Annotated in this window: 52 protein-coding genes and 1 other RNA gene (1 of these 53 running past the window's edge); 14 read left to right on the forward strand and 39 right to left on the reverse strand. The window is 48.8% G+C overall.

Features of this window, described 5'->3' with window-relative positions; genetic code table 11:
* Positions 1–40 precede the first annotated feature (40 nt).
* From ACK5NH_RS18435 to ACK5NH_RS18460, 6 genes are all read right to left on the reverse strand, one after another.
* Entirely contained in the window at positions 41–253 is a 213-nt protein-coding gene (locus tag ACK5NH_RS18435) for a hypothetical protein (protein ID WP_248968017.1), read from the reverse strand.
* Positions 254–349: 96 nt separating this feature from the next.
* Positions 350–919, reverse strand: a complete 570-nt coding sequence (locus ACK5NH_RS18440; protein ID WP_416922423.1) for a hypothetical protein — start codon at positions 917–919, stop codon at positions 350–352.
* On the reverse strand, positions 916–1,485 hold the full coding sequence (locus tag ACK5NH_RS18445) for a lysozyme (protein ID WP_416922425.1): 570 nt from the start codon (positions 1,483–1,485) through the stop codon (positions 916–918). The genes ACK5NH_RS18440 and ACK5NH_RS18445 overlap by 4 nt, the downstream gene beginning before the upstream one ends.
* Positions 1,475–1,783 carry a hypothetical protein gene (locus ACK5NH_RS18450; RefSeq protein WP_416922427.1) on the reverse strand — a complete coding sequence of 103 codons (309 nt, stop codon included), beginning with the start codon at positions 1,781–1,783 and terminating at the stop codon, positions 1,475–1,477. The genes ACK5NH_RS18445 and ACK5NH_RS18450 overlap by 11 nt, the downstream gene beginning before the upstream one ends.
* Before the next feature lie 75 nt (positions 1,784–1,858).
* Entirely contained in the window at positions 1,859–2,287 is a 429-nt protein-coding gene (locus ACK5NH_RS18455) for a hypothetical protein (RefSeq protein ID WP_416922429.1), read from the reverse strand.
* 38 nt (positions 2,288–2,325) lie between these two features.
* A complete protein-coding gene (locus ACK5NH_RS18460; RefSeq protein ID WP_416922431.1) occupies positions 2,326–2,883 on the reverse strand; it encodes a hypothetical protein in 558 nt (185 codons plus the stop codon).
* 326 nt (positions 2,884–3,209) lie between these two features.
* Here ACK5NH_RS18460 and ACK5NH_RS18465 point away from each other — a divergent pair, with 326 nt between their 5' ends.
* Positions 3,210–3,527 carry a hypothetical protein gene (locus tag ACK5NH_RS18465; protein WP_416922433.1) on the forward strand — a complete coding sequence of 106 codons (318 nt, stop codon included), beginning with the start codon at positions 3,210–3,212 and terminating at the stop codon, positions 3,525–3,527.
* A gap of 202 nt (positions 3,528–3,729) precedes the next feature.
* Here the strand turns inward: ACK5NH_RS18465 and ACK5NH_RS18470 are convergent, their stop codons facing one another.
* The 12 genes from ACK5NH_RS18470 to ACK5NH_RS18525 form a co-directional block, all read right to left on the reverse strand.
* Positions 3,730–4,185 (reverse strand): Mor transcription activator family protein, encoded by a 456-nt coding sequence (locus ACK5NH_RS18470; protein WP_416922435.1) that lies wholly within the window; start codon positions 4,183–4,185, stop codon positions 3,730–3,732.
* The gene (locus tag ACK5NH_RS18475) at positions 4,178–4,798 is read right to left on the reverse strand and encodes a gp16 family protein (protein ID WP_416922437.1); all 621 of its coding nucleotides are present in this window, start codon (positions 4,796–4,798) and stop codon (positions 4,178–4,180) included. Before ACK5NH_RS18475 ends, ACK5NH_RS18470 begins: the two co-directional genes overlap by 8 nt.
* Positions 4,798–5,016 (reverse strand): hypothetical protein, encoded by a 219-nt coding sequence (locus tag ACK5NH_RS18480; protein ID WP_416922439.1) that lies wholly within the window; start codon positions 5,014–5,016, stop codon positions 4,798–4,800. The genes ACK5NH_RS18475 and ACK5NH_RS18480 overlap by 1 nt, the downstream gene beginning before the upstream one ends.
* Positions 5,017–5,032: 16 nt before the next feature.
* Positions 5,033–5,104: hammerhead ribozyme type II (locus ACK5NH_RS18485), an RNA gene on the reverse strand.
* 2 nt (positions 5,105–5,106) lie between these two features.
* On the reverse strand, positions 5,107–5,379 hold the full coding sequence (locus tag ACK5NH_RS18490; RefSeq protein ID WP_416922441.1) for a hypothetical protein: 273 nt from the start codon (positions 5,377–5,379) through the stop codon (positions 5,107–5,109).
* Positions 5,380–5,397: 18 nt separating this feature from the next.
* Positions 5,398–6,024, reverse strand: a complete 627-nt coding sequence (locus ACK5NH_RS18495; RefSeq protein ID WP_416922443.1) for a DUF3164 family protein — start codon at positions 6,022–6,024, stop codon at positions 5,398–5,400.
* A 4-nt stretch (positions 6,025–6,028) separates the two neighbouring features.
* Positions 6,029–6,244, reverse strand: coding sequence for a hypothetical protein (locus ACK5NH_RS18500; protein ID WP_416922445.1), 216 nt, complete (start codon positions 6,242–6,244; stop codon positions 6,029–6,031).
* Positions 6,244–6,738: a helix-turn-helix domain-containing protein gene (locus tag ACK5NH_RS18505; RefSeq protein WP_416922447.1), complete on the reverse strand. Its 495-nt coding sequence runs from the start codon at positions 6,736–6,738 to the stop codon at positions 6,244–6,246. Before ACK5NH_RS18505 ends, ACK5NH_RS18500 begins: the two co-directional genes overlap by 1 nt.
* On the reverse strand, positions 6,725–7,276 hold the full coding sequence (locus ACK5NH_RS18510) for a hypothetical protein (protein WP_416922449.1): 552 nt from the start codon (positions 7,274–7,276) through the stop codon (positions 6,725–6,727). Before ACK5NH_RS18510 ends, ACK5NH_RS18505 begins: the two co-directional genes overlap by 14 nt.
* Before the next feature lie 57 nt (positions 7,277–7,333).
* Positions 7,334–8,053 (reverse strand): AAA family ATPase, encoded by a 720-nt coding sequence (locus tag ACK5NH_RS18515; protein ID WP_416922451.1) that lies wholly within the window; start codon positions 8,051–8,053, stop codon positions 7,334–7,336.
* A 70-nt stretch (positions 8,054–8,123) separates the two neighbouring features.
* The gene (locus tag ACK5NH_RS18520; RefSeq protein ID WP_416922453.1) at positions 8,124–10,274 is read right to left on the reverse strand and encodes a DNA-binding protein; all 2,151 of its coding nucleotides are present in this window, start codon (positions 10,272–10,274) and stop codon (positions 8,124–8,126) included.
* The gene (locus tag ACK5NH_RS18525; protein ID WP_011070967.1) at positions 10,267–10,494 is read right to left on the reverse strand and encodes a Mu phage regulator Ner; all 228 of its coding nucleotides are present in this window, start codon (positions 10,492–10,494) and stop codon (positions 10,267–10,269) included. Before ACK5NH_RS18525 ends, ACK5NH_RS18520 begins: the two co-directional genes overlap by 8 nt.
* Positions 10,495–10,680: 186 nt before the next feature.
* On the opposite strand from ACK5NH_RS18525, the gene ACK5NH_RS18530 reads away from it, so the two are divergent.
* Complete coding sequence (locus ACK5NH_RS18530; protein WP_416922455.1) at positions 10,681–11,403, forward strand: XRE family transcriptional regulator; 723 nt, start codon at positions 10,681–10,683, stop codon at positions 11,401–11,403.
* A 177-nt stretch (positions 11,404–11,580) separates the two neighbouring features.
* On the opposite strand, the gene ACK5NH_RS18535 is transcribed toward ACK5NH_RS18530, so the two are convergent.
* The 6 genes from ACK5NH_RS18535 to ACK5NH_RS18560 form a co-directional block, all read right to left on the reverse strand.
* On the reverse strand, positions 11,581–12,408 hold the full coding sequence (locus tag ACK5NH_RS18535) for a Wadjet anti-phage system protein JetD domain-containing protein (RefSeq protein ID WP_416922457.1): 828 nt from the start codon (positions 12,406–12,408) through the stop codon (positions 11,581–11,583).
* Positions 12,396–13,616 (reverse strand): phosphoenolpyruvate carboxylase, encoded by a 1,221-nt coding sequence (locus ACK5NH_RS18540; protein WP_416922459.1) that lies wholly within the window; start codon positions 13,614–13,616, stop codon positions 12,396–12,398. The genes ACK5NH_RS18535 and ACK5NH_RS18540 overlap by 13 nt, the downstream gene beginning before the upstream one ends.
* Before the next feature lie 42 nt (positions 13,617–13,658).
* Complete coding sequence (locus ACK5NH_RS18545) at positions 13,659–14,312, reverse strand: condensin complex protein MksE (RefSeq protein WP_037422308.1); 654 nt, start codon at positions 14,310–14,312, stop codon at positions 13,659–13,661.
* An 11-nt stretch (positions 14,313–14,323) separates the two neighbouring features.
* On the reverse strand, positions 14,324–17,995 hold the full coding sequence (locus ACK5NH_RS18550; protein WP_416922461.1) for an ATP-binding protein: 3,672 nt from the start codon (positions 17,993–17,995) through the stop codon (positions 14,324–14,326).
* Positions 17,996–18,222: 227 nt separating this feature from the next.
* Entirely contained in the window at positions 18,223–18,834 is a 612-nt protein-coding gene (locus ACK5NH_RS18555) for a response regulator transcription factor (RefSeq protein ID WP_416922463.1), read from the reverse strand.
* Positions 18,831–20,687, reverse strand: a complete 1,857-nt coding sequence (locus ACK5NH_RS18560) for a sensor histidine kinase (RefSeq protein WP_416922539.1) — start codon at positions 20,685–20,687, stop codon at positions 18,831–18,833. The genes ACK5NH_RS18555 and ACK5NH_RS18560 overlap by 4 nt, the downstream gene beginning before the upstream one ends.
* Positions 20,688–20,999: 312 nt before the next feature.
* On the opposite strand from ACK5NH_RS18560, the gene dsrO reads away from it, so the two are divergent.
* The 4 genes from dsrO (at position 21,000) to ACK5NH_RS18580 (ending at position 27,576) form a co-directional block, all read left to right on the forward strand.
* Positions 21,000–21,755 carry a sulfate reduction electron transfer complex DsrMKJOP subunit DsrO gene (gene dsrO / locus ACK5NH_RS18565; RefSeq protein WP_416922465.1) on the forward strand — a complete coding sequence of 252 codons (756 nt, stop codon included), beginning with the start codon at positions 21,000–21,002 and terminating at the stop codon, positions 21,753–21,755.
* Positions 21,745–22,839, forward strand: coding sequence for an NrfD/PsrC family molybdoenzyme membrane anchor subunit (nrfD, locus tag ACK5NH_RS18570; RefSeq protein WP_416922467.1), 1,095 nt, complete (start codon positions 21,745–21,747; stop codon positions 22,837–22,839). Before dsrO ends, nrfD begins: the two co-directional genes overlap by 11 nt.
* 77 nt (positions 22,840–22,916) lie before the next feature.
* Positions 22,917–26,024: a tetrathionate reductase subunit A gene (locus ACK5NH_RS18575; protein ID WP_416922469.1), complete on the forward strand. Its 3,108-nt coding sequence runs from the start codon at positions 22,917–22,919 to the stop codon at positions 26,022–26,024.
* 253 nt (positions 26,025–26,277) lie between these two features.
* Positions 26,278–27,576, forward strand: coding sequence for a methyl-accepting chemotaxis protein (locus ACK5NH_RS18580; RefSeq protein WP_416922471.1), 1,299 nt, complete (start codon positions 26,278–26,280; stop codon positions 27,574–27,576).
* A 125-nt stretch (positions 27,577–27,701) separates the two neighbouring features.
* On the opposite strand, the gene ACK5NH_RS18585 is transcribed toward ACK5NH_RS18580, so the two are convergent.
* The gene (locus ACK5NH_RS18585; protein ID WP_416922473.1) at positions 27,702–28,403 is read right to left on the reverse strand and encodes a DUF3581 domain-containing protein; all 702 of its coding nucleotides are present in this window, start codon (positions 28,401–28,403) and stop codon (positions 27,702–27,704) included.
* Positions 28,404–28,655: 252 nt separating this feature from the next.
* On the opposite strand from ACK5NH_RS18585, the gene ACK5NH_RS18590 reads away from it, so the two are divergent.
* Positions 28,656–30,839, forward strand: coding sequence for a TonB-dependent receptor family protein (locus ACK5NH_RS18590; RefSeq protein ID WP_416922475.1), 2,184 nt, complete (start codon positions 28,656–28,658; stop codon positions 30,837–30,839).
* A gap of 71 nt (positions 30,840–30,910) precedes the next feature.
* Here the strand turns inward: ACK5NH_RS18590 and ACK5NH_RS18595 are convergent, their stop codons facing one another.
* Both ACK5NH_RS18595 and ACK5NH_RS18600 read right to left on the reverse strand, forming a co-directional pair.
* A complete protein-coding gene (locus ACK5NH_RS18595) occupies positions 30,911–31,141 on the reverse strand; it encodes a hypothetical protein (protein ID WP_416922478.1) in 231 nt (76 codons plus the stop codon).
* A gap of 135 nt (positions 31,142–31,276) precedes the next feature.
* A complete protein-coding gene (locus ACK5NH_RS18600) occupies positions 31,277–31,687 on the reverse strand; it encodes a DUF2391 family protein (RefSeq protein WP_416922480.1) in 411 nt (136 codons plus the stop codon).
* 528 nt (positions 31,688–32,215) lie between these two features.
* Here ACK5NH_RS18600 and ACK5NH_RS18605 point away from each other — a divergent pair.
* On the forward strand, positions 32,216–33,250 hold the full coding sequence (locus ACK5NH_RS18605; protein ID WP_416922482.1) for a hypothetical protein: 1,035 nt from the start codon (positions 32,216–32,218) through the stop codon (positions 33,248–33,250).
* An 837-nt stretch (positions 33,251–34,087) separates the two neighbouring features.
* The gene (locus tag ACK5NH_RS18610; RefSeq protein ID WP_416922484.1) at positions 34,088–35,827 is read left to right on the forward strand and encodes a tannase/feruloyl esterase family alpha/beta hydrolase; all 1,740 of its coding nucleotides are present in this window, start codon (positions 34,088–34,090) and stop codon (positions 35,825–35,827) included.
* Between the two features lie 427 nt (positions 35,828–36,254).
* Here the strand turns inward: ACK5NH_RS18610 and ACK5NH_RS18615 are convergent, their stop codons facing one another.
* The 4 genes from ACK5NH_RS18615 to ACK5NH_RS18630 form a co-directional block, all read right to left on the reverse strand.
* Positions 36,255–36,533, reverse strand: coding sequence for a peptidylprolyl isomerase (locus ACK5NH_RS18615; RefSeq protein ID WP_011627235.1), 279 nt, complete (start codon positions 36,531–36,533; stop codon positions 36,255–36,257).
* Positions 36,534–36,610: 77 nt separating this feature from the next.
* Positions 36,611–38,905 (reverse strand): penicillin-binding protein 1B, encoded by a 2,295-nt coding sequence (gene mrcB, locus ACK5NH_RS18620; protein ID WP_416922487.1) that lies wholly within the window; start codon positions 38,903–38,905, stop codon positions 36,611–36,613.
* A gap of 78 nt (positions 38,906–38,983) precedes the next feature.
* Positions 38,984–41,491 carry an ATP-dependent helicase HrpB gene (gene hrpB, locus ACK5NH_RS18625; protein WP_416922489.1) on the reverse strand — a complete coding sequence of 836 codons (2,508 nt, stop codon included), beginning with the start codon at positions 41,489–41,491 and terminating at the stop codon, positions 38,984–38,986.
* 190 nt (positions 41,492–41,681) lie between these two features.
* Complete coding sequence (locus ACK5NH_RS18630; protein ID WP_416922491.1) at positions 41,682–43,868, reverse strand: putative bifunctional diguanylate cyclase/phosphodiesterase; 2,187 nt, start codon at positions 43,866–43,868, stop codon at positions 41,682–41,684.
* Positions 43,869–44,028: 160 nt separating this feature from the next.
* Here ACK5NH_RS18630 and thpR point away from each other — a divergent pair, with 160 nt between their 5' ends.
* Positions 44,029–44,601 carry an RNA 2',3'-cyclic phosphodiesterase gene (gene thpR, locus ACK5NH_RS18635; protein WP_416922493.1) on the forward strand — a complete coding sequence of 191 codons (573 nt, stop codon included), beginning with the start codon at positions 44,029–44,031 and terminating at the stop codon, positions 44,599–44,601.
* A gap of 92 nt (positions 44,602–44,693) precedes the next feature.
* Here thpR and ACK5NH_RS18640 read toward each other — a convergent pair whose 3' ends face one another.
* Entirely contained in the window at positions 44,694–45,473 is a 780-nt protein-coding gene (locus ACK5NH_RS18640; RefSeq protein WP_416922495.1) for a sel1 repeat family protein, read from the reverse strand.
* Positions 45,474–45,892: 419 nt separating this feature from the next.
* On the opposite strand from ACK5NH_RS18640, the gene crp reads away from it, so the two are divergent.
* From crp to ACK5NH_RS18660, 4 genes are all read left to right on the forward strand, one after another.
* On the forward strand, positions 45,893–46,528 hold the full coding sequence (gene crp, locus ACK5NH_RS18645) for a cAMP-activated global transcriptional regulator CRP (protein ID WP_011070954.1): 636 nt from the start codon (positions 45,893–45,895) through the stop codon (positions 46,526–46,528).
* A gap of 82 nt (positions 46,529–46,610) precedes the next feature.
* Entirely contained in the window at positions 46,611–46,958 is a 348-nt protein-coding gene (locus tag ACK5NH_RS18650; protein WP_011621417.1) for a PepSY domain-containing protein, read from the forward strand.
* The gene (locus ACK5NH_RS18655) at positions 46,939–47,613 is read left to right on the forward strand and encodes a response regulator transcription factor (RefSeq protein WP_011715803.1); all 675 of its coding nucleotides are present in this window, start codon (positions 46,939–46,941) and stop codon (positions 47,611–47,613) included. Before ACK5NH_RS18650 ends, ACK5NH_RS18655 begins: the two co-directional genes overlap by 20 nt.
* On the forward strand, positions 47,610–48,938 hold the full coding sequence (locus ACK5NH_RS18660; protein WP_416922499.1) for an ATP-binding protein: 1,329 nt from the start codon (positions 47,610–47,612) through the stop codon (positions 48,936–48,938). The genes ACK5NH_RS18655 and ACK5NH_RS18660 overlap by 4 nt, the downstream gene beginning before the upstream one ends.
* Positions 48,939–49,037: 99 nt before the next feature.
* On the opposite strand, the gene ACK5NH_RS18665 is transcribed toward ACK5NH_RS18660, so the two are convergent.
* The 7 genes from ACK5NH_RS18665 to ACK5NH_RS18695 form a co-directional block, all read right to left on the reverse strand.
* Entirely contained in the window at positions 49,038–49,841 is an 804-nt protein-coding gene (locus tag ACK5NH_RS18665; RefSeq protein ID WP_416922501.1) for a DUF1338 domain-containing protein, read from the reverse strand.
* A gap of 164 nt (positions 49,842–50,005) precedes the next feature.
* Positions 50,006–51,469 (reverse strand): succinylglutamate-semialdehyde dehydrogenase, encoded by a 1,464-nt coding sequence (gene astD / locus ACK5NH_RS18670; protein WP_416922503.1) that lies wholly within the window; start codon positions 51,467–51,469, stop codon positions 50,006–50,008.
* A 9-nt stretch (positions 51,470–51,478) separates the two neighbouring features.
* Positions 51,479–52,498: an arginine N-succinyltransferase gene (astA, locus tag ACK5NH_RS18675; RefSeq protein WP_416922505.1), complete on the reverse strand. Its 1,020-nt coding sequence runs from the start codon at positions 52,496–52,498 to the stop codon at positions 51,479–51,481.
* 127 nt (positions 52,499–52,625) lie between these two features.
* Positions 52,626–53,843 carry an aspartate aminotransferase family protein gene (locus tag ACK5NH_RS18680; protein WP_416922507.1) on the reverse strand — a complete coding sequence of 406 codons (1,218 nt, stop codon included), beginning with the start codon at positions 53,841–53,843 and terminating at the stop codon, positions 52,626–52,628.
* Between the two features lie 308 nt (positions 53,844–54,151).
* Positions 54,152–55,063 (reverse strand): alpha/beta hydrolase, encoded by a 912-nt coding sequence (locus tag ACK5NH_RS18685; RefSeq protein ID WP_416922509.1) that lies wholly within the window; start codon positions 55,061–55,063, stop codon positions 54,152–54,154.
* Positions 55,064–55,118: 55 nt separating this feature from the next.
* Complete coding sequence (locus ACK5NH_RS18690; RefSeq protein WP_416922511.1) at positions 55,119–56,264, reverse strand: HDOD domain-containing protein; 1,146 nt, start codon at positions 56,262–56,264, stop codon at positions 55,119–55,121.
* A 199-nt stretch (positions 56,265–56,463) separates the two neighbouring features.
* Positions 56,464–57,671: the 3' end of a S9 family peptidase gene (locus ACK5NH_RS18695; protein WP_416922513.1), read on the reverse strand. The gene runs 1,273 nt beyond the window's last position; only the last 1,208 of its 2,481 coding nucleotides appear in the window; its start codon lies off the right edge, out of view; it ends in the stop codon at positions 56,464–56,466.

The following is a 57,671-nucleotide window of genomic DNA, read 5'->3' on the forward strand; positions in this document are numbered from 1 at the left end:
AAGCCCCAGTACTTGCCGAAAAATTCAAATAACGATTCGATCATAAACGCGTCCCATAGCGCTGCTTTTGGCGCTTATCTTCATCCTGTTGGCAACTAATACAGCGCTGGGCTGTGCGTCGTTCTGGCTCCACCGCCTCATGGCAATCAATGCAAATACCATTGCCCTGAGGCTGTTGTTTGTGGCGGGCAGCATCAATGCAAGCATCACGCTCGCGGGTTTCCATCGTGCTCGCCCAATCGTTTTCGTCCATGCCTATTCCTAATATTTGGCTTATTTTGTTTGGTCTGTTTGGTGCCGTTGCCGCCAATCATGTAGGGCTTGCCAGTCGAGGTTGCATTGCCCTAAGTCAGTGAGTAACGAGATCATTAGCCTCACTGACTGCGGGTTGGATAGGCATTGTTCCTTCTGGGTTTGCAGGCACTGCAAGACCTGTGGCGGAACCTGAGTGACGTTGCACTCGCGCATCAGAGCCTTGGGCGGCAACACATACAGGGTCTTGTAAGTTGGCACGTAACGCACAGCGGGCGGCGCTGTCGTACACGCGCACAACATCGTTAGGCACAGCAGCAATAAGCCATGCTTGCGTTTGTTCATCCTGGGCGTCCTCAAGTAGCTGGGTCAGTTGGTGGTTAAGGTCTTGATTGCGGGTAGCTAACGCGGCCCTTTGTTGTTCGATGGTTTGCACCTGCAAGGCGAGGGTTTCGCCTTCGGCTTTGATCGCTGAGCGTTCGAGGTTGGCGTCTTGCAGCCATACCGCTAAGGTGTCGGCGCTTTGTTGCAGGGCGGCTTTGTCAGCTAACGCTTGAGTGAGCAGGCTTTTAGTGCTCTGTTGTTGCTGGTACATCAGCCCAATAGTGACAATGGCCAGCGACAGAAATAGCCACTGCACAGTGCTTATGATTTGTGATGGATTCATTGAACACTCCCTGTTGATTGCGCCAGGCCCAGCTCGCTTAAACAAATGGCTTGCTCTTCGGCTCGGCGCTTAATCAGTCCATTAAGGCGCACCTTGTTACCGAATACGTCGGTGCCATACGTCCAGCCATTGCAGATACGCTCACCCGTTTGCTTGTTGGTAGAGCAGGCTTGGGTTAGCTCCATGCAGGCACCCACACGATCCCCAGCTAACAGCTTTTTACGCAGGGTTGAGCTGGCAAAGTTGCCGTATCCCGCCCAGTGTAAAAACGATAAATAAGCGGCGTGCTCGCTGTGGGTGAGCTTGACTGGAGCGGTGAGGCTGAGCAGCAGCTTATCTTCCTTGGCGATATCCATGGCGAAAATCTCCATGCACTGCTGCTCGGTAAAGCGCTGGCCTAGTTTTAGGTCTTTGTTGGTGTGGCCACGGCAGGCGGTAAGTACGCCCACGGCATCGACATAGACGCTTAAGCTGTTGCCTTCCCACTTGTCGGTAAGCTGCGCGCCAGTAATCGCCGCAGAGCTTAAGCCTGCGGCCATTAAAAACGCCTTGAGTTTACTGTTCATTCGGCACCTCTATAGCTTGTGCCTTGCGTTGTTCGCGGGCTTTTTCCTTTGCTTTCAATACGTGCAGATAGGTAACGGCATACCAGCCCTGGGAGTAATAACTCTGGCGGGTGGCGCTGTGGCTATAAAGGGGAGGAACGGCAGGCACATTACCTGCTAGCTCGGCTTTGATGCGGGCATTAAACCCGTCTAAAGCGCACTGCCGATAGACTCGATTTGAGATGCGCTTAGGTCGCGCGTTCGCAATCGGCATGCTGTTAACGCCGCTGCGATAGTTGTTGTGGGTAACAAAGGCCATAAAAAAACCGAGACAGTGAACATAGGTTCATTGTCTCGGCTTAAGGGTTTGGAGCGGATTGGAAAGGTTTCGGGATTAGTTTTCTAAATGTTTAAGTAGCGCTGACACTATAGGGGATAACAGTTTATCTCTTACAGTCGAATCTGATAAAAGATCCATCTCTCTATCAGTTAACCAGGTTTCATATTCTTCAGCGCTTTTAATAAAAACAATGCCATATCGATGTACATAAAATGTGTTTATGGTGATGTCTACGTCATTTTTCTTTGTAAAAACCACATCCAATGCACAATAGCAATCATCGTTTTGGGGATTAAACACTGGCCGATGTAGGAATGTTAACTCACAATCCATTATTTTAATGGCCTCTCCTTTAACCCGTTCAATACCTAATTTACCCTTTGAGTTATCGATTAGCTTTAATAGGTAGTCGACCAATACTGATTTTTGTTCACAAGCTTGCTTATAATCCTGCGTTACTTTGGCGATTGCATGAAAATCCATTTAGGCTTCCCTCTTCGAGATTAATGTTAGACAAACAATTACAGCTGTATAGCTTGAATCTTGATATCGTTCACTAGATTGCCATTGTTGATCTCAAGTTTTTGCGACAACAGTCCCTCTTTTGGGATCACTAGCAACCAAAGGTATTGCTCTGTCTCAGCACCTACGCGACGCTTCCCCTCGGCTATCAACACCAGATCATCCAAGCGCGAACGGCTAAAGCTAAACTCACCGTCCTTATTGGTTTGAATGGTTTCAACCAGTGGCATATTGATTTCATTTATCAGAGTCGCGGTTTCGCAGGAAACTATAAGCTCGTAATTGGCTTTGGCATTGTGATGGTCAGGGCCATTCTTCAGATAATCTAACTCGGTTTCGGTTTTATCTGGCAGCCCCATGCACTCTTGATTGGCAAAGCTTTGCTTTTGATACAGGGATTGGCGGAAGTTTTTAAGGCTATAAACCTTAATGGGCGTGTTAGGCATGGGGATAACAGCGGCTCCCTGGGTAACAACATAGAGAGAGCCCTTAACGCTGACAGGGGTAAACAGGTAAGCTATCGCAATTGCTATGATAACTAAGATAATTTTTTCCATACCAAATCCTTTTTATTATTGATCTTTCCCCAAATAAGCCATCAACCACACTAAATGTTTCCATGTTCAAACAGAACGAGATAAATCCTTACATTTTTCTAGTAATGGTGTAGCTAAAACTGTATACTATATGACCTATTTTTATATAGGATTACAGTATAATTTTGTTATCTATATAGAAATTTAAAAATAATTTCTGTTTTATAATAAAGTCACATGCTATATGTTAACTTACTATCATTAGTATGATTTATGCTAAATACCTCTCTTGATGTTGTGTTGCAAGTGTGTAAAATGCTTGCCACAAAATTCAAGAGAAAACAAAAATGACCGATAAGATCGAACAGCTGTACCAGACTGTGTTCAAAGTGGCTAATCATTTTTTAACCCAAGCTTCAATGTTTACAATTGCAGAGCTTGATGAACACAATCCTAGCTATGAAGAGCTAGCAAAAATCGCAAGACTGTTAGCAGGGAACATCCAAAGTCTTGCACAAATGGGGCAATGGGAAGAAGAACGCATTGCACTAAACGCCTTGCAAGCAGCAAGGCTGATGGAACGAATTGCACAAGCAATAACTAAACGATCCGAAGAGGATCTGACAGTTGCTTTAGATGAACTTAATGCAATGCCGTTCATCTAATAAATTAGGTAATTATCTAAGGAGATTGTATGAAGAAATTTGAACAAGCTAAAAAACAACAGCTTATTAAACAATCTTTTGAATATCTCAAACAGATTGAAGCTATTTTGACTAGGATTGATAATTCTTTACTCAAAAGAGCAGCATAAAATTTTTTTATACTAACAAAAAAGCACCCTAGGGTGCTTTTTTGTTAGTGAAATCAAAACAACCTCCTCTGCTTCCTTGCCACAAATGCAGCCCTTTGCTCCGCCACAATCTGGCTGATCCGCCGCTCGGTTAGGCCATAGTCACGACTTAACTGCTCAAGGTTATTGCCCTTAAACTCACGCCAAATGCGGATATCCCTCAGTGCATCCTTTAGACGTTCGCCATTGGGGATATAAATATCACGCCCGCCTAGGTAGGCACTTAGGCTAGTGGCTAAGGCTTCACTCACATTATCGGCATTATCAATATGGTATTGCTTGAGGGTTTGGCGCATCACATCGCATAGGCTTTGGAGGGTTGAGGGCCAGCGACGAATAAAGTCCTCGCGCTCATCGGGTTTAAGCGTGGCTAAGGTTTCGAGGGCTTGTTCCAACTCGGCGGCACTGGTGGACAGTAAATCTAGTTGGTTATCAGGAACACTCACCGCATCTTGCCTAAGTTTACTCATAACCATGGCCCTCATACTGTGCGACGATGGACTCATAAGCCGCTGGTTGTGTGCCTGCGTCATTCATTTTCAAACGTTCACCACGGGCAATAATGCGCTCAATCAACACCCGCTTATGCCAGTTTTTAAGGCTTTCTAATACCTTGTAGGCTTGCTGCTCTGTCATCCAAGCGGTGGCGTCCACGCCCTGGGTTTGGTTATTAGTAATGCGGCTGCGTAACGTCATGCGGCGCACATAAGCATCGAGTGCCGACTCACTGTTATCCTGGACCACTAAGTGGTGGCCCATGGTGATCCAAATAGCGCGGATTTTATCGATAGAGGCTAATTTGCTGCTGCCAGCTGCTGGGCTTAAACGGCGCTTTTTATGGCTGTTTAACGTGGGTTTAAAGCCCTTTTGTTTAAACACTTCTAGCGCTTGCTCAAGCTCGGGTAAGTTCATAGCCCGTAAGGAATCCTTACCCGTAGCGTGTTTTAACATGGCACGGTAGATAGCCTCATCGAGCTGCAATGATCCCTTAGCCACATTGATTAAGGTAATTAGGCGCTTCTTTTGCAGAGTGCTAGGGTGCTGAGCGACTGGCGCAGGGGCTTGTTGATTAGTGTCGAGCATTATTCGTCATCCTCATCGGTTGTCGTTACGATTACGCGAACAGCTTTGGGCTGGCCTTTACGCTGCGGCCAACAAAGACCTAATGCCCCGTTAAGAAAATTGATCGCCCACAGTTCTCTTTCAGCCTTCAACTCTGCTTTGGTTTTACCTTTACGCACTGGCCGTAATGGGCAGTTTGCAATGGCATATTTGAGTAATCGCTTGGCGTAGGGGGTCATTTATCTTCGCTCTTTTTGTTAGCTGCTCATCAGTACCCAGCCACTACGCTGGATAGACCACGCCCCATCACTGGGGCGGGTTTCGCTTGGTTATGCTTGAGTGTTCTTAAGGGAACGCTTGATAAAGAAGCTAATCAACTGACGCTTTTGCCCTGCGAACTCTTGGCTAAAACCACGCAGTTCGTTAAGCAATGCAGCACCGACCAACAAACACTGGTGTGGCGTATCGGCAGCCATGGCGCTGAGTTCACTGCGTAGGGTTTCGTAATTGGCCTCTAACAGCGCAGCAATCCGCAGTTTAAAAGCCACGCGATCTAACGCCGCTTGATTCTCGTTAAGTAGGTATTGAATGCCTTGAGTCATGTTGTGCTCCTTGCGCCTCTAAAGAGTGCTGATATCCAGTGGAAGTTGGGTGTATTTGCCATTGGGCTGACGCTCATATAAGCGCAGATACTGGCTGGTTCCGGTGATTTGAATCGCGTCGGCAATGGCATCCATGGCCAGCTTCCAGTTGGGATCATCAATATCCAACTGGCGCAGACTGAGCACTTGATTAACATCGATGCGGCCTTGCTGGTTAACCCGAAAGGCATGCTCAACCATGGCCATCAGGCGGGTATCCGCGCCGCCGCTCCAGCTTTTAATGCACTCATCAATCAAGGTTTTCGCAGTTTGGATACGCTCATCAAATACGCGGTGCTCACCTACCTGACGGCGCACTTGGTACTTGCCATCGAAACTGGTCAGCAAAATATTGCCCTTACTGCCACCGACCTTAGCGCCGTATTCACTAGCGGAGAGTTCAGCAAAGTCATCGATTTGCGCCATGGTGGTTAACTTAAACAACATCATTTGCTCGCGTAGCTGCTGCGCGAGGCCAATAATGCAATGCACCACTTCATCACGCAGTTTATCTACGGGCTTAATGCGATCCTCATGCACCAGATCACCGATGGCGTTCATGCGGTAGCCTGCTGGGATCTGTTGGTTAGTTTGTTGACTGGTCATGTTATTACTCCTCACTCCAACGAACGGTTACACCATGAAATTGCACCGCTCGGCAGCGGCGACGAATGCCTTTTATGTTCTCGATAATGTCCACGGCCATGTGGCGAAAATCGGCACTTGGCTTGTCGATTTGCACGACTTTTACGCCACTGTGGATTACTTTCATGCCGCGCAGTCTTAGGGCACTAATCACATCGAATTTGGGGTTTGTATGTCTCATCAGTTTTGTTCCTTCATCACTCGATTAAACTTAGTTGCTAAGTGTTTCAGCTCATCTTTGAGCAAGTTAATAAGCACCGATTTATCCTCCCCTGCTTGTAGAGAAAGGCGGCGAATTGCCCCTTCCGCGTCATATTCATTACGACGACTCACTAGGCTGGTTTGGGCCGTAAATACTGTGGTGACCTCCAAGGTTGAATGCTCACAGCCACTACGGCAGGCTTTATACAACTTGATCCTGATTGGGCTTCCGGTAGTACGGGTGTTGCTTTGGTGAGCAAGACATTCATTGAGAGGAATATCCCCGAGCACAGGGCAATGCACTGTGCGGTTCATATAAGCCCCTTCGACCAGCTTTTGGATTCGATCCAAAGGGCTTGGATATTTACCGCTTAATACCTGGCTGACAGTGGTACGTGAGATATTGAGTTTTTCTGCTACCGCCTTTTGACCATGCAGTTCAACCTGCTCGGCCATTACCTTAAGCCACTGCATGTAGGTACTCCTTGAGATTGGCATCGAACAAGAAGATGTCCTGCTTCTTTGGTGCGATGGGGCCTGTATCCTTTACAAGACGGTAAACCGCGCACTGCCCGGCACGATCCTGTAGTGATAGGTTGGTTGGATTGGCGCGGATTTGGCGGACATAACCAAACTTAATCAGCAGATTACAAAATGCATGGGCACTTCCCAGGCTAACCTCTGCTGTTGCAACCAAATCTGGATAGGTGAAATTTCGTAAAATTCGCATCGATTGCCAAAGACGCTGCTTGCTCGCTCCATAGCGACGTTTAGTTTGTTCGCTTTGGCCTCTAAGCGTTTGGCTAACAGCCGCATAACGTTTTTGCTTTGGCCCACGTTTAGCGGCCACCTCAACGTGCGAAATGACTTTAATTTCATCGCGCTTTTTAAATGCGAATATGATGGTTGAGCACTGCTTTAGCGTTAACCCTAGGGCTTCCGCTAGCTCTTCCCTGGTAAAACTCGGCTGACGCTGAATCCAGTGCCAAGCCTGTTCTGTGTTGTTTGTCATGATCTATCCCTAAAAATGACCTAAACCCTTGTTTGCTCTAAGTGGCTATGGGTTTGGTTAGCGGCGAAATTCCAAGAACAATGGCTGATCGCCCCAATTATCAAGGGTGACAATATCCATATCGTTAGCGAGGGCGCTGCGTTCAATCTTTTCGAGTGCAGTAAGGATACGGCGCACCTCTCCACCACTGCGTTTACGGATATGTTCCAGAAGATCCTCGGCAACATGAATGCGGTCATCGAGCAGCTCTGTGGCAAAGCCGTAAACGTCGGATAAATCTGCTGGCTGAAACTCCACCCACTCGGACACGCGGTTAAAAAGCTGCTTACGGTGGCTAATACGGCGGGCGATTTCTTCCATGCCGACCAGCACCACAGGCTGCTCGGTGGCATCGTAGAGATCGCGGATGGTTTCCATGATTTTGCTTTGACCAACAATGTGGTCGGCTTCATCAATAAACAGTGGTAATTGGCGGTCATTCATGCGGTCAACGATAAAATCGACGCTTTTACGTAATGGATAAACCATGTCTGCACCCAACTCTGCCATCACACGAGCGATAAATGACGATGGGGTATCGGTGGCGTAACAACGCACATAAACCGCATTCATTGAACCCAACTGATTGATCAACCAGCAGGTAGTCGTGGTTTTACCAAAACCAGATGGCCCATGGATTAGGCCAATACCAGGTGTGATGGGCGAACGGCCTTTAAGGTTTTCCATCAGCTCTAAGCAGGCCAGTACGTTTTTAACTTCGACAACTTTATGTTTCATAATCTATACTCCGTGGTGGTAAACGTAGTGTTAAACAGGACTTCCTCGTCCTCTCCAAAAGCCGTCAATCCTACTTGGCGGCTTTTTTTACGGCCTCTAACTGCTTGTCGAGCCTTGCGGCAAACATGCGATATTTGAGGCGGTATTCTTTAAGCCATAGCTGTTCGCGCTCAGTCAGCTCGCGTTCGAGCGTGGCCAGCGTTAACTCTTCGGCTTTTTCGTGTTCGGTACGCATTACGGTGGCGTGATTTTGGTTAACTCGCTCAGCCGCTTCGCCAATGCTTTGGGACTGGCGACTAAGGCTGGCAAGTAGTCTGTCGCTATCGCTACTGACTTGCGAAAGTGCTGCTAATGCTGGGTTGTCTGTGGTAGTTGGTGTTGGAGTAAAGCTGGTTAAGCTGCCACGCTCGGCAGCAGCTTTAGCTAAGCCCTCAGCTGCCAACGTGTCGATACCAAACTTATCCTGCAACTCACGGGCGGCACGGCGGAAACTGGCCAGCACTTTCTTCTCTTCATTGCGGGCTTTACGGAACTCTGCAGGGTCGATATCACGGCCAATGAGATCGAGGTTCACGGCATCTACGCACTGAGTCCAATCATCCAGCGCATAAATCGTGGCACGACCAACGTCTGATGGGTCGAGGAATACGCGCACACGTTTGCGATCCCAGGCGGCTTCCTGCAGTTCTGGTGCGGTGTACTGCACACTGTTGCCAGGCTTGACACTGCCACGCACTACGGTGGCATCCCCAACATGGTTAAGTAGCAGATCGAGCGAGTGTGGGTTAGCCACACGGCTAGCGATATAACCGCTTTCGTTCATCACTTCAAACGGCGTTTTACCTGCTAGCTCGTCTTTAAAACCTTCATGCACTCTGTGCATATAGTCGTACTGAATCCAGTCATCGATAATCTTTTGCAATGCTTCTGGCGTCATTGCTAGCTCTAACGCTTCGGCGTTATTGGCGGCTTTATTTTTGCCACCGATGCGCTGCGCGAAGGCTTTGGCCGATTCTATTTTTTGGCGATCACTAACGCTGTGGCCTATATAGGCGGGAAGCAGCTCAAACAATGCGCGGGAAAGCGTACCGAAAAAGCGTTCGATATAGGGCTTTTCCCAACCACTGAATGGACGGGTACGGGATTGGTCAATGTCTAACATGTTAAAGATGCCTGCAACCCGTTGGCTGACATAGTCGGTACCGTTATCGGTACGAGCAATGCCGTCCTTTTCGAGCATCCCCCAGTTAAGCAGGCAGCGGCGCAGTAAAAGGCAGATCCCTTCGGCATTAGAGGTTGGTGTCACCAATACCATTGGGCGGCGGGTATACACATCAATAGCGGCCACCACTGCATAGCGACGCAGCTTGCCATGAGCGTTAAGCATTACGTCAGTTGGCGTACTGTCGAACTCCCATATTTGGTTGGGGCTGCTGATCCATGGGTACATAGTGCCGTACAGTGGGCGATGCGAATTGTTGTACGCATCAGGATTAGTTAGCGCGGTAAAGGCGGCTATGTTGTCACTGTGCCAACGCTGTACCCATCGGCGAATAGCGCCGATGGATGGCACAGTCCAGCCAAGATCATTAGCCTTCTTTTCAGCCTCTTGCTGCAGCGTTTTGTATTTAGTCAGCAGATGCGGCTTACCTGTAACAAGCGCAATTAAAAATTGCTGTAGCTCGGTTTGCTCGGCCATTACACTAACTTGTGCGCCGCCACGGGTATCCACTAACCCCATCATTCCCTTCTCTTCGAAGGCTTTTTGCCAGCGGTATAGCGTGGCCTTTGACTGGCCACACTGCTTGGCAAAGGCGACAACGCCATCGGTGCGACGACCTGCGGCTATGAATGGCTCAACAAAGTTCGCCATCTCAGTGAGTAGCTGATAACGCTCCATGGCGACTTGTTGCTTACTGGTTGGCAACACTAAAAATTGCTGCTGCAGTTCGGTCTTCTTCTCAACCAGACTTGCAGGTGTGGCTAACACTTGGCGTGCAGCTGCGACTTCTCGGCTTGTCGTATTTTTTACGGCTTGCTGACGAAGATGCGCCTGAGTGATAGGTGGAAGGCTACCAAGAAGGTATTCAAATCCTTTGCTACCCTCTTTTTTTCTGGACTCCCAGCTTTCTGTCTTTGCTTTAAACCTAATGCCCTGAACGGTTGTGGGCATGCCTGGTAATTGCAGAAGCTCTTGGGGGCTGAACCATGCTTTATTCATGTTCTTCCCTCAACAAGTCGCAGCCAATGGTTTTGCTGATTTCTTCAATTATCTTGCGAGATAAAGCGCGTTTTGGTTTACGCTGTTTACAGGGTGCAAACATCTTGATGCAGTCCTGAACGGTTCTCGGATTGAAGCCTTTAGAAACAGCCCATGCACGGCTTGTTAGCCCTTGCGCCCTTAGCGCTGCATGGATGTGATTGGCATTCTCTATTTTCATGATGTTTTTCCGTGTTAACATGATTACTCGCGCATTGCGCAACTTGCCAAGTGCGCGATATAAGAACGATACGATACTAAAAGACGCATTTCAACGTCTTTTAGTGACTTTCTTTTGAATTATTTAACGGCCCATTGGCCACAGAGGGTAAGGCGTTGATAAAAAAGCGCTTTATTTAAATTTAAAGTGAACACTAAAAAAGAAAGTGCACTTTCTTTTCCGTCTTCCGGAATAGAAAGCTTTGGAGAGCGTCTTAAAGAACTGATGGGAGACGAAAGCCTCAGAGCATTTGCGAATGCTATCGACACCTCAGAAGGCGGTGTTCGTAAGTGGTTTACTCAGTCGACTATGCCCTCGTTTGATAAAATGGTTCGTATTGCTCGCCGTTATAATGTCAATCTCGAATGGCTATGTACTGGTGAAGGCCCTAAACTCCCAGGCGAAACTGCGGCATTTGAAAGTGTGGTTTGTAAGACGGAAGAGTTCTCAGAAGAATATGCACTCATCGATGGCTACCATACTCAAGTCAGTACGGGCCATGGTGCTCAATGGGATAATGAACGGGTAAGGCGCAAGCTAGCCTTTAGATCGAAATGGTTGCGTTATCGAGGGTTACAGCCTGAAAACCTGCGGGTGGTTTTCGCGAAGGGTGACTCTATGGAACCAACGATCCATTCTGGCGATTCGATCCTGGTTGATATCACTGACGCCAATCTTTCTGACGGCAGTATTTTTGTCCTGCGCATTGGGGATGATTTGTTTGCTAAGCGTGTTCAAGTCCATATCGATGGCAGCATAACGATCATTAGCGACAATAAAGAGTACAGAGAGCAGCGAGTGCCTGTTGCAGAACTTGGCCTACTGAGTGTGGTTGGCAAGGTTGTGTGGATAGGTAAGGACGTAAAGTAATTCTCATATAGGCGGCGTGCAGCAAATTATGAATGCACGCCACCTCAATTTCTCATTTAGCTAACCAGTCTTTTAAAGGCTCGTTAAACACCAGTCAAACCCGCATAAACAAAGGGAATTGCTCACATGATTTCAGCCATTCCCGGCTAATCTCGATTTCTCACATCACTAGGTCGGTTACAGCTGTTTAATACTAATTCGCTGCTGATTTAACCAAAAGCTCAACTGCTGCCAATGTTTTAAGTCGGCTGACTGTAAATATTTAGCCTGACGCGCTTGCTTGGCAAAGTCATCATGGGAATTAATCTGGGGGATAGCGAGTAATTCATTGGGGGCAGAGAGCGCTAACTGCGGCACTATACAATGGGTCATGCCCGTTAAGGTATGGGCAATTTGCAGCCCAGCGGGGTCGAGATCGGTAAAGGCAATGATCGGCATTTTACCTGCCATCGCCCGCAAAAACTGGCGCACACCTATGGGGGAATGGTGGCCGCTGCCACGGTAAATCACCATAACGCGGCTAAGTTCGGCGGGTAAGCGCGCTTGGGCTATTGCATCGAATATATCTAGGTTTTCAACTACTAAGATGGCGTTAACATTGAACTCATGACAATGGTTTTGCGCTTCATCTAAGGGAATGCGTAACGAGGCCAGCGCAGAAATCCCCATGGGTGGTGATTCAAAACCGAGATACTTCAGCAAAATATACTCGGCTTCGGGGCGAATGCTCGCCAGCTTTTCATTCTGGCTTTGGGCGGACATGGCGATACGGTCTAGATTAAAGTCCAGCGCCAGTAAATCTAGACCCTCTTTCGCTAACACACCTTGGCGCAGCAACTCAAAATCCCGCGGCGCAAAGCATAAATATTTTTCCGCGCCATCCAGCTCGCCTACTTCTAACTCGCGGTAAATCGTTCGCCAATTAGGATTGAGTTTCACCCTTGGAGCGCGGTTAAGATAAACGCCCTCCAAGAGTTGCAACTGCTGCCGTCCTAGGCGAGCCATAATTCCACATCGCGGATAATAAAGTTACCGCTGTAGATTGGGTGCGGTTCGCCTAAGGGCTCTAACTCGAAGTAGGCCTTATGCTCATCGGGTAAGCCTTCGTAGCCGCCAATCACCTGATAAATCCAGCTTTCGGCATCCCATGGCAGGGCTTTTTCGGCTAAGTAATCGAGCGCCGACTGGCGTAAGCCCGACTCAATCACATCAACAAAGTAAGTATCGACGGCTTGTTTAAGTGGATTATCTGGAATATCAAAGTCTTCACTCTGAGTGAGCGACACACTGACATCCTGCTCGCGCACAGTCTCGACTATGCCCTGACGGCTAATCGCCTTTATATGGGTGACAATATTCATCAGCTCAAACTCTTGGCTGGCGTTATGCACATCCACAGATGCAGGGGCCAATAACACTTCGGCGCGATTGAATAGACTTGGGATTTCCTTGTGAGACACATGGTCCGCAGGGCGATAATCCGGGTGCAAATCGGTGTACAGTAACCAGCCCTTAAGCAAGCGAGTACGACCGCGAATTTGCCTAAAGCGGCCGAGGAGTTCCAGCAACCGTCCCTGCACCACACTGAGTTCCTGGGCGCAGTCGCTCATGGTTTCCTGCAAAGTCGTCACCAGCAGCTTACGCAGCTCACGGATATCACCGGCGATTTCACCTAATTCGCTAAACTGGAACATCTCCAAGCCATTAAGCAATTCAGACACTTGGCTTTGGGCGAGTTCGTTTTCACGGATCTTAGCGTTAATGGTACCGACATAACCGAACTCGTTGTTGATGCGTCCCCACAACACACGGATGGAGTAGCGTAAACTGTCGGCAAAGCTATACACATGCTCACTTAAATCAGACAGATACGCCTCGGCGGCGCTGTAGTCTGAGCTGTGGCGCGCTTCTTTATAATGGTCGGCCAAGGTCTTAATGGTGGCGAGCGCCGAGCCGACGTTGGAGTCGATTTGGCGATTACGCTCATCACTTAGGCCCTCTTCGAGCAAGGCACGCACCGAGCGTTTAAGGCGCAGCTCTTGGTCTGGCTCTGGGCGCCATAAAATCCCTGCCTGCTTGAGTTTTTCAACCACAGCGGGATCATGGGCATCCTCATTGAGCGAGCCCGCTAAATAGGCATCCATAATGATGTCAGCATGGCGACCTAACTGCTTGAGTAGCTTCACCCCAGCCTGATGTAAGTTACTGCTCATCACGGCCTCCTTGGTTGATGCTGTTCGTTATAGTCCAAGGCATCATAGTAAATCCCGCTGCGTCGCCGTTTCCGCCTGCGCTTCTAGGCTTAAGCCTTCGGTCTCGTCGATAAAGCGGATCACTTCGTACAGGTAATCCAGCTTGCCAGTGGCGATATAAATTTGTTTTTCAACGTTAGGGCGCACCAGATAACCCAGTTCCACTAAGCGCTTGAACACTAACTTAATTTGCGCATCGCTATTGGTACTGGTTGAACCGAATAAGCGATATTGGCTGAGTTTGGCCAACTGCTCACGAAATGCTGGAGTATCTTCAATCCGGCTTTGTAGCTCGGTTAAACGCACTGGCGCACCTTCGCTTAAGGGCGCGTCTTGGCCACTGGCTTCCTGCACTAATACCAGCCACTCCACCATAGGGATAAGCGCCTGACAAATATCCTTAAACTGCGATGAAATCACCTTGCGTTCGCTTTCTCCTAACTGCAAGTAACCACAGAAAAACACGTCGCCCTCGGCGGCCGAAGCCACGGTGCGGTTGATTTGATTCAGGTACGCCTCAACCCGCTCGCGGGTGCTGTTATTTTTCAATGCGCGCCAGCCATCTTCGTTGGTGGTGCGGCAAATAAACTCGCCCTTGAGCAAGAGTTCAATGATGGCGCCCGTGCCCACTAATACGGTTTGGTTCGACTCATTCATGGCAGCACTCATTAGATGGCCTCCTTGCTCAGGCGTTTACTCAACATTTCGGCAATCGGATTGGCTTTGGGCTTCACCACCTGCAACTTCTTGGTTTGTTTATTAATAATGTAACGGTTCTCGAACAGGTTCAGCACTTCTGACTCTGGGTTCGGGAAGGCGCCTAACACGCTGATATTGTTGTTACCACAGGCATCGAAAATCTTCTTCACGTTGGTGTGGTGCAGCGTGCCCAGCTCGTCGATCGGCCAGTGAATGGTCACATCGGCACGGCCACGTAGCAAACGGGTAAAGGCAAGCAGGAACTTACATAAAATCAGGTAAGCCATACCGTGGCTCGAAGATTCGTTCAGCTGTCTGTCGGTGCGAATAATCAAATCGCTATTGCCTTCTTTGAGGCGCAGTTCGATTTCCAGCAACTTAGTAATGCCGCCCGTTAAGGCCGCGCGGCCAATAATATCCAAGGCGCGACGCATGCTGTTGGTGTATTCCTCATCGGGCAGGCCATTAAAGCCGTCGGCCTTCCACTGTTTGAAGGCTTTAACGAATTGCTCAAGCTCAGGCCAAAACTCTAATTCACTGATCTTAGAGCGAATACGGACCGCAGACTCGGATACGCCATCGAGGAATAACTCCTCGCCCACTTCGCGGGTAATGCGCGCACTCTGGGAGGCGATGCGACGGTCGATATCGGCAAGTACATCATAGAAGGCGGTTAAGTCGACCCCGAAGATCCGCCCCTGTTCGCGCAGCGCCATAATCGATTGCGGCACAATCACATTGAGTAACTGCTCCAGCTGCGGCACTAGCTTACGGTAATCCAGCAGGCGAATACCTTTGTCGTTGATAAAGCTCGACTCTTCGCGGGCGCGCTCCCAAGTCTCGGCTAAACCTGAGCCTGACTTGCTGGCAATCACAGAGTCGAAATGCTCCACATATTGCTTAACCGAGCCCATCAAATAATCGCGTTTTAGCAGTAAATCTTCGCCCTGACGCAAACGCTCACCTAGGCTACCCTGAGCTTCTTCATTGTTGGCGGGCAGTTTCAGCTCGGCCAGCTTACGCATCACGGCGCGCAGTTTGGTTAAGTTTTCAGAGGCTTCAATCTGCGCCGCATCCGAGGCCTTACGGTCGGTCTCGAGTTGTTGACGGCGGGTCTTCACTTCTTGGGTCTTGGCTTTAAGCTGCTGATCGATTTCCGAGGCGGCACGTTTCACATCGCTCAATTGGGTCTGCAACTTAGGCTTACGCAGCAACCAAGTGTGTTGATACCAATCGTCGAAGCGCAGTACTTCGCTACGGCGCTGCTCGGCGCTGCTGATTTTGGTTTCAAGCTCACGGATTTGTTGCTTGAGTTTAAGGATGTTGTCTTCATCCACACCACGGGATTTAAGCTCGTTTTTGTACCAGGTTTCGCAGGCTTTCTGCTCGGCCTTAGCGCTTTCGCGGCGGGCGTCGATGGTTGCCTTGATTTGCCCGAGTTGATTGTCGAGCGCGCCAATCACTTCCTGCCAGTAGGCTTGTTTTTCCATGCGCGCTTCGAGCGCCTGCTCTTTTTGCTCTTCGAGCCAGAGCTTGTGTTGATGCTTAAGCTGCTTTAGCTCGCCATCGAGTTGAGTTAAGCGCTGCTGGGCAAAGGCTTTACGCTCGGCCAGCGCCTTATTGATCTTGTCCTGCTCACTGCGTTTTTCATCGAACAGACGACGTAAATCATCGCGGCTATTCTTGTAAGCCGTGCGGGCAAAGGTGAGTTCACGGCTGAGTTTATCCAGCTCGCCGTTAATCGCCACCAGCTGAGATTCAGCCTCGGCCTGTAATTCCTGCGCGCTTTGCAGCGCTTCTTCGGCCTTGCTTAAACGAATACGCAGCTCCTGCTCGGAGGCGGCATATTCAGGCACATCAATGGCTTTAAGATCCAAATGCACCCCAAACAGGGTGTCGCTCGTCCCGGTCACGCTCGGATGCAAATCGGTGCGATGCAGTAACTCGGGGGCAATGACTTTACCCAGACTCTGCTCCCAACCTTGGGCTTCCTTACGCAGGAATTCGAGCAAGGTATGGGATTGCGGGAACAGCATATGGTGCAGTTCATCGAGTGCGGTTTGCCGCTCGTTAACCCGCAGGCTAGCTATGCGCAGCGCTTCGTTGGCTTGGTCGCGTTTGGCGCGCAGCTTACGCTCATCGCTACTTAAACGTTCAACCTTAGCGTTACAGCTTTCTTGCTCTTCGTCGGCGCGGTGAATGCGCTCGTCGAAAATCGCAAGGCTTAACTTTTCTTCCTCGGTGTAGGTCACGCCATCGACACGTAATTTAAGCTCGGCAGCATTGAGTTTGAATTGATATTCCTGCTCGCTAAAGCTCGCCTTGCCCGCATCCATTTGGCTGCGCCATTGGGCTTCGAGGGCATCGAGGTCGGCTCTTGCCACTTCACGCTGTTTGTCGCGCGCTTCGCGTTGTTTATCCTGATCCGCGTGCAAACCTTCCAGCTCGCGGTTTAACTGTTCGCCAATTTTGCTGCGGCGGGCATTGTATGCCGCTTCAATATCTTGGTGTTTTTCGGTTTGTAACTTATGGCGCTCGCTGAGGTTTTCCATGTCCGCGCGCCAGTTTGGCAGCATGTCCAAGTCAGCCTTAGCTTGCTCGATATTGGCATCCAAAAAGGCGCCGTGCTGATCTTCAATCGCATCTAGCTCGTACTCGCACTTAGCCACGTCGCCCTTGGCGGCGGATAGATCGAGGTTTAGCTCGTCACGCACTTCTTTCCATTCGTCGTCCAACATTCGAAGCTTTAAATTCAGCTCCTTAGACAATGTTTGTTGGATCTCTAACCGATCGGCCTCTAGGCTTTCGTCGTTGCGATAACCACGGGACAGGCTCGAGAGACGCATCTCGGCGCTGAGCAGTTGGTTAAATTCTTGCTCGAGCTTTTCAAACTCGGGGCGGATCACTTCAAAGCCTTGGATTAATTGACTCTCGCGGATCCATGCCTCGACACGCTGCGGATTTAAGCGTGAGCTAGGTGGATTCACCCCGTCTTCCTCCAAAATGGCGGCGATCATGGATTTGACCGTTTCCATCTTGCCTTCTTTGGAGTGCACCGCTTTGGCGAGTTTTTCGATATGACGTAGGGAATGCTCGCCTTCGCATAGTGCAAATTGGCGCGCATAGGCCCGCAGTTCACTGCGGTTGCTGCCCGTGCTTAATAGGGTGCGATCGTTTTGGATAATGGCGCGGTATTCGCGAGTGTTGAGCAAGTTGGTAGTAGCAATACCTTGGCGTTTTAAATCGCGGCCCAGTTCCGCCATGGTATGACACAGAATAGTGTCGCCATTTTGCGATTTAATATAATCGCTTAACTCAAAACCTTTAGCGATAAAGCGATAGTTCACGCCTTTACCATCGCCCGCCGACGCCAGCACAGCTTGATAGAGCAAGCCATCGGCCTTTTGGTATTCGTAAATGATGTAACTTGAATCGTGTGGCAAGTACCAACGCTCGAAACTATCGCGGGTTGAAGGCACCACGCGACTAGGGTATTCGCCATAAAATACAGGCACTAAGCGTTGTAGTGTGGTTTTACCCGAGGCGTTAGTACCACAGATGTTGGTATGGCCATTGAGGGCGAGTTCCACAACGCCCGGAAGGTGCGTATCAATCAGCACAATACGAATCAAGCTTGGCATTTCATTCCTTATCCAAACGGGAGCACCTTATGCAAAAAGCGAACGATAAGGTCATCCAAAAGCGGCATTAGACTTCAAAAATCGGGATGTTAGAAGTCATGGCCTTAAAAGTAAGCCCCTAAAATAAGGCAATCGTCGAGCCTTGGCAATTAAGCACCTAGGGCTGAATGCGTTAGCTCACATCAAACGACCAAGGATACGCCAATTCGCCCCAATAAAGGTGAATTTCATGCGGGGGGAAGACGGTCCGTAATCCGGCCATAGATTAACATCATCTCGGCAAGCGAGCAGACCTGCATGCCCTTCATCAAGTTCGCGCGGTGAATTTCGACCGTGCGCATGGCAATGCAGAGCGTATCGGCGATCTCCTGATTCTTATAGCCTTTGGCGATGAGAGTGAGGATCTCTCGCTCCCGTGGCGTGAGCGCCTGATAAGTCTGAAGATATTGATTATCTTGATGATGCTCCTTGGCATTCGCTAACGCTTTTACCACAGCATCGGCCAGTTTGGCGCCATCGGCGGGCTTTTGGAAAAAATCCACCGCCCCGAGTTTAAGCGCCTCCACCGCCATGGGCACATCGCCGTGGCCGGTAAGATAAATCACCGCCAGCGGACTATTATACTGCACTAATTGCGCATGTAACTGCGGCCCGCTAAGGCCCGGCATACGTACATCGACTAAGGCGCAGCCCGGCTCGCTTAAATCGATGGCGGCAAAAAATGCCTCTGCGCTGTCAAAATCGCGGATATTTAGGCCGTAGCTTTCGAGCATAAAACGCAGCGAGCGGCGCACCGACTCATCGTCATCGATTAAATACACTGGCAATTCGTGGCTCATGCTTGTGCTCCCTCAAACTTACGGGGTAAGGATACCTGCGCTTGGCAACCGCCACTTAAGGCGGTTTCTAGGCTAAAGCGGCCACCATGACTCTCTGCGATATCACGGCAGATCACCAGTCCCAGTCCTAAGCCCTCAGATTTTGTCGAATAAAATGCCTGCATCAACAAATTGGCGTCCTCGGTAAGCCCAGTACCATTGTCTGTAACTGTGAGCAGTATCTTACTGTCCTGATACCTTAGGTCGATATCTATCGTAGGCAGATAGGGTTTCGCTGAGTCAAGCTCAGTCTGCTGGCGCTGCACACAGGCATCGACGGCATTTTTTAACAGGTTGAGCAGTAGTTGCTGCATGCCCACTTCATCCAAGGGCAATCGATAGGCTTCACCACTGATATTGGTAGAGAGCTGAATATGATGCTGCTCCAGCTCATAGGCGAGTAGCGGCGCGGTGTCGTTCACTAGCTGGTGCAAATATAAGGGTTGCTTAGACACTGGGCGCTTTTTCAATAAATTACGTAAGCGGCTGATAATACTGTCGGCGCGGCTCACCTCTTGTTGAATTAGATTCAGCACGGATTGCAATTCTTCTGGACTCGTCCCACGTTGCAAACGCACCTTGGCGCCGTGGCAATAATGGCCAATCGCCGCCAGCGGTTGATTGAGTTCATGGGATAGACTCGCCCCCAACTCCCCCGCAATCGCAATGCGCTGGGCATGCTCCAACAGGGCGCGGTTTTCACTGAGTTGCCTCTGGGTATTAACCAACTCGCGGCCGCGGCGGCTAAAACAGTATTCGAGCCAAAAGTGGTACACATTGAGCAGCACTAAAATCGCCAAAGCCAGCCAAGCCCAATGTTGGTGCAGTTTCACCCATTGCCATGCCCGCTGCCACCAAGGAGTTTGCAGAGGGTGCATATCCAGATCTTTAAGCAGTTGATCTATCGCCAGTTGACTGACGGCCGTGGTCCAACCCGCTGATTCGGCAGCTTTCGCGGCGGGGCTGTCTTCGGGTAAGGCCAGCAGGGCTTGAGTCACCTGCTTGGCTAAGGTTTGTGTCGCGCGATTGGTCTTAGCCATCGACCAGTTAGGGTATAACCTGCTCGATACTTGGCAGTGAAACCCAACGGGAGCCTGATTATCTAACACCCGATAATTCTTTATGTTAATCAAGCCTTCGGTCTGCATTTGCTCAAGCTGGCAGACGGGTACGATCGCGGCATCTAAACTTGGGGCTTTATCGCTTGGCGTATCTATATCACCAAACTGATAAACACCGCCGAGCTGATAAACCAGGTTATCGAGTGGAAAGCCTAAGGGAATAATGTCACCCACAAACTCAGGTAAATCTATGCCCTGTAGCTGCGCCTCGTAGACCAAGGTGAGATAACCGCCGAAGGCATTTTTAGAAACGATACCAAGGCGCTTGCCCTTGAGATCCTTTAAGGTCTGATAGGGAGAATCGGCCTTCACCACCAGCGCCGAGCCCACCTGCATAGCCGCGCCATTATTGATTGGGCTTCGTAAGGTGGCGAGCCAAGAAAGCGAATACTGCCTAGCCAACATCACAGATTGCCCAGGGTTAGTGATCACAAAATCGAGGGCCTCGGTTTCGACCCCTCTGGCTAACTCTTCAAGGCTTAAGGGATGTAACCTAAAGTAACTATTAGGAATTTGTGACTCGAGCCAGCCCATTAGCGGTTGCCAGCGATTGATGGTGCCCTTGTAGCCACGAATAGCCAACACGCCCACATCGACGACTTGATAGCTAGCGGTATCATCCATCTGCTCACCCGATGGAGCAACGGTTACTGCGCCCACTCCCGTACTTTGGGTGGCCGATGCCTCGACCATGGCTGACAGACTCAGCAGGCCAAATAAGGCGATGACGAGTCTCACTCCCGCTCGCCAGTCCTTGGTTGATACCGCAAAACCCAACACTGTGCCCACTCTCCTAAGCCCTAAGATTAAATCCATTTCGGTGCCAAATCATAAACCCTAATTTTTGAGAGGTCATTCTAACTGATATTTGTTGCGCTAGATCAAGTCCCTATCGGATATGTGGAAAACCACTATAGAGATGCCGCCTGCCCTTTTACAGAATGCGCTTAACGCTAAACCTTAAGTCTTTCGACCCGTTTTATCTGTAAGAGTGAAGGAAATCCTATGGACAAGAGTAAACGTCAGTTTCTCGGAAAAATGGCCAGTGTGAGTGTTGGCGCCGCGCTTATTCCCGTCGTTCATGTGCAGGCGCAGCAAGCCCCTCAAGCAAACATGGGGAAACGTTACGGCATGGTGATTGATTTGCGCCGCTGCGTCGGCTGCCAGGCCTGTACCGTCGCTTGCACCTTTGAAAACCTGCCGCCCCTAGGGCAATTTCGTACCACAGTGCAGCAATACGAAGTATCACAGCAGGATGCGACTACGCCGCCCGCATTTTTGATGTTACCAAGGCTTTGTAATCACTGTGAAAATCCGCCATGTATCCCCATTTGCCCCACGGGTGCAACCTTCCAACGCCCAGATGGCATTGTGGTAGTCAATAACGACTGGTGTGTCGGCTGCGGATACTGTGTGCAGGCTTGCCCCTACGATGCCCGCTTTATCAATCATGAGACCAACACTGCCGATAAATGCACCTTTTGCGCCCACAGGCTCGAAGCAGGACTCTTACCCGCCTGTGTCGAAACCTGCGTCGGCGAAGCGAGGGTGATTGGCGATCTGAACGATCCTCACAGCCACATCAGCCAACTACTCAAAACGAATCAATCGGATATCAAGGTACTCAAGCCCGATGCCAACACGGCCCCCAGAGTGTTTTATATCGGCATGAACAGTGCCTTCGAACACAGGATCAGCGGCCAAGCCCCCGTTCGTACCCTACTGACAGACACTGGCGAGGAGATCCACCATGGTCATTAAAGAAATCTTTACCCCTGATATCGCCATCACTTGGCTACCTTGGGCAGTGCAATACTTCTTTTTAATGGGTTTGGCCTACGCCAGTGTGTGGGTGGCGACCATTCATTTATTTAGCACGAAACAACCCGATGCCAGACTGCTCAAGCTCTGCGCCTGCTTGATGCTCACCGCAGGTATAGTCGCGCCGATTGCGCTGCTTGCTGACCTTCACCAACCGCTGCGGGCATGGCATTTCTATGCCCAAATCAGGCCGCATTCATGGATGTGGTACGGCGCCTTTTTACTGCCTACTTTTTCCGGTGCGAGTGCCCTTTTTGCTTGGCTATTACTGCGCCAATACTTGCCAACCAAAGCCTCGACACAAGGGGAATCGTCCCAAGATTGGGTGGGGCGTATTGCGCAACTTATCCGCCTAGGTAACTGGGATAGTGATAAATGGATTAAGCCAATCGCACTGATTGCTAGCCTAAGCGCCTGCAGTATTGCCCTTTATACCGGAATGGAAACCATGGCGATCAAAGCGCGGCCGCTCTGGCATACCTATTGGTTACCGCCATTGATGGCGACCAGTGCCCTGCTCGCCGCCTGCGGCACACTCGCCCTACTCAATCGCATTTTGCACGGTTATCAAGCCAGTACCCAAGACAGATTACTGCAATGGGTTAGAGCAAGCTTTGGCCTCTTCGCCCTGTGCCTTATCGGCTGGGCCTTATTCGATAACAGCTCGGCGCACGAAGCGGCGCTGTTATTAGACACCAGCCCAAGCTGGCAGCTCGCCGCTATCTGGGTATTGGTCACCCTAGCCCTGCTGGCATTGGTATTAGCAGTGCGCCGCCTCCCCTCGGTATTGATGTTAGTCGTCAGTCTGACAGCGGTGCATCTGGCATGGGGATTTCGCTGGATTGTACTTATCCAAGCGCAAACTGACCCTAAATACGGCGCGGGCACTTATTTCTATCAATTGCCATGGGGGCCAGAGGGCCTATTGGGTATCGCAGGCACCTTCGGCCTCTGGCTCGCACTGATGGTGTTAGTGTCTGAATTTATTCGCCATCAACCCAGCTCAGCCCGTCAGGCCATGTGAGCCACTGCACTTTTAATTAAGAGCATTGACATTAAGAGCATTGGCATTAAGAAAGTTACCGCATTAAGGAGTCCGTAATGGATAAGAGTAAACGTCGTTTTATCAAAGGCGCTGCTGTGACGGGTGGCGTGGGATTATTTGCCGCAGGTTACAGCCATACCTTAGCGCAAATGGGCAAAGGGGTCGTGAATGGCAGTTCGGGAAAAACCACCCAAGATCCCATCCATGGCAATTCGCTAGCCCCTGAATATAAAGTAGATTTAACCTCAGGCCAGTTGATTGGCAACGATGAGCAACGTATTGCCAATACCATGTGTCTCGGCTGCTGGACCAAGTGTGGCGTGCGCGCCCGTATCGATAATAAAACAGATAAGATCCTCCGCATCAGTGGCAATCCCTATCATCCACTCTCGGCGCGGGAACATATTGACTTCGATACGCCGATCAAAACCGCCTTAGTTGGCTTAAGTGCCTATCAGGAGCAAGGCTTACAGGGACGCTCGACCGCCTGCGCCCGTGGTAATGCCATGTTAGAACAACTAGATAGCCCCTATCGCGTCACCCAATGCCTTAAACGGGTCGGGCCACGCGGCAGTGGGCAATGGCAAAGCATTAGTTTCGAGCAACTGCTGACCGAGGTCGTCGATGGCGGTGACTTATTTGGCGAAGGCCAAGTCGAAGGCTTAAGAGCCATACGCGATATCAGTACGCCACTCGATGCCAATAATCCTGAATATGGCCCCAAGGCCAACCAGTTATTGGTGTCGAACGCTTCGGATGAGGGCCGAGATGTCATCATTAAACGCTTTACCTTCAATAGTTTCGGTACACGAAATTTTGCCAACCACGGCGCCTATTGCGGCTTTACCTATCGCGCAGGTGCAGGTGCCCTGCTCGACGATTTAAAAAAGTACGCTCACCTTAAGCCCGATTGGGACAATAGCGAGTTTCTGCTGTTTATCGGCACCTCGCCGCAACAGTCGGGCAATCCTTTTAAACGCCAAGCGCGGCAGTTGGCCAACGCTCGGGTCGACGGGCGGGAATTCAGTTATGTGGTGGTGTCGCCCATGTTGCCCAACACCTCGAACCAGCCCTGCGCGGGCAACAATACTTGGCTGCCGATCCGCCCCGCAACCGACTCCGCCCTAGCCATGGGCATGCTGCGCTGGATTATCGATAACCAGCGCTACGCCAGTGCGTTTTTAACCGCGCCCAATGCCGAGGCGGCGAAAGCTGCGGGTTATCGCGGTTTTAGTAATGCCTGCTTCTTAATCATCAGCACACCAAATCACCCCAGATACGGCCAATATTTGTATGCCAGTGATCTCGGCTTGCCCTTCGAAGGTAAAGCCTATGGCGAGCAAGACTCACCACTGGTTGTCGATACCGCCACAGTGCAGATCCTTCCAGCCGGACAATGCGCCAAGGCGCAACTTGAGGTTGAGCAAATAGTGAATACGCCAAAGGGTGAGCTGAGCGTGAAATCCAGTTTTCAGCTGCTCAGTGAAGCCGCGCGCAGCGTCGAGATGGTCGACTACGCCAAGGAGTGTGATATCAGCGAGACGCAAATTGCCGCCCTCGCCCACAAGTTTACCAGCCATGGCACTAGGGCGGCGGTGATCTCCCACGGCGGCACTATGAGCGCCAACGGTTTTTACAGCGCATGGGCAATTATGATGCTCAACGCCATGATAGGTAACCTGAATCTTAAGGGCGGTGCGATAGCCAAAGGTGGCACTTTCCCCGCCTTTGGTGCGGGCCCAAGGTACAATCTGCAGGACTTTGACAGCATGGTCGAACCTAAGGGCGTATTCCTCTCACGCTCTAAGTTCCCCTACGAAAAAACCTCTGAGTATCGCCGTAAAGTCGAGGCGGGTGAGTCGCCCTATCCATCGAAGGAACCTTGGTTCCCTATCTCATCTCCCCTGCTCGGTGAGCACTTAACCGCGGCGGTGCACGGTTATCCCTATCGGCTCAAGGCGTGGATTAACCATATGGGAAACCCGATTTATGGTCAGGCGGGACTCGGCGAAGCCATTGGTGAACAATTAAAAGATCCCAAAGTATTACCGCTATTTATCAGCATCGATAGCTTTATCAATGAGACCTCGGCGCTGTCGGACTACATAGTCCCCGACACCTTAACCTATGAATCTTGGGGCTGGAGCGCCGCGTGGCACGGCACACTCACCAAAGAAGCCACCGGGCGTTGGCCAATTGTCGAGCCGAGGGTCGCCAAAACCGCCGATGGCGATGTGATTTGTATGGAATCCTTCCTTAGCCAAGTGGCGATAAAACTTAATCTGCCCGGCTTTGGTGACAATGCGGTCAAGGCCGCCGATGGCAGTCTGCATCCCCTTAGCCGTGCGGCCGACTTCTCGCTCTACGGCGCGGCAAACGTGGCCTACCTTGGAAAACCCGTTGCCGATATCAATGCCGAAGATATGTACTTCAGTGGTGTTGGGCGCATTCAAACGGAACTCAACGCTAGACTCAAACCCGAAGAAGTCAAAAAAGTCAGTTACTTATTTGCCCGTGGTGGCCGCTTTGAGAATATCAACGCAGGTCGCGACGAGGCGGACAACCCCAGCAAGGTTTGGCCAAAACCCTTAATGCTCTGGAACCCCGAAGTAGGTAGCAGGCGTAACAGCTTGAGCGGAGAATATATGAGTGGCTGCCCACGACGTTATTATCCATCGCTCGCCGACGGCACGCCCTTGAACCAAGCATTCGATAAGTCACAATGGCCACTGCTGATCAGCAGTTATAAGTCGCATACCATGAGTTCGATGAGCATAGGTTCGGACCGTTTACGCCAAGTGCACCCTAACAATCCGGTGCGCATCAATGAGCAGACCGCCGAGCACTTTGGCATCAAGACTGGAGATACGGTTAAGATCAGCACGCCCAATGGCAGCGTGATTGCCTTGGTTGAATGTGTGGCGGGCGTGCATCCCGACTGCATTGCCATCGAACACGGTTATGGTCATAAGGAGTTAGGGGCACGGGACATTGTTATCGATGATAAGAAGATCGTCGCCAACCCGCTGATCCGCGTCGGAGTCAATATGAACGATTTGAACCTGTTCGACCCAAGCCGCCATGGTCGCTACCCGCTTGTGGACTGGGCTAGCGGCGCATCGGCGCGACAAGGACTGCCGGCCAAAATCGAGAAACTCAGTTAATTCCTGCGCTAAACCCAAGATGCAGCTTGAGCGTCTTGGGTTTGTCTCATCAGTTTCCCCAATCAAATACGTCATTATTTTTGTGCTTATTCATGATCTTAATTTGGATACTTTTGGTATCTATCTCACAGCATGAAGTTTCGTTGAAAAGCCACTTACGAGTAAAATCATGGCTATATTTACACTATGCCTAAATAAACCACTTAGGCACTCAAGGCAGTTTTTGGCTTAATCAGCTCATCAGGAGTATTCAGTGTTTAATTCTTCACTACGTAAAGACCTAGCAGAGAGCGAAATAAAGCGCAGGGAAGCCGAAGCCGTTATCGATTCAATCAAAGCGAGTATCGCGACGATTGAATTCACTCCCGATGGCATCATTCTCGATGCAAATCCGCTGTTTTTAAAGGCTGTAGGCTACTCACTGGATGAGATTGTCGGTAAACACCATAAACTATTTTGCGCCCCCAACTATGTAAACTCCTCCGACTATCAACAATTTTGGCACGACTTAAAACAAGGCCAAGCGAAGGAAGGTAAATTCCCTCGCGTGCACAAAAATGGTCAAGAGATCTGGTTAAGGGCGACCTATTTTCCCATCAAGTTGGATGGCAAAATCACTAAGATTATGAAAACCGCGGCGGTGATCACTGAAGATAAATATCAGCTAGATGCGCAAGCGGCGCTGTTTAATGCCCTGCAAAAATCCCAGGCGATTATCGAATTCACCCCTGAGGGGAATATCCTCAATGCCAATGCTAACTTCCTCAAAACCATGGGTTATAGCAAGGAGCAACTTCAAGGCAAGCACCATCGGATATTCTGCTTCGACCGTTTTTATCAAGAGAATCCCCACTTTTGGGACGATCTCCAGCGTGGGCTGTATAAGAAAGGCTTATTTGAACGTAAAAACGCCTACGGTGATCCCGTGTGGTTAGAAGCCGTTTATAACCCAGTAACGGATGACAATGGCAAAGTTGTTAAGGTGATCAAATTCGCCAGTGATATTACCCAGAGGATCATCAAGAGCCATGCGATTCGGGATGCAGCCAATATCGCCCATGCCACCTCGCAGAGCACGGTTGAACAGGCTAACCGCGGCGTGCAATTACTCAACGCGACAGTAAGCACCTCTAACGCGATTGCGGCACAGACCTATAAAACCACTGAGTCTATGGTGAAGCTCAACGAGCAATCCCAGAGTATTCAAGCGATTGTCGCTACCATCAGCGCAATTGCCGATCAAACCAATCTGCTGGCACTCAATGCCGCCATTGAAGCGGCTCGTGCAGGGGAACAAGGCCGGGGTTTTGCCGTGGTTGCCGATGAAGTACGCCAATTAGCGGCGAGAACCAGTAAATCCACCAGCGAAATTGCGGCAGTGGTCGATAAGAATAGCCAACTCACTGCCAGTGCCACCGACATGATGAACGAGGTTGAACGCATCGCGGAAGAAGGCAAACAGCAATTAGCAGAAGTCACCGCTGTGATGGGCGAAATTCGCACCGGCGCAGAAAATGTTGCTGAGACTGTCTCGCAACTTTCGATTGATTAATTAAAGTAAGGGCTTGGGATAACTGTTCACCTTAAGTACCGTTATCCCAAGTGATTTAACTCGAGCTCAGTCGATAATGAGTGCCCTCGAATCCCTCTTTGCCTGAGGCAACAGGCATTCGCCGATCAAAACTCGGTTTTACGCCCTTCATAGGCGGCGCACATTTGCAGGGCTTGTGCCTCGTCATAGGGACGCAGTCCACTCATGACTAAGGCTTTAATCCCTGTACCCACTAAGGTATCACCGCTATGCAGCTCAAAGTGCAGCGTCACATCACCGCGCTTACCATCAATTTTAAGCTCTTGTTGTACAAGCGATAAACTCACTTCAACAAAGTCGAGACTGCTCAAGTCGAATGACATGCTCTCGTAAATCACTAAGGGACGTTCGGGGTTAATCATCACTTGATGCTGCTTCATCAAAGGCATCAGGATGTCGATAAAATTGTGTCCCGAGAAAGCCACATAATTGCGAATAAAAGATTCAGTTTGCGCGTCGCAGCGGCTCACCTCACCTTGGCGACTCACCTGTAAATAGGTTTTCTCGCGGTTATCACAGACCGCAAAACTGTCATTCACCTGCTCGGGGAATTGCAGTTCGACGCCATCGCCGACCATACCCGCAAAGGTAAACTTCATGTTCTGGCTTAAACCGTATTGGGTTAAGACTAGGGCAAACAGCAAGTCACCTGGCACACAAAAACGCTTCGCACCAACATCGTGGATAGGGTTGAAATCTTGGGCGATTTTCTTCGCGAAGTCACTGGCTTGTTGTGCGGAAACAGAAATTGATTGATTTTGCTTAGAAAAATACGGCGATAGGAACATATAAACTCGATCTTAACTGGCTCAATACTGGGCGAATAACAAAGGTGCAACGAGTCTACCGTAGTTTCGGCATTTCACTCACCCGATGACTTATCCCCTTAGGAGCTGAACAAAGTAACATTTAACTTACATTTGTAAAGATAAAGAATTTTAAGTTGGTTTTAAGTTAACAAAACTAAGCTCCGCAATCACAAACGAGAATAATTCCTGTTTACAAAAAAAGACAAGCACCTTGTCGATTCGGAGAACCTAATGACCCAGCTTAGCCCCATGCGCCTCAGTTTATTAGCCTGCGCATTAACCACCGCCTTCAATGCCCAAGCCAACTCGCCAACTCAAGCTCCAGCACAAATAGAACAAATCAGTATTTTCGGCAGTAAAAATCCCCTCGATACCACCCCTGGTAGCGCCCATCAAATTACCGAAGCCGAATTAGAAACTTTTAAATATTCCGATATTATGCGCACCTTAGCCTCAGTGCCCGGCGTCTATATTCAAGAAGAAGATGGCTACGGTTTGCGCCCAAACATTGGTATGCGCGGCACGGGGCAAAATCGTTCAGAAAAAATTACCGTGATGGAAGATGGTGTTCTCGCCGCTCCCGCTCCCTATGCCTCCCCTGCAGCTTACTACTTTCCCACCTCAGGCAGGATGCAATCTGTTGAAATCCTTAAGGGAAGCTCAACGGTAAAATATGGCCCCCGCACCACGGGTGGCGTGATTAACATGCTGTCTCGACAAATCCCCCAAGAGGCATTAGCCGGCAAGATTGATCTTGCCTTAGGTCAAGATGGTTTCGGTAAATTACACACTTATGCCGGCGGACAAGGCGAGCGGATTGGCGCAGTAGCCGAGATTTATCGCTATCAAGCCGACGGATTTAGAGAGATAAACACAGTCGGCGGCGACACTGGCTTTACTAAAAATGACGCCTTAGCCAAGGTCAGAATCAACACAGACAGCACGGCCACTTACCAGCAATCCCTTGAGCTCAAATTGAAATTTGCCGATGAGACCTCAAACGAGACCTATATGGGTCTGACCGATGCGGATTATCAAGCCTCGCCCTATCGCCGTTATTCTGCCTCGCAAAAAGATCAGATGACCACGAAGCATAAGCAAGTGCAGCTCAACCATATTATCGATTTTAGCGACACGCTGAGCCTGAGCAGCATTGGTTATTACAATGATTTTCATCGTAATTGGTACAAGGCCGACAAGGTTGGTGGCGAGTCATTAAGTGGCAAAGGGATCCAAAATGCTGCCGACTTTGACGCGGGCCTGCTCTCTGAGCTTGAGGTCAATGTCAAAGCCAATAATCGCAGTTACCTCGCCCAAGGGATACAAACGGAACTCAATTGGTTACTCGGGGATCACGACCTCGCCTTTGGTCTTCGCTACCATGAAGATGAAATGGACAGATACCAATGGGCCGACAGTTATTCAATGGACGCCAACAGTGTCATGTTACGCACTAAGAGTGGTGTCCCGGGCACCGACTCCAACCGTGTCGATAGCGCCACGGCATTTGCGGCCTATGTGCAGGATATAATCAGCCTAGACGCTCTCACCATTACCGCAGGCCTGCGCTGGGAAGATGTCGAAACCCAACGCCACGATTGGGGCAAGAAGAACCCAGGCCGAGAGGGCGATCCAGATAAACAGGTTGAAAGCCAGTTCAATGCTCTGCTGCCTTCGTTATCAGCAACTTATCAGATTAATGAGCAAGTATTACTTCTGGCTGGAGTACAAAAAGGCTTCTCGCCCGCCGCGCCCGGCAACGCTAAGGGGCAAGAAGAACAAAGCTGGAACTATGAGGCTGGCGTTCGCTACCATCAAGATGCATTTAATGCAGAGTTAATCAGCTTCTACAGTGATTACAGCAACATGCACGGCAACTGTACTGCGGCGCAGGGTTGTGATGACACTAAACTCGACAACCAGTACAACGCAGGTGAAGTAGAAGTTAAAGGCCTCGAACTCAGCCTCGCCCACGAGTTTAACAGTGCAGGGGCATTGAGTTTTCCGGTCAAACTCGCCTACACCTATACCAATGCCGAGTTTGGCAATAGTTTCGAATCTGAGTTTGAAACCTGGGACAAGGTTGAAGCGGGTTACCAGTTAACCTATCTACCTGAAAACCAATTGTATATTTCAGCAGGTGTGCAATCAGAGAGCTGGCAAGTCACAGTGGCGGCGCGTTATACCGATGAGATGCGCACCAAGGCGGGTGCAGGGGCCATTCCCGCAGATGAAGTGATCGAGGCTAAAACCTTAGTGGACTTGTCGGCGCGTTACTTTGTCACTAACGGCCAGGAAGTGTACTTAACCGTAGACAACCTCTTCGATGAAACCTATATGACGACACGAGTACACGGCTCTATCTTTGCCGGAAAACCCCAAACGATCACACTCGGTTACAGCTATAAGTTTTAATCCTTCGTAAAACCAACAAGGGCAAACCAAGTTTGCCCTTGTTACAAAAATCGTCAGTCAAATAACCGCGACTAAACTCGCTTAAATTCCCGTTTTAACTGAAAACTCTCGTCGGTCACCAGTTGCTCCAATACCTCAACTCGTTCGCGCAGCTTATCAAGCTCAATGCGTAACAGTTGGTTTTCGGCCTGAAGCTTACTACTGACCGAATTGCCGCGTTCGCGGATCTTCATAATCGCGACCGTATATCCGCCGACAATGGCAAAAATGGGGATAAGTAATGCAAGCGTTGCTGCGTTCATAACACGTCCTTTTCGAATTTGTCTATTAATCCAGTATGTGCAACATAAACTAAATGTACCAGTGACAAAAGTCATGAGTAGCCAGTCATGAGTTGTAACCCAAGCAGTTGAGCGACTCGTTTGCAAAATCTCGTGCTACTCCTTATCGAAGCTATCCACCACAATCGCTCCCATAGAGGCGGGCATGGTAATCACGATAATCCGTTTAATAGAGGTAATGGGGTCGTCAATAAAGGGCAATTTATCGAGGCAAAGGAGCACCAAACTGACCACACAGGCGCTAATCAGATAGGCCACCACAATCCGAAAAATAAACACCGGCAGACGCTGACGAATATTCTGTTGGAACACACTCTGGTAAGTAAACACGCCGAGAAATAACAACGACAGGCTAAATAACATCAGCAGATTCACTAGCGGCAAGGTCTCTCCTAACTGCCATGCCTCCTCCGAAAAGCCAATAGGCACAGCTAGCGCAAAGGCCCCGACACAGACTTGAATCGCATCTTCGGTATTAAAACGATAGGTATCAAAATTAAAGCTCATCGCACCTCCATGTGATTTCACGGCAAAATAATAGTCGCTCGTCCTAGTTAGTCATCCTCAAGTCCCTGATGTTCCCCTTTCACTTGCCGCGACTTTTATGCGTTTTTAATGCGTCGGCTAATACCTTAAATACGGCAGATGAGTGCAAACGGCTGCACGGGAAAGCAGTTTATGTTTTTAGGGAGCACCGTAGCACTTGAGTAAGGTATTCATTGCAATGCACTAACACAACACTTCGAACTCTGTTCAGGATGTACCAACTGAGATAACACATTTAGGGGATATAAATGGTTTAGTATCCCTGCTCGAATCCGTAATTTTCAGATTAACATCTCTATGTTTAACTATCTCATACAACGAAGCATTTGAAGTCCATTTCATCTGAAGCCAAAAGTAGCTTAGTTAAGTAGTGGCGATTCAATCTGTAGTACACATACATCTGTGAGATGTGTGCTCTACATCGCCCCATGGCGAAAAATTATTAGCTAATATGCCTGACGAATTTTTTCCACTAGAAGCAGCCGTGCCATGTTATATCGGCAATATGTTAAGCCTAATATCCAGCTAGTACAGATAATGTTCGTATCCATTATCGTCATATTTTTTTCGTTAAAAAATCAATTTGGCGGCCAGCTTTCTGCTCACTTTAGCATCACACAGCAATTTATCAGCGAAATTGCTCCCAGCGCGATCTTAATTTGTGCACTGTTAGGAGTTAGCCATTATCTCATCAACCAAAAGCTGAATTACTCGTTCAACAAATCCCAATTGAAGCTAAATCAAAAAATATTTGGCTTGTCTTTCTTATTAGGCTGTTCAAACTTATTACTATTTTTGAAAGCGGAAAGACTTAAACTCACGCAGCGTGATCGCTACATGGTTTTGTTGATAAGTCTTAGTTCGGCGGGAGGGATCAGCTGCATTTCACTGTCGGCTTTAGGCATACCTGTATATCAACTCCTACTGGCTAGCTTAGCTTTACCCCTAGCCATTATCATTCTTACCATCCCCTTCAATTTGAGAAAACCTGATTATTCAATAGATTACATCGGCGACACTATCCAATCTAGATCTGAGCCAAAAAGTTTATCCACTTACCTTATCCAATATTTAGTTGGTGCGAGTAAACTTACTGCAAATAAAGCTATTACCATTATGTTCTTTGAAGCCCTCAAAGGTTCGGTACATAAGTTTAATATCGATTGGAGCTCTATTACCTATTATCCACATTTATTCATGAAGGATTTGGGCTTTACCGCTCAGGCTGCGGACGTTATCACTCAGGCATGGATTGCGAAAACCCTTGCCAATAGGGAGGTTGCACTGATTGATGTTACTAATGCGGGGATTTATGACGAGCTAACACTGATACAACAAATGCTGGTCCTTTCTTTGCTCATCAATATTGCCAGCGTGAGTGCTTTCATTGTTATTAGTTTGAATATATTAGCTTTATTCGGCAAGCAAGCGATGCAATATCTCAAAATTCTGCCAATTGTTTTTGTCATAGTTACTCTTGTCCCCATTCTTCCTGTGATTATCTATGCCCTGTTTCCACATTAACTGATGGCCCTACAAGCTTCCGCAGCAAATTTGCGGTTACTTGGCTAACTACCTAAGGCGTTAACGCTATATCACTAATCATTCACTTTAATGACGGCTCTGCCGTTAATAATGGACATTCTGTAGCATTAAACTTGGTCAACTCCCCTTACTCTCCAAGAGTCAGCCAGAGCTTGTTACTTTCAAAGGGGAAATTGATTTTGTAACTAGCTTTAAATCCCCTTACTCCTATCGCCTCTAAATTAGCGTTAACACATTTATTTTGTTGATCAAAGTTACACTTCCACGAATTTCGCAACACAATTCTCACACCTCACAACATATCATTGCCCATATTGGTCATACATCATACATTTAAATATATATCAGTTAAAAATTGCCTCATGCACCTAGAAAGGTTGAATTAATGAATTATTTATTCTTAGTAGTTCTGTCAGTACTAGTAGTACACGAAATCTCAAACTGCACTTTCGTGATGCTCAGTAAAATCATCACGAAAGTGCAGTTGAACCTCTTGGGCTACAACACCAATACAGGGCAAACCACATCACTTTACGGCCAGCTCTATTACAACACCACCAAAGTGAATGGGAGAGTTACTTTGGTTCGGCCAAGTAAGTATTAAAAGCATAAACATCGATGCCTTCTACGATGATTAAAACTTTCAAGCAACTGACCAAGTCATTATCAAAGCAACGTCTCAGTCGCCTAAAAGTTTGCCTAAAGCCACTAATTAAAGCGCTTCCCTGCGCCTTTTCAGGGTGTATCAACTCCTTTAGATACACCCTTTTTTTATAGTTAGTCAGTGTTTTAAACTATTACAAATGGAGCTGTACCATGGAAAAAAGACCCCAACTTGTTCCTACAATTGCATTATCCTGCTTGTTACTCGGTGCATGTGGTGATAATGATTCAACACCTCTCACGCAACATCTCTCCCCCGCCACACCAGCGACTCTCAATATTTGCAGTGATATTGCATCCCAATTTAACTTCGAAAATACCGTCATCACCAGTTCTGAAATGGTTTCAGCGGGTAAAGTTGAATACAGTGCAACCGAAAGTTACTCAGCACCTGAACATTGTGTTGTAAAAGGTTATATGAACGAAAGAATGGGTCTGGGGAGTAGCGGTGAGGCTGATACAAAATATGCCATAGGGTTTGAAATGCGGTTGCCAACGGATTGGAATGGCCGTTTTTATTATCAAGCAAATGGTGGCCTCGATGGCTCTGTCTCTAAAGCCGTAGGCAGATTAATTTTTGCCGGTGGTACCGATTCAGCAGCATTAAATCGTGGTTTTGCAGTTATCAGTTCTGATGCAGGGCATCCTAGCCCTGCTCCTCAATTTGGATTTGATCCACAAGCTCGTATAGATTACGGCTATAACGCTGTAGCCGAATTAACCCCCATGGCAAAAAGTTTAATCAAAATTGCTTATGGCAAACAACCAGATAGATCATACTTTGCAGGTTGTTCAAACGGTGGTCGGCACACTATGGTGGCAGCAAGCCGTTATGCTGATATGTATGATGGCTTTATTGTCGGTAATCCAGGATTACACTTACCGAATGCTGCTGTGAGTCAACTCTACGGTGTTCAGCAATATTCAAAGTTAGTCACATACAATCCGGACGGTTCTGATATTTTAGCGACATTACAGACTGCCATTACTCAAGAAGAATTTGGCGTTGTTTCACAACAAATCCTCAAACAATGTGACACATTAGACGGTTTAGCCGATGGTATGATTAACAATACTTATGCGTGCCAAAAGGCCTTTGATCTAGACCGCGATGTGCCAACTTGCTCGGGCGAAAGAGACGGTACATGCTTGAGTGCAGAGCAAAAGCAAGCACTTAGCAACATCATGGCTGGGCCACATAACAGCCAAACTGGCGAATCCTTATATGCGAACTTCCCATATGATGCAGGCATAAGCGCCAAAGATTGGTCATATTGGGAATACTATATGGCTTTAAATCGTGACACAGGGTCAGTAGGCTATGTGTTTAGTACGCCACCAACACCATTTGATAATAATGAACAGGCGGCATTAGCGTTTATTCAGTCTACTTCTGTTGAAACTTATGCCCAACGCATTCATAACACCACCTCCCTTTATACTGAGTCGGGATATGATTTTATGACGCCACCTGAGCTCACCAAACTTTCGACATTGAGAGCTCGAGGCGCAAAAATGATGGTATTCCACGGTACTTCTGATGCCGTGTTTTCAACAAACGACACCGTAAATTGGTATAAAGAGTTAGATAGCAATAATTCAGGAAAAGCTGCCGACTTCGCAAAATTATACTTAATCCCAGGAATGGGTCACTGTGGAAAAGGACCTACAACCGATAAGTTTAATATGGTCGATGCATTAGTAAACTGGGTAGAGAAGGGTGTAACTCCCTCTGAGATCCTAGCTTCTGTGCGTGCGGAAAATACAGAATTGCCTGCTGACTGGTCAAAAACACGTACACGCCCGCTTTGTCCATTCCCTAAAATGGCTAAATACAATGGCAGTGGCGATATTGAAGATGCAGCGAACTTCAGCTGTGTAGCGTCTGAATAAGAGCAACCGTCCTAAAATGCCACTTAATTGTTCATTAAGTGGCATTTTTAATAAAATTTCATTGAAAAAAATCAGCATAATTGTTTCATTTTGGTATATCACAATCGATTTGGCTCAATCGCTCGAATTTACCTAAGGTAAATTTTTGTATGCCAAGAGTTTGCTAATTTGCCCCAAAACTGAACCACTAATGTAAGCAGATGGTGTATTTCAGACCCTGATGACGACATGGTCTCATGATTAAAATTTGGTCAAATGCGTTCGATTAACAAAGCCAGTCTGCGGTTATGTAACTTCGAATGCGGCAAATAGCTTTATAGATGAAGTACATGGCAAAACAATGCCTGCCATGAGCATATAAATCAGTGTATAGATGATACTTAATGCGTTGATAAATCAGCTTATCGTGCTAAACAGACGCTATTGATTAAGTGCGATACAGCACCTTCACCACATGCCAACCAAACTTGGTTTTCACTAAATGTGGCACGAGTAGCTCACCGGAAAAAGCGACTTTATCGAACTGAGGCACCATTTGCCCACGCTTAAACTCACCGAGATCGCCGCCCTTTTTCGCCGAGGGGCATGAGGAATAGCGTTTCGCTAAGGCGCCAAAATTTGCGCCTTTATTCAATTGCTTAATAATATCTTCCGCCTGCTCTTTGTGTTTAACAAGGATATGCACTGCGGCTGCGGTTTTATACATCTGGTACTCTCTTTATCAAAGACAGCGGTGCAATCTAGCAGCACCGCTGTTATCGCTTTACCTATCAAGAATAAGTATTACTGACCTAAAATTTTCTGCCACCACTGCAACGGCTCGCCGCAGTTTTTCGCCGGGTTATAGGTACCTCTAAGGGCTGGCAAGGCCTCTGTGTTACGACATCCTGCTTCCTTAGCCTCACCGGTATCACGGTCAAAATAACCTTGGATCACGCCCGTTGGCGGAATCGAGCGTAGCCCAATCGGAGGACGTTCCTTCAAGAAGGCTTGATACACGGCCATGGCGCCACTGCTACCGTAGAGAGTTGTCTTACCGTTATCGTCGCGCCCTACCCAAATCGCCGCGACGTTACGCTCATCAAAACCGGCGAACCAAGAGTCACGGCTATCGTTACTGGTACCAGTTTTACCCGCCAGAACAACGCCAGGGAAAGCATTGCCTAAACGCGTTGCCGTACCCGAGCGCACCACTTGCTGCATGGCATATTGCACCAGGAAGTCGGTATCCGGCGTAATAGCTTGTTCCTTCGGTGAGCGAGTCACAGGTAAAGGCTGATTGTGGCTGTCGAGCACGGCCGTCACTGTGGTGAGTTTGCGATAGGCACCATAATCGGCCAGCGTCTGATAAACCTGCGCCACCATTAAGGGCGAGCCATTCACGGCGCCCAGTAACATCGATGGATATTCGTTAAGCGGCTCTTCCCAGCCTGATTTAGTCAGAGTCGTTGCTACAGCATCCACTCCCACGGCGAGTCCAAGGTTGACCGTTGGCACGTTCATCGACTTTTTCAGCGCCGTTAACAAGGAGACTTGACCGCTAAACTTCTTATCAAAGTTCTGCGGTGACCAGGTTTTGCCCTGCTCATTCTTTAAGGTAATCGGCTGATCTTTAAGTGGCGAGGCCAAGGTAAATTGGCTATTTGGTGCCAGTGCGGTGGCGTACACAAATGGCTTGATAAGTGAGCCTATGGGTCTGCGGATCTCAACCGCCCGGTTATAACCGTCAAAGCCTGGCGTTTTATCACCGACCATGGCGGCGATACCGCCGGTATATTTATCAGTGACCACCATACCAATCTGCAGCGACTTATTGCCCTTATCTAAGCTCTTAAAGGTTTGAGTCACGGCGATTTCGGCGGCTTCCTGCGCCATAGGATCTAAGGTGGTGTAAATCTTCACCCCAGATTGTTTTAATAATTCGTCACCATAACGCTCGTTAAGCTCTTGTTTAACCAAGGCATAAAACGCAGGTAATTTTTGATGTACAGGCTTGTTGGCATTACGTAAGCCTAGGGGCGACTCTACCGCCACCTTGTATTGCGCGGTGCTCAGCTCACCCGACTCCATCAAGAGACGCAGCACTAAATCGCGACGCTCTTGGCTACGCTCAGGGTAACGCCAAGGGTTGTAATAGGAAGGCCCCTTAATCGCCGCCACTAAAAACGCTTGCTGCGCCGTGGTTAACTCGCCGATAGGACGACCAAAATAGAATTGTGAAGCCAAGCCCATCCCATGTACGGCGCGGGATTTATCTTGCCCCATATACACTTCGTTAAGGTAGGCCTCGAGAATTTCTTCCTTGCTGTAGCGAAAATCGATAATCACAGCCATTAAGGCTTCGCGAATTTTACGCAGCAAAGAGCGCTCACTGGAGAGGAAGAAGTTTTTCGCCAACTGCTGGGTCAGTGTCGAGCCGCCCTGTACGGTACGACCCGCGCTGATATTCACAAAAGCCGCGCGCAGAATCGCGAAGGGGTTGACCCCGTGATGCTCGTAAAAACTACGGTCCTCCACCAGCAGCAAGGCTTTTACAATCGCCTTGGGCATTTCTTCTGTAGGCACAAATAATCTGTCTTCGCCGTCTCCCGAGATAATGCGGTCGAGCAAGACCGGCTCTAAATGGAATACCGCCAATTGGCGCTTATCTGACATGCGGGCAATCGAGCTGATACCTTCGCTATCGAAGCTAATCATCACCCGCTGCTCGGCCTGATCGCCTTCGGGATGTAAGAAGGGGCGACGCCATAATTCGATTTTTGTGCTCGATGCCGAAAACTCACCCACCTCGCGTGGATTGGCAACTTTGCGGTAACCGAGGAGTTTTAGCTCAGCCATTAACTGTGGATGACTCACGGCAGCGCCGGGATATAGTGCCATCGAGCGGCTAAATACCTGCGCGGGTAAGTGCCATTTTTGCCCCTCAAACTTACGGGCAATAATTTGGTCGAGGTAAATACTGTAGAAGGTCACAACGGCTAGCCCGATTAAGGCTAGCTTCCAAGTGAGCGACCAAATTTGCCCAAATAGGCCGCGGCTGCGCTTCGCTTTAGCTTTTTTTGTCGTCTTAGTTGTCATATCTACTTCATCATTTATGCGTTAACGGCATCAGTCACAGGCACAACACTGAGGTTGTAAATCAAAGCAGTCTAAAGGCTATGACTGAGATAAACCTAAGGTTTTCTTCTTGGTAAATTTTGTGGGCTGGGTATTGGCAGGATCGTCCGGCCACAGGTGTTTAGGATAACGCCCACGCATTTCTTTTTTCACTTCCACATAGGGCCCTTGCCAAAAACTGGCGAGATCCGCCGTCAGAGCCAAGGGGCGCTGCGCCGGTGACAGCAATTCCATCGTCACCTTAAGTTTGCCTTGGGCCAGTAGCGGGCTGTCTGCCATGCCAAAGGTTTCCTGCAAGCGCACCCGCAGCAAGGCTCGCCCCGAGGCATCGTACAATATCGGCGCCGAAGTCCCCGTGGCTAACGGCCATGAGGTGGGCAACAGCGCATCGAGTGCCTGTTGCTGTGACCAAGTTAATTGGTTCACCAACAAACTAAAGCAATCGAGTTTTTGTAATTGCGGCAGATTATTCACATTTTCAAGGTAGGGCGCCAGCCATGTTTCAAGGTTTGCTAATAGCGCAGCATCGCTCATATCCGGCCAATCGGCATTAGGATCTAAATCGCGTGCTAGCTGTAATCGAACCTGAAACTGCACTAAGTTATCGCGCCAATTGAGGATTTGTAACCCTTGCTGGCGGATGTAATTCAGCAATGCCGCCACAATTTGGCCGCGATTGGGGTTAGGGATAGCCTCTGATTTCAGCAGAATCTGCCCGACTTTGGTTTGGCGTTCTGCCACTGCGCGACCTTTAGTTTCATCCCAACCACATTGGTCATACGTTTCAACAAGGTCAGCCAACTCATTATCAAATAGGCTCGGTGACAATGAGCTCGCCAGATAAATCCGCCCTGCATTCTTGCCTTCGGTTTCTTGAAAATCCGCCACCACCAGCCAAGGGTTTTGCGCTAAGGCATCTTCGGCGCTAAGCACCACGCCCGTGCCATTAGCTAATTGATACCCCTCGACGCCACGGGATTTAGCAATTCGGTCGGGATAAGCCAGCGCTAACAGCAAACCCACATCCTGATGATGGGCATGGGAAGCAATAGCCACTAAATCGGACTGAGCGAATTGCTTATCCAGCGCCAATTTTTTAAGCCATTGTTTTGCCTGCTGCCCTGCACTCCCTTGGGTCGCAAAGTGTAGGTAATTCATGATATCGGCACCTTTGCGTGGCAATCCCCGCGCCTCTAAAATACCTGTCAGTATACAGGCTAAGGCCGCCAGTTCATGTTCGTCGCGAGATTTGGCCACTAATAACATATGGGCGAGGCGCGGATGACACCCCAGCTCATAGGCCGCTTTACCATGTTGAGTGAGTTTGTTTTGCCCATCGACCATGCCTAAGCGCTGTAGCAGTTGCCAAGCTAATGCCTCGTTCACTGTGGGCGGCGCAGTCAATAACAGTAAGTCGCTAACAGATTTTGCGCCCCAATAGGCACAGTCATGGGCCATGGTGACTAAGTCGGCTTGACTGATTTCTGGCTCATCGGCCTTGAGCAGACGTTGATGTTCCTCTTGGCCCCATAAACGGATACACACACCCGCCGCCAAACGCCCCGCACGACCAGCTCGCTGGGTTGCGGAGGCTTGGCTAATGCGCTTAAGGCTTAAACGTGTTACTCCAGTTTTAGGATTAAAACTGGCTTGGCGTTTATAACCGCTGTCGATAACAAGGCCAATGCCCTCAATGGTAAGGCTCGACTCGGCCACGTTAGTGGATAGCACAATTTTGCGCCTGCTGCTGTCGGCCTTAATCGCTCTGTCCTGCTCCTGCGTCGATAATTCGCCATAAAGCGGGCAAACCACCACACTGCTGCTATCGAGGCGTTCTTCCAGATACTGCGCCACTCTGAGGATTTCGGCTTTACCGGGCAAAAACACCAGAATATCCTGCGGACCGTTATCACTTAATGATGTCGCGGCATCGAACACAACGCGGCTCAGATGATCAATCCAGTGCTGCTGCCCAGCAACGGGTCGATAAAGGATTTCAACCGGAAAGCTGCGCCCCTCACTCTGTAGCAGGGCGGCATCTGGCATCAATTCGGCCAATGTGAGGCCTGATAAGGTTGCCGACATAGCTAGGATTTTTAAGTCATCCCGCAGCGAGCTTTGCACTTCGAGCGCCAAGGCTAAACCGAGATCTGTGGTCAAATGCCGTTCGTGGATCTCATCGAATATGATCATCTCGATACCTGTTAATTCAGGATCTTGCTGGATCATTCGGGTTAAAATCCCTTCGGTGACTATCTCAAGCCGAGTATCACCACTGACCTTTGACTCGCCGCGCACCCTAAACCCCACCTCTTGCCCTACCGCCTGCTGCCGGCAACTGGCAATAAATTGCGCTACGCTGCGAGCGGCAACCCGCCGAGGTTCCAGCATTAAAATCCGTCCAGAAATTTCAGGCCAATCCAGCATAGCTAAGGGCAATGCGGTCGATTTACCCGCTCCCGTTGGCGCTTCGAGGATCACTTGGCCATGTTTCGCAAAGGCATCACGCAGGGATGGCAATAAGGAATGAATGGGTAGATTGTTCAATGCAACAGTATCAACAGGGAAAAATAATGGAGCAGTTTAACATAGGCCTCATGCAGTGTCCCTCCTGCGGCACAGCTCGTTCCCCCTAACCATAGCCTCGCAGCTGGGGAGAACGTTACCCGTGCCCGCCTTACTCATGTGTTCAGCGTAGCGAGTATCGAAACGGCAAAAAGTCACTAGATAGCCACAGTTAACGTAACCAAGTCTCGGCCAAGCCAGAGCTTAAGGTCAATAACGGCATCGGTTTATTGATGGCATAACCTTGGGCATAATCCACACCTAAGCTCTTTAACTTAGTGGCAATTTCAGTGGATTCAACAAATTCAGCCACCACATCGAATCCCATATCTTGCCCTAGCTGACATATGGCTTTGATGATGGCTTGGTCTGCCTCGTCTTCACACAGATTAATCACAAACTGGCCGTCTATTTTCACATAATCCACATTCAAGAGTTTAAGGTAGGCAAAGCTTGAAAACCCCGCGCCAAAGTCATCCAGCGCCAGTTGGCAGTTTAACGGCCGCAGCACTTCAATCAGTTTAGTGGCTTGATCTAGCTGGCTAACGGCAGCTGTTTCGGTGATTTCGATACAGAGCTTATCCACCAGCTCAGGTTCGGTCATCAGGCGCATTTCGAGCCAATTCATAAACTCGCTGTCACCTAATGAGGTCGCCGACAGGTTGACCGAGACCAACTCCAGCTGTTGCCAAATATCCAAATGGCTACTGCCCCACTTCAGCAGATTATCTATTACCCACAAGTCGACCTTTGCCGCCAAGTTATAACGCTCCGCCGCGGGAAGAAAGATCGCCGGAGAAACAATAGTGCCATTGGCCTGCACCATCCGCAGCAACACCTCTAAATGCAAGCCGGATTCCTCACGATTTAGCGGGGCAATACTTTGGAAATAAAGCTCAAATTGATTGAGCGCTAGGGCGCTGACGATATCGACCGAGGCCATCATCTCGGTATAGAGGCGGGTCATTTTTGGATCTTTGGCGCTGTATAAGTGCCAGCCATTGCGGCCCTTATCCTTGGCGAGACGACAAGCCGCATCGGCTTGACTCATTACGGTATAGATGTCGGTGGCAGACTTTTCGAGCTTAGCGATCCCCATGCTGACACTGACATTGTGGCAACGGTTTTCCCAAATAAACTCATGGGTCGCTAACTGGGTGCAGATCCGCTTAGCGATATGCTGCGCCGAATCCACATTGCAATAATGCATTAAAATCCCAAACTCATCGCCCCCCAAGCGCGCAACAATATCGCCCTTACGCACCAGTTGTTTAAGGCGTAATGCCAACTGACACAATAGCTTATCCCCCGCCTGATGGCCGCTAACATTATTGATCACCTGAAACTGATCGACATCGATAAAGGCCACGCAGGTAGGCATATCATCTTTGGTTTGCAGCAGGTTTTCGAGCAAGGCCTCAAAATGCAGCCGATTGGGTAGCCCAGTTAACGCATCATAATTGGCATGGAAGGACAACTCATCGGCGAGGCGATACTTTTCACTGACATCTTCGGCAATCATCACTAGGGTGTCTTTATTGCCGTGGATCTGGCTAAAGCTCAATCTTAGCCAATCCAACTGCTGGTTAGATTTTAAAGGTAACTCACACCAAGCTTGTCCCAATACGCCTTCACGCACCATGTGCAGCGTGTCGGTAAGCATGGCGTGCTCCTCTTCGCGCACCATGCTGAATAAATCGTATCCATGCTGCACCGGCAGGGTTTGCAACGCCACTTTGTTTAACATGGTCAGTTGGTTCTGTTTATCGAGCAGTGCGCAGGCCAGAGGCAGCTGATTAAAGACTTCGCGATATTTATGCTCGCTGGCCAACATATCGTGGGCGATACGGGTCAGCTCCATCGCCGAACCAATCATCACGGCCGCATGTTGAAATTCCTGAATAAACTCCGCGCTCCATTCACAACACTCAGAGCAATTAACCGCGCCGAGGGCAATACGTGTTTCCCCAAGCACCACAGGCGGCAAAACCAATAAGCTTTTAACGTTCCAATCCCTGAGTAATGCCCGCTCAGCTTGAGCCTCTGCAGGCAAGGTATCGACATTGGAGAGATTAAGCAGCTTAGGATTTCTGACTAAGGATCGAAAAAACGGCATACGCGCCAGTGGCCAGACACGCGTCTGTTGACCTTGGCTAAATTGCGGCTTTAAGTACAGATTACGGGTACGCAGATGGTCCAGGGCTAAACTACCTGTCAGCACAAATACGCCATCACAATGGAGTTGCAATGTGATGGCCTCTAAGGCCTGATCAACATTTTGCTCTAGGGTTTCTAGCGGCGTTTCGCTAAAAATCGTCACTAATGCCTGTTGGAGTGGATTTGCTAAACCATCTGACATGAAAAGGGATTTCCTTACCTACAAGTCCATTTAAGGTATTATTTCTACACTGACCCCAGATAAACTCAAATCATCGCAGTCTATCATTAAGAAATTTCTGTAATACCAAGCAAAAGCATAGCTTATGTTTGGCGTTTGAGTAGGTGATGGAGATAAACAGGTGTTACAACGACTCTTCCTTGGATTTGCCCCAACCTGCATACAGCGGCAGCAACTGCTGCAATTACAGCAAAGCTTGAGGTCGCAGTTAGCGCCCCATGCAAACCCCGTCACGCAAGCCAACTTACACTTAACCCTCGCCTTCTTAGGCTTAGTTAATCAGACTCAACTGGCGCAACTGATCCAAGGCGTTGATAAGCTCTCTAAACCCAAATTCACTGTCACGCTGGATAGCATCGCTGTGTGGCCTAAGGCGCAGGTCTATTGTTTGAAGGGGGAAAACGTGAGTACCGAATTAGCTCTCTTGGCATCCCAGGCACAGGATTTAGCCAAGCAGTTGCAATTACATCGGAGTGAGCATCCATTTCGGCCCCATATCAGCTTATTTAGAAAGGCTAAATCTTTAGGCGTGTTTGAGAATGAGCTGACGCTAAGGGAATTGGCACAGAGGGATTTAGCGCATGCACAGATGACGGCACTCACTCTCGCGCCAGAGCAGCTGCATTTGTATCTTTCCACCAGTGGCGATTGTGGTGTGGAATATCAGATCTTGCATTCTTGGTCGCTCGAATAACTCAAATCGCCTTTCCCCAACAAATTAAAGCCAGAAACAATCAGCCCGAGCATAGCTCGAGCTGATAAGAAAATAATAAACCCATGAGGAGGTTAATCGAGCAAACGCAAGGTTTCACGGTAGGCTCGCTTTTGCTCATAACTGTGCAGGCGCTGTTGAAATTCATCAGTCTTAGTCGCTTCGGCCGTCATCTTTAGAGCGGCTATCGCTTTTTGCTGGGTCGATACCGCAGCACCAAAATCGCCGACTTCGGCATAGGCAGCCGCCAAGTTGTCGAGATTAGTTGGGTCGTTCTCATTCACTTTGAGCAGCTTTAGGGATAACTCGACGGCTTTATTACCATCGCGATATTTAGCCTCGGGGCAAGTCGCTAAAATCCACGCCACATTACCAAGGGCAACATCATCACCCACTCGGGTAAATTGTTCCACGGCTTTGCCGCAGTTGCGTGCAATGCCATCGCCACCCGAGGCGTAAATAAAGCCTAAACGGAACTGCGCCCAACGGTTACCACGCTCGCCCATATCTTTGTACCAACGCTCAGCCACGGCTAAGTCACGCTTCACTAACTGCCCTTCAAAGGAAAGATCCGCTAAGGTCTGCTGCGCTTTTTCGTGTTGCTGCTCGGCGGCCAGAGTCATCCAATGTAATCCGGTCGGCACTTCTTGCGGTACATAACGGCCAGAGAGAAACATCAGCCCCAGTAAAAATTGCGCGTCGGCATCGCCCTGCTCCGCCTGCACTTGAATGTGCACAAATTTACTCGCCGCAACTTCATTGGCTGGCTGTGGAATAGAAAATGCGTGCGCGGCAGAACTCAATCCAAGGGATAGAGTCAATCCGGCGCCTAAAACCCATTGTCTGTATTTCACCTGGTAACCTCTTTCGAAAAACAACTGCGCTTCCAAGTTAGCCTGAATTACTCCCATAAGTCGAGTGTAAATCGGCGCAATCGAAGTTAAATAAACAGAAATACCCCCGAAGGGACTCAATATTTCCCTTTACCCAATTCACTTGCCACTATTGATGATATTTTCTTCACAAAAAAACTTAAAAGCCTTTATAAGATGTGATTAACTCTACAGAGTTAAGTGAATCCAGTGAGTTTGATACCGATTTAGTTGACTAATATCACTAAAGTAGCAAAATAAGCTCTAATTTTAGGTGGTTAATTGCATTCATTCACTCATTCTAAACTAAGATGTATATCAAGTTTTTATGGGTGTAATTGACGTAAAATGCTTATTTAGAATATTCTTACTTTCGTTTTAATCAATCGAGGAACATCGACATGGCTCTGATTGGTAAGCCAAAACCGGACCCAACTTTGGAATGGTTTTTATCACACTGTCACATTCATAAGTATCCCGCTAAAAGCACCTTGATCCATGCTGGTGAAGACTCAGATACCCTTTATTACATAGTAAAAGGTTCTGTGGCCGTATTGATTAAAGATGAAGAAGGTAAGGAGATGATCCTATCTTATCTTAATCAAGGCGACTTTATCGGTGAGTTAGGATTGTTCGAAGAACAAGCTGAACGTACTGCTTGGGTTCGTGCAAAACAAGCATGTGAAATTGCTGAAATCTCTTACAAGAAGTTCAAGCAATTAATCCAAGTTAACCCCGAAATTCTGATGAAGCTATCGGCTCAAATGGCGTATCGCCTGCAGAGCACTAGCCAAAAAGTGGGTAATTTAGCTTTCCTCGATGTGGCTGGCCGCATTGCCCAGACATTATTGCACTTAGCTAAACAGCCCGATGCAATGACTCACCCAGACGGTATGCAAATTAAGATCACTCGCCAAGAAATTGGTCAGATTGTTGGTTGCTCCCGCGAAACTGTGGGTCGCATTTTAAAGATGCTTGAAGAGCAGAATTTGATCCAAGCACACGGTAAAACCATTGTGGTATATGGTACCCGTTAAGATAGACTTCAGCTTGATTTAAGCCTGTTTCATTAAAGTGGCCTAGCATAAAATCTAGGCCATTTTTTATTGGGGAGCATAAATGAAACGGCTGTTTTTTATCTGTTTTTTCAGTCTGTTTACGCTGGTGCATCCAACAATAATTCACGCCGAACCGATTGAATTAGAACATTATCAAGCCAAGGCTTTAGTCAATTCTGGGCAAATTTTATCCCTCAATGGCACCCTTGCCGTGGTGAATCAATTTTGCCAAGGCGAACTAATTGACGCCCATCTCTATCAAGAAGATCATAAATGGCGCTATGATTTACAAATCAAAGTGCAACGCGGCCAAATAGTGAATCTGAGTATTGATGCCACCAATGGTCAACTCGAACACTCCACCGCACTACCGAGCGAATGTCGAAAACATGAAACTGCTACTCGTTGAAGATAATCCGATGTTGGTCTCCGAGCTGGAGAAACAACTCAAACAGGCTGGCTACGTTACCGATATTACTGACAAAGCGCTTGAAGCCGATTACCTCGTTAAAGAAACCCAATACGACTGCGTGATCTTAGATATTGGCCTCCCCGACGGCAATGGACTGGAATTACTCGAAGGCTGGCGTAATCAAGGCATTAGCACACCAGTTATAATGCTAACGGCCCGCAGCCAATGGCATGAAAAGGTCGAGGGCTTTAATGCAGGCGCCGATGATTATTTAGGTAAACCTTTCCATGCACAGGAATTACTGGCACGCATTCAAGCGCTTATCCACCGCGCGCACGGCCGCTTAAATAATCCCAGTAAACAGTTGAGCTATGGTGGCGTCACCTTAGATGAAGCCGAGCAGACGGTGAGCGTTGGCGAACATTTATATGAGTTGACCGCCATGGAGTTCAGGCTGTTAAAAATCTTCCTCATGTCGCCTAAGAAGCTGTTATCTAAGGCACAACTGACGGACAAGCTCTATCAGTTTGATGACGAGAAAGAGAGTAACGTGGTTGAAGTTTACGTGACTCACCTGCGTAAAAAACTCGGCAAAACCGCGATTGAAACCCGCCGCGGCCAAGGTTACATCTTCCACGGCCTGACTGCATGATCTCCATTCGCACTAAGCTCAGTTTATGGTTAACGAGCTTATTAGTGTTAGGCACAGTGATTGGACTCATATTGTTTGAGTCCATGCTGCGCCAAGCGTTTCATGACTCCATTATCAACCGCTTAGAAGAAGATCTTGAGCACATCATGTTGGCGACCCATATCAATAATGGGGAGATCAATATCGATCAGAGCCAATTGTCGAGTTTCTACCGCCCCGCCTATTCGGGGCGTTATTTCCAGCTTAACCTGCCCAATGAAGTCATCCGCTCCCGCTCCCTGTGGGATATGCAGCTCGATATCGAGCCTTTGGCGCCAAATCAGACCCGCGTCTGGCAGGCAAAAGGGCCGAAAAACAATGATATGCAACTATTATCCCTAGGCTTAAACTCCAGCAGTGCCAATGTTACCGCCACCCTAACGGTAGCGCAGGACTTGAGTATCGGCCGACGGGTGTTTAGCGAGGTCTATGGCACTAAGCTTGGCATCAATCTCGCTATGTTAGTGGCCATGATCGCGGGGATCTTCTTGATCCTGCGCCAATCCTTTAAACCGGTAAAACAGATCCAACATGCGCTCTCCCGCCTGCAGGAAGGCGAGATTAACGCCTTAGAGCTGAATAACATTCCGCCTGAAGTGCAACCGCTGGCGAAGACCTACAACGAGTTATTGGAATACACCGCCAAGCAAATTGAGCGTAGTCGCAATAACTTAGGCAACTTAAGCCATGGGCTAAAAACCCCACTGGCGGTAATGCAGCAACAGGTTGAAGCCTTAGGGCTTAAAGATCCCGACACCGCCATGGCGCTGCAACAGCAGCTCGACGCTATCCATAAAATGGTCGAACGTAAGCTTGCGGCGGCGCGGATCACTGGCGATATGTTACCTGCCGCCCAGTTAGTGGTGCCAAGGGATCTACACAGCCTAGCCAATACCCTCAACAAAGTGCATAGAAGTAAAAGCATCAACTGCGACTTCGAACTCGACCCTAGCATCCAGCGCCTACCCATCCATAGGGAAGATGGCATGGAACTCTTAGGTAATTTGCTCGATAACGCCTTCAAATGGGCGGGCAGCCAAGTCACGGTAAAACTGTGGAAGGTGCAAACCAAACTCCGCCTTAGCATCGATGATGATGGCCCAGGCGTTGCCGATGACGAACTCGACAAACTCACCCAAAGGGGCACACGCCTCGATGAATCAGTTATGGGTCATGGCCTAGGGTTATCGATAGTGAAAGAGATTGCCGAACAATATGGCATTGAGCTTAAGTTTAAGCACAGTAGCCATTTATCTGGCCTCAGTATTGAATTGGTATTTAGCTAACCAGTGCTTAGCGAGCCAACTATTGCTCTAAGTGCCGCCAATAAAAACGCCATCGAACGATGACGTTTTTATTTGAGATGAGTCAGCAAATCGCCTTAATTAGGCCTTTTTCGCGTTGGTGCTCTCAAAAATCTTATCGGCTGATGCGGCCACGAAACCTGTGTACAGCTCGCCATTCGCCTTTGGATAACGCAGGGCAAATTCATAGAAGCAGCTTGGGATCTCAACTGTTGCATCGCTAAATGCCACTGCGATTTTATCTGCCATGGTCGATGATTGTTCCAGTAACACCTCTGGCGAACCTTTGATTTCGCCACCTGAACTATTCAGCACAAAGCCCGCTTGCTTAAGCGCATCGTTAACAGACTCTAATGTCTCGAAGCCCTCGAGGTGATTGATAGAGACTGTAAAATGGTTGGCGCGGTAACCAAAGGCCGCAACCCAAGCCGCATATTCGCTCTCTTCGAGCAGCGTCTCATAAGTCTTAGCATCCAGTGACCAATGGCGACCCGAATAGATAAAGTTATCCGCTTTAGTCGCTTGCTCATCCACTTGGGCAATCAAGCCTTGGATGGTGCTTTGCAGTGATGGGCTAAATTCTTCCACCAATAACTCAGAAATAAACACCTTAGGCTGAGTGGCATCTGGGTGCTCAAAATGCTTAGCCACTAGTTTTTTCTGTTCAAACTTATAATCACCACAAGCCACATAACCTAAAGAGGTAAAGTGCTCGGCCAATACGGCTAAATTCACCTTAGCGATGTTAAAAGTACGCAGGGCGATATGGTCGTTGATAATCGGCTTGCCGTGACCGAGTAGTTCGTGCACCTTGGCCGCAGATGGGGTCATTTGAATATAGTCTTGCCAGAGAGCGGCAAATAACGCATTGATATCTGTGTGCATAAAAACTCCTTTTATTGTGCTGCGACTATAGTGCGTATTATTTTGCCGCTAGCACTCAATGTAACGACCCTAGCCACTTGCTGCACAACGGCGCTCAGTAGCAGCCCAAGTAACGTTACTGCTTGTTATGAAAAAAGAAGAACCTAGGTTCTTCCTCAATGATGTCACTCTAAACTTAACCCTGGGCTTAAGCTTGCTGGTAAGCTCACCGCATCTGCCTCCACCGAGGCAACAGGATAAGCACAGTAATCGGCGGCATAAAATGCACTCGCCCTGTGGTTACCCGAAGCCCCTACGCCGCCAAAGGGCGCAGCGCCCGAGGCACCAGTGATCTGCTTGTTCCAGTTCACAATACCGGCACGGATCCGAGCGAGGAAATACTCATAATCATCACGGCTATCGGCCAAGATACCTGCGGATAAACCATAACGGGTTTGGTTAGCAAGCTTAATAGCCTGGTCAAAATCGCTGTAGCGTACCAATTGCAGCAGTGGTCCGAAGTATTCTTCATCGGGTAACTCGCTCACCGCAGTCACATCGATAAGTCCGGGCGATACTAAGCCCGTACCCGCTTGCAGATGGGTGAGTTCAACCAGCGACACACCGCCTAAGTTCAGCAAGTTAGCCTGCGCCGCGACCATACCTTTCGCTGCGCCTTCGGAAATCATTGAGCCCATAAATGGCTGTGGCTGTGCGTTCCAAGGACCGACTTTAATCTGCTTCACCGCCTCAACTAGCTTGGCTACTAAGGCATCGCCCTGCTCGCCTTGCTCAACATAGAGCCTGCGGGCACAGGTACAACGCTGGCCAGATGAAATATAGGCCGATTGCAGAATATCGTGTACCGCCGCTTTAATATCGGCGACACCTTTAATAATCAGCGGATTATTACCGCCCATTTCTAAGGCGAGGATCTTACCCGGATGACCCGCATATTGCTGATGCAACAGGTGGCCAGTGCGAGAGCTGCCGGTAAAGAACAGGCCGTCGAGTTGTGGATGCGACGCCAGCGCCTTACCCGTGTCGACTTCACCTTGTACTAAGTTGATAACACCCGCAGGCAGACCCGCCTTTTCCCATAGAGAGACCATTAATTCGGCAACCTTTGGGGTCAATTCTGAGGGCTTAAACACCACGGTATTGCCCGCGAGCAGCGCTGGCACTATATGACCATTGGGTAAATGCCCTGGGAAGTTATAAGGCCCAAACACAGCAACCACACCGTGGGGCTTATGGCGCAGTACCGCGCGCCCTGCAGGCGTATCATTGGCCTCAGTGCCAGTACGCTTGTTGTAAGCTGTGGCCGACAGGCCAATCTTACCAATCATGGCAGCGACTTCTGTCGCCGTTTCCCATTGAGGTTTACCCGTTTCCTGAGCGATCGTTTCGGCTAATTCGGCTTTGTTCGCTTCGAGTTGGCTACGATAGGCTTCGACTACCTTTAAACGCGCATCAAAACCTAACATAAACCAATCGAACTGAGCTTCACGGGCGGCATCGACGGCGGCGTTAACTTGCTCGGCCGTCGCTGTTTGGCCGCGCCAAATGATTTCGCCATTTGCTGGGTTGCTAGAGGTCACATCATGACCTTTGCCAGCTTGCCACTGGCCTTTAATAAAATGTGTCATTTGCTATTCCTACATTGCCAAAATACGGATTTGATCGCCTTTTGCGAGTAACAAACCCTCGGCGAGTTCTGGACTAATTACCACCTGCTCAGTTTTGTCATCGACAGCAAGACAAGCGGAGGTCGCACGGTAATTGGCTAATTGAGTGTTAGAGACAATAAATTGCTTATCGGATTCAGGCATTTCACCAATATCCACGGTCAGTAAGCGGCTCTCACGCACAGCGCGGATATCCGTTAGACGGCATTCCACCGTTGGACCGCCATCGAAAATATCCACATAACCGCGGCATCTAAAGCCTTCGGCCTGCAGCAGACTCAAGGCAGGACGCGTATTGGTGTGAACTTCGCCAATCACTTTTTGCGCTTCTTCCGGCAGCAGGCAAACATACACAGGGTTACGGGGCATCATCTCCGCCATAAAGGCTTTTTTGCCTAGACCCGACAGGTAATCTGCCTGAACAAAATCAATGCCTAAGAAGTTTTTCTGCAACCAGCAGTAAAAGGGAGAATTGCCATCGGCATCGCTCACGCCACGCATTTCGGCAATCACTGTCTCGCCGAAACGTTTAGCGTGCTGCGCCAAAAATAGAAAACGGCTGCGGGACAACATGCGGCCATTGTTTCCCTTGCGATAACCTTCGCGCAAAAATAGGGTACATAGCTCGGCGGCGCCAGTGTAATCGTGGCAGAGGGTTAAGGTTTCCACCTCGTTGCGAACTTCAATTTGCTCAGAATGATACACCTCAGTACCGAGGCGATAGTGGTAGAAGGCATCTTCCATGCCCACGGCAGCTTCAATGGCACAGGTGCCGACCACTTCGCGGGTCGCGGTATCCTCGAGCACCATCAAATAGCCTTCATCGAAGGGCTTATCAATCACCTTAACGAATGAGGCTTCTGCACGGGCAATTTTATGCCTAAGCAAATCGGCATTGACTGGCAATGAGGTAAAGCCATGGCCAGACTCTTCGGCGATTTGATATAGAGATTCAAAATCGCCTGCCTGAATAGGACGTATGATTAACATCTTAGTGTCTCCTCACTTAAGCTTGCTGTGCAACAAGCCGCCTATCTTGAAAAAGACAGGATGGATGCACGCAAGTATTCCCTGACAAAAAAGGAGTGCGAATAAGATTCAGCACTCCTTTGGTCGCTTAGGCAGCAGCGATGCTCGCCACAGCACGCTCAAAGCGTGCTAGGCCTTCTGCAATATCTGCCTCAGGGATCACCAGTGAAGGAGCAAAACGTACCACGTTGGCACCCGCCATTAGGCTCATTAAGCCTTCAGCCACAGACGCCACTAAAAAGTCACGTGAACGACCTTGGTACTGTTCATTTAGAACTGCTCCTAACAGCAAGCCTTTACCGCGAATTTCAGAGAAAACATGATATTTTTCATTAATTTTGTTCAGACCATCGCGTAATAACTGCTCGCGATGTTTCACACCGTTCAATACTTCTGGCGTGTTAACGACATCTAATACCGCATTGCCGATAGCACAAGCTAATGGGTTACCGCCATAGGTTGAACCGTGAGTACCCACTTTCAGGTGCTCAGCAATTTCAGCGGTAGTCAACATAGCGGCGATCGGAAAACCGCCGCCCAGCGCTTTAGCCGTGGTCAGAATATCCGGCACTATGTCAGTACCCATGTAAGCGTAGAGTTCGCCAGTACGGCCGACACCAGTTTGTACTTCGTCGAAAATCACCAGTGCATTGTGCTTGTTGGCCAGTTCGCGAACTGCTTTTAAGAATGCAGGATCGGCATCGATAATACCGCCCTCACCCTGCAGTGGCTCAAGCATAATGGCGCAGGTTTTATCCGATACGGCCGCTTCTAATGCGGCAACGTCGTTAAATGGCAGGTGAGTAATGCTCTGTGGCTTAGGACCAAAACCATCGGAATAAGCCGCTTGGCCACCGACGCTCACGGTGAAGAAAGTACGACCGTGGAAGGCTTTATCGAAAGCGATGATTTCATCTTTCTCTACGCCGTATTTTTCTAAGGCGTAACGACGGGCTAATTTCAGTGCCGCTTCGTTGGCTTCGGCGCCTGAGTTGGCAAAATACACACGCTCAGCAAAAGTGCTGTTAACCAACTTAGTGGCAAGCTCAAGTGCTGGCTCGTTGGTCATTACGTTAGAAAGGTGCCATAATTTTTCGCCTTGAGTTTTTAAGGCATTCACTAAGGCTGGATGACAGTGACCTAAGCAATTTACCGCGATACCGCCGGCAAAATCGATAAACTCGTTACCCTCTTGATCCCATACTCGGCTTCCTTCGCCACGTACTGGGATCACTGCAGCTGGCGCATAGTTAGGCACCATAACCGCATCAAACTGGGCACGATTCAACTTCATATCAACGCTCATTCTTCTTCATCCTTTGTTTAAATGTAACGGCCTCGGGAGCCGTCTGAGTCCCCAACGTATCTTTATCTTGAGTTAGTGATACAGGGTATGCTTGTGTCGACTAATAGCCATTATTAGCGAAATTGTGATCAAAATACCAGTTTTTCACAAACAACATTCGCCATGCTTGAGGTCAAAGTGCATAAAGATTGCAGTTTAAGAACTATACAAGCGTTTAAGCAAGAGGGCTTTAGCATATTTAGTCAGAAAAAAAGTTATTTACCCCTATTTTTGCTAGCTATTCACTGAATATGAATAACTACACATTTTTAACGAATCAGATTCGAAAGCACAAAATCCGCAATTTGTTCCCTCGCCTCAAGCGCTTCTGGCAGCAGGTGAAACAAAGGAAAAACATGGGGCATGTTGTGATAAAAACGCGATTCGACAGTGCCACCACAAGCCTTAACTTGCATAACCAGTCGTTCTGAGTCCTGTAAAAGCAACTCGCGTGTACCAGCAATCACTAAGAGTGGCGGCAGATCAGCTAGGTTCCCCTGTAAAGGCGAAACCCGTTCAGACATGGGATTAGCACCCGCAAGATAAGCTCCGCGCAACCGTAGCAGGGATTCAATGGTAAAAAACGGATCGTCCGCCCCCAAAATCAGCTCAGTATCGCCAGTAATCGCCAAATCGAGCGCAGGTGATAACAACACACACACTTTAGGCATGGGCAGATGCTGCCTTTTAAGTTCGAGCAACAGACTTAAGGCTAAATTGCCCCCAGCAGAATCGCCCATCAACACCAAATTGTCGCTCCCCTTAAGCTCAATTAAGTGCAGGTAAGCCTCGAGCACATCATCACAGGGGGCAGGAAACGGATGTTCCGGCGCTAAACGATAATCCGGTATAAAAGTATCCAACTGACAACGCTCACTGATATCGGCCACCAGTCTTGCGTGGGCATGGGGGGTTTTAAAACAGAATCCACCGCCACGAATGTAAAACAGATTGCCTAAACGCGGCGTGTCATTAAGCTGCACATAATGCAACAGAGTGGAATGTTGTAAGGGAATCGAGGCAGTAACGAGTTTTTCGGGCCACGGCAGCCAGCGCTTATCCAGCTCTAATAAGCGTTGCCGCACTTGATTTAGGGGGAGTTTGGCCTTACCTCGGCTGATGGATGGCCGTGCCACATAAGATAAAATAGTATTTAATACAGATGCTTGCCAGCTTGGCATTTCCCGTCCTCCACATCAGTGCCGCAATTGGACACCGATGGGAACGGCGTGCAGATCACAGCAGATCCAACTTCCGATAATTCTGTGCTTTTAGGCGCAGTACTTCCTGTTCGCTCAACTCGTAATAATCGAACATCAGACGTCTCTCCTGAGGTTCGATTTGGCGCATCTCTTCGAGTAACAGCACCTTAGCATAACAATTCGCCCGTGCCACTAATGCGGCCGGCATAGAGAGTTCGCGGTAAGTTAAGGTTTGATCCAACTCTTTAAGCAATTGAGTTAACGGACTCTGTTCAAACTTAAGTAACTCTAATAGCTGCCAATTAAGCTTATGCCCATGGCTCAGCACTTGTTCAAATACCGCCTTGGCCGGAAACTCAGTGGCAATAACCGCATCATACACTTCTTTATCGCGACTCGAGCTGGCCTCGCGGATCCAATTGCCCCAAGTTTTATCGAATAAGCGAGCACTGAGACTCAGCACAACCGAGGTGCCTAACTGATTCAATAATGCGCCACTATAAACTAGGGCTGAGTCAGTATTATGAAGCTGCGCTAACGCATTCGCGGCTATTCCGCTGACGATGCTATAGCGCCACAACTTACGGGTGGTCCAGAGTAACTTAGCGTTGCCACTGGGCAGCCAATTACGCAGGCAAAAGTAAGGAATAATAGTGCGCAGGTTTTCGATGCCAATGTAATTCATCACTAATTTGATATCAGTGACGCGCACATCAGAGCTCTGCGGGCGGCGCGCCCGAAATGCAGGACTATTGACCATATTGGTTAAATCGCGGCATAACCAGCTTAAATTACTGATTAAAGGTCTTAACCGGGTCGCATCGAGGTTTTTTGCCAGCAACAGCTCGAGCAACAGGATCTGTGACTCGTTAATATCCGACTTCGCCAGCACTAACTCTGGGGATGCCAATTGATGTTCAATGCCGTTATTGACCGTTTCGGTGAGTTGCTTTGAGATGGCCTCAAAAACTTCACGGGCCTGAATTTGTTTGAGAAGTCGCGACAGAATCGCCTCTCGCTCGACATCGAGTTTATTGGCATCGGCCTCAAGCTCTCGGTCTAAATCATCCAATAAAGTAGGGCCGGCCTTTTGCTTACCGAGGATCAGTTGCTGATAGAGCCTATGTTCTATCTCTATAATTTTGCCGGGTCTAACGCCGCCCGCTACCGATATCGCCACAGTTTATCTTTCCTATTTCGCCCGTGCTAAGTGGCGCGCATACGCTAAAATCGTTAAAAACATGACAATTTCAGCATATAGGTTACATCTTGGCAATAAGCAAACGGGTGACTATTTTACAGCCCTGATTAGATTCACAGCCGCCGAAATCCGCGCAACAAAAAGGCCTCATATTGAGGCCTTCATATTATCGCGCAATTTACTTAAGCTCTTGTTCAAACAGCTTATAAATACGGCGATATTCGTCCAACCAGCTCGATGGCTGACGGAAGCCGTGAGGCTCAACCGGATAAATCGCGGTTTCGAACATAGGTTTTTCCAGCTCGATAAGGTGCTGCACCATACGCACGCTATCTTGGAAGAACACGTTGTCATCCATCACGCCACTCATGATCAGTAATGGCTTAGTCAAACCTTGGGCATGCTCGATGGGCGAGCTACGCTCATACGCGATAGGGTCAACATCCGGTGTGTTTAAGATGTTGGAGGTGTAAGGCGCGTTGTAATGTGCCCAATCCGCCACAGGACGCAGTGCTGCGCCTGCTTGGAATAATTCCGGCTCAGTAAACAAGGACATAAAGGTTAAGAAGCCGCCGTAAGAACCGCCATAGGTACCGACGCGCTTAATATCCACGTTGGCATTTTGGCCCATCCAAGTTATACCGTCTTTTAAGTCTTCAACTTCAGGGTGACCCATGTTGCGATAAATCGCCGTGCGCCAGTCGCGGCCATAACCTTTAGAACCACGGTAATCCATGTCCATCACCACATAACCTTGTTGAGTCAGTAGGTTGTGGAACATAAACTCACGGAAGTAACCACTGAAACCATAATCGGCATTCTGTAAGTAGCCCGCACCATGGTTGAAGATAACGGCGGGGTATTTCTCGGCGCGGGATTTGTCATAACCCTGCGGCAAATAAACCCGCGCATATACTTGGCCAGCGCCATGGTTAGAAGGGACTGCAACCACTTCGGGCGCTTGCCATGGATATTGCTTAAAGGCATCGCTGGTGTATGACGTGAGCTGTTTTAACTCACCGCCAATCGGCTGAACATAAAGCTCATTCGGTTGAGTTCGGCGAGAGGCATTCAGCAGCAACTTAGTGCCATCGGGGCTTAAGCTGTAATCTAAATTACCGTCCCACTGGGTTAATTGCTCATTTTTGCCCGAGGCGATATTCACACGGTGAACGTTGTAAATACCGGGGTGACTTTGGTTAGCCTTGTAGTAGATGTAGTTTGCATCGGGCGAGAGAGTAATATCGCTCACCACAAACTTACCTTGAGTCAAGGCGCGGGGCTTTTCGCCACGGGGCTTGATATAAAGCTGGGAATAGCCTGTTTCTTCAGAGAGATAGTAAAGTGTGTCTGTTCCTGGTAACCAGCCAAATTGGTTATAGTCGT

Origin of the sequence: Shewanella sp. (assembly GCF_047975355.1) — a bacterium.
Taxonomy (GTDB): domain Bacteria; phylum Pseudomonadota; class Gammaproteobacteria; order Enterobacterales; family Shewanellaceae; genus Shewanella.

Bases quoted from the DNA above. Each gene is read 5' to 3' on its own strand.
- ACK5NH_RS18450 (WP_416922427.1), bottom strand. From the start codon at position 1,783: ATGGCCTTTGTTACCCACAACAACTATCGCAGCGGCGTTAACAGCATG.
- ACK5NH_RS18465 (WP_416922433.1), top strand. From the start codon at position 3,210: ATGACCGATAAGATCGAACAGCTGTACCAGACTGTGTTCAAAGTGGCT.
- ACK5NH_RS18615 (WP_011627235.1), bottom strand. From the start codon at position 36,533: ATGTATAAAACCGCAGCCGCAGTGCATATCCTTGTTAAACACAAAGAG.
- ACK5NH_RS18665 (WP_416922501.1), bottom strand. From the start codon at position 49,841: ATGCACACAGATATCAATGCGTTATTTGCCGCTCTCTGGCAAGACTAT.
- ACK5NH_RS18475 (WP_416922437.1), bottom strand. From the start codon at position 4,798: ATGCTCGACACTAATCAACAAGCCCCTGCGCCAGTCGCTCAGCACCCT.
- ACK5NH_RS18535 (WP_416922457.1), bottom strand. From the start codon at position 12,408: ATGGCTCGCCTAGGACGGCAGCAGTTGCAACTCTTGGAGGGCGTTTAT.
- ACK5NH_RS18515 (WP_416922451.1), bottom strand. From the start codon at position 8,053: ATGAAACATAAAGTTGTCGAAGTTAAAAACGTACTGGCCTGCTTAGAG.
- ACK5NH_RS18650 (WP_011621417.1), top strand. From the start codon at position 46,611: ATGAAACGGCTGTTTTTTATCTGTTTTTTCAGTCTGTTTACGCTGGTG.
- ACK5NH_RS18540 (WP_416922459.1), bottom strand. From the start codon at position 13,616: ATGAGCAGTAACTTACATCAGGCTGGGGTGAAGCTACTCAAGCAGTTA.
- nrfD (WP_416922467.1), top strand. From the start codon at position 21,745: ATGGTCATTAAAGAAATCTTTACCCCTGATATCGCCATCACTTGGCTA.
- ACK5NH_RS18505 (WP_416922447.1), bottom strand. From the start codon at position 6,738: ATGCAGTGGCTTAAGGTAATGGCCGAGCAGGTTGAACTGCATGGTCAA.
- ACK5NH_RS18545 (WP_037422308.1), bottom strand. From the start codon at position 14,312: ATGAATGAGTCGAACCAAACCGTATTAGTGGGCACGGGCGCCATCATT.
- ACK5NH_RS18590 (WP_416922475.1), top strand. From the start codon at position 28,656: ATGACCCAGCTTAGCCCCATGCGCCTCAGTTTATTAGCCTGCGCATTA.
- ACK5NH_RS18470 (WP_416922435.1), bottom strand. From the start codon at position 4,185: ATGAGTAAACTTAGGCAAGATGCGGTGAGTGTTCCTGATAACCAACTA.
- astA (WP_416922505.1), bottom strand. From the start codon at position 52,498: ATGTTAATCATACGTCCTATTCAGGCAGGCGATTTTGAATCTCTATAT.
- ACK5NH_RS18660 (WP_416922499.1), top strand. From the start codon at position 47,610: ATGATCTCCATTCGCACTAAGCTCAGTTTATGGTTAACGAGCTTATTA.
- ACK5NH_RS18605 (WP_416922482.1), top strand. From the start codon at position 32,216: ATGTTATATCGGCAATATGTTAAGCCTAATATCCAGCTAGTACAGATA.
- ACK5NH_RS18685 (WP_416922509.1), bottom strand. From the start codon at position 55,063: ATGCCAAGCTGGCAAGCATCTGTATTAAATACTATTTTATCTTATGTG.
- ACK5NH_RS18440 (WP_416922423.1), bottom strand. From the start codon at position 919: ATGAATCCATCACAAATCATAAGCACTGTGCAGTGGCTATTTCTGTCG.
- ACK5NH_RS18550 (WP_416922461.1), bottom strand. From the start codon at position 17,995: ATGCCAAGCTTGATTCGTATTGTGCTGATTGATACGCACCTTCCGGGC.
- ACK5NH_RS18520 (WP_416922453.1), bottom strand. From the start codon at position 10,274: ATGAATAAAGCATGGTTCAGCCCCCAAGAGCTTCTGCAATTACCAGGC.
- ACK5NH_RS18560 (WP_416922539.1), bottom strand. From the start codon at position 20,687: ATGGTCGAGGCATCGGCCACCCAAAGTACGGGAGTGGGCGCAGTAACC.
- ACK5NH_RS18490 (WP_416922441.1), bottom strand. From the start codon at position 5,379: ATGACTCAAGGCATTCAATACCTACTTAACGAGAATCAAGCGGCGTTA.
- ACK5NH_RS18525 (WP_011070967.1), bottom strand. From the start codon at position 10,494: ATGAAAATAGAGAATGCCAATCACATCCATGCAGCGCTAAGGGCGCAA.
- crp (WP_011070954.1), top strand. From the start codon at position 45,893: ATGGCTCTGATTGGTAAGCCAAAACCGGACCCAACTTTGGAATGGTTT.
- ACK5NH_RS18610 (WP_416922484.1), top strand. From the start codon at position 34,088: ATGGAAAAAAGACCCCAACTTGTTCCTACAATTGCATTATCCTGCTTG.
- ACK5NH_RS18680 (WP_416922507.1), bottom strand. From the start codon at position 53,843: ATGAGCGTTGATATGAAGTTGAATCGTGCCCAGTTTGATGCGGTTATG.
- ACK5NH_RS18500 (WP_416922445.1), bottom strand. From the start codon at position 6,244: ATGAGACATACAAACCCCAAATTCGATGTGATTAGTGCCCTAAGACTG.
- ACK5NH_RS18555 (WP_416922463.1), bottom strand. From the start codon at position 18,834: ATGAGCCACGAATTGCCAGTGTATTTAATCGATGACGATGAGTCGGTG.
- ACK5NH_RS18510 (WP_416922449.1), bottom strand. From the start codon at position 7,276: ATGACAAACAACACAGAACAGGCTTGGCACTGGATTCAGCGTCAGCCG.
- ACK5NH_RS18460 (WP_416922431.1), bottom strand. From the start codon at position 2,883: ATGGAAAAAATTATCTTAGTTATCATAGCAATTGCGATAGCTTACCTG.
- ACK5NH_RS18495 (WP_416922443.1), bottom strand. From the start codon at position 6,024: ATGACCAGTCAACAAACTAACCAACAGATCCCAGCAGGCTACCGCATG.
- ACK5NH_RS18445 (WP_416922425.1), bottom strand. From the start codon at position 1,485: ATGAACAGTAAACTCAAGGCGTTTTTAATGGCCGCAGGCTTAAGCTCT.
- dsrO (WP_416922465.1), top strand. From the start codon at position 21,000: ATGGACAAGAGTAAACGTCAGTTTCTCGGAAAAATGGCCAGTGTGAGT.
- ACK5NH_RS18575 (WP_416922469.1), top strand. From the start codon at position 22,917: ATGGATAAGAGTAAACGTCGTTTTATCAAAGGCGCTGCTGTGACGGGT.
- ACK5NH_RS18455 (WP_416922429.1), bottom strand. From the start codon at position 2,287: ATGGATTTTCATGCAATCGCCAAAGTAACGCAGGATTATAAGCAAGCT.
- ACK5NH_RS18600 (WP_416922480.1), bottom strand. From the start codon at position 31,687: ATGAGCTTTAATTTTGATACCTATCGTTTTAATACCGAAGATGCGATT.
- ACK5NH_RS18480 (WP_416922439.1), bottom strand. From the start codon at position 5,016: ATGACCCCCTACGCCAAGCGATTACTCAAATATGCCATTGCAAACTGC.
- astD (WP_416922503.1), bottom strand. From the start codon at position 51,469: ATGACACATTTTATTAAAGGCCAGTGGCAAGCTGGCAAAGGTCATGAT.
- ACK5NH_RS18630 (WP_416922491.1), bottom strand. From the start codon at position 43,868: ATGTCAGATGGTTTAGCAAATCCACTCCAACAGGCATTAGTGACGATT.
- ACK5NH_RS18585 (WP_416922473.1), bottom strand. From the start codon at position 28,403: ATGTTCCTATCGCCGTATTTTTCTAAGCAAAATCAATCAATTTCTGTT.
- ACK5NH_RS18435 (WP_248968017.1), bottom strand. From the start codon at position 253: ATGGACGAAAACGATTGGGCGAGCACGATGGAAACCCGCGAGCGTGAT.
- ACK5NH_RS18595 (WP_416922478.1), bottom strand. From the start codon at position 31,141: ATGAACGCAGCAACGCTTGCATTACTTATCCCCATTTTTGCCATTGTC.
- ACK5NH_RS18655 (WP_011715803.1), top strand. From the start codon at position 46,939: ATGAAACTGCTACTCGTTGAAGATAATCCGATGTTGGTCTCCGAGCTG.
- mrcB (WP_416922487.1), bottom strand. From the start codon at position 38,905: ATGACAACTAAGACGACAAAAAAAGCTAAAGCGAAGCGCAGCCGCGGC.